This window comes from Psychromonas sp. (assembly GCF_047632955.1).
GTDB lineage: Bacteria > Pseudomonadota > Gammaproteobacteria > Enterobacterales > Psychromonadaceae > Psychromonas.
In genome coordinates, this window is record NZ_JBLIED010000022.1 from 1 (window position 1) to 55,937 (window position 55,937).

The window sequence follows — 55,937 nt, forward strand, 5'->3', positions numbered from 1 at the left end:
TCACTTCATTAGCTAAAAAAATCCTTACTGATTATCGAAACTGGCAGGAAAAGAATGGTTATACCGGCGTGTTTGTTTTCCCTGCACCCAAAGGCCGTAGCGCTATTTCAGCCTATGCAGCCGATGAACTGATACAAGAGGTCAGTCTCAATAACTGGACCAGCCATCAACTGCGTAAGTTCGCACGTACCACTTGGGTTGATTTAAAAATCGATTTCCTGATATCAGAGCTATTGTTAAATCATAAACTAACCAAGGTCACTGCAGTTTATATACATACCGATGCAGTTGAGGCAAAGAGCGAAGCATTAACTGTTTACCATGCCTGGTTAATCGCTGAGTTTTCTGCACTAAACGACATAATAAATGATGCTATCCCGGTGCGACCGTAATTAAACCCCAATCACTTTAACTATTTATATATCAGTGTGTTATAGCGTCATCGCTATTAGTCACGTAAGACAATAGGTATCAATTATTTTAGGGATTTACTTTGATCACCGGTGAAAACGGACTAATGTAAGTGAAAATAAGGAGAAGGGCTCATGGCGACAGATTGGGACGTCTTAACTCAGCAATTCATAAAAGAAAATTTACGTACTGGGATCTCAGTGAAAGCCTGGTGCGAAAAGAAAAAATTGAATTACGCTACAGCACGTCGGCATATAAAACCAGGTGCGCACGTTGCGCAGCCATCAGTGCGTAAAGTGCGCAGTGCTAAACGTACTGAAAATTCTCGGAAACCTGACGTTCCAAATACAGATAATAAACAAATTCAATCAGTTAAAGAAATACATGAAGATGAAGTTATACACAATGACTCAGCGAAAAGGTCGGCCTCAAAGAAACGAGTTTTGTCGCTGGGGAATCAAAATGCCCGCACATTTGGTCATTACAGTGAATTTATTACCACGGATGAAGATGCGCTGCGCTATTCTTCCGCTTCAATGGCATCACTACGCGATGAGCTTTGTTTAATGCGTATGCAACTCTCTAATCTGATGGTTGCGATTAAAAAAACCGAAGCAGATCTGAGTGCTGATGTAACGGTTGAGCAAAGGATTAGTTTGAATAACACCTATGACAAGTTTCAAACTAACGCTAACGTCAAAGTCGCGCGTATCGAGTCATTAGAGATCTCATTGGTTGGCTTGGAAAAAACGAAAGCCGATACAGAAAAAAGTATTGTGCTAACCCATAAGGCACAATTGGAAGCTGATAAATTAAGTCGTGAATCGGGCGGCAGCGAAACCCCACTCAGTAAAATATATGATGAGATTTTGGCGATGGGCAGTGACGGTATGCTGAATCACTAATAGGTAAAAATTAGAGTCGGCACCCATCCTGACACAGGTGTATTGTCGGACTCGCTACTTTATTCAGAGGCATAGAGTCATCTGGTGATACAGACGGTTCACTCTTATCGCGGTGAACAGCGTTACATACTACTTCACGTCGCACGGGCGAATGCGACTTAGGTTTACTTACCTATGCTATCTTTGCCTTCCAATCCTGCTTAACCGTTGCTATCGACAAACTCCTTGCTTTAGACGTTTTATTTTGGCTGAGCCCACGTGCTTTCGCATTTTGTACTATTTTAATAGTGTTAATCACAACGGGTCTACATGATTTTTTACCTTCTTTTTTTACACTAGCAAGGCATTCATTGGTGCGTTCGATGATTCGGTTACGTTCAGACTCGGTAAGATCAGATGACATTCGAAGCATTAGCTTTGCTTCTGGGCTTGATAGATCTGTAACCGGTAAATATAAGCACGTTCATGTAGACAACGCGTATTGAATCATTAGACATGCCACTACTTAAACAAACAAAAATAAAAGTTGATACAGATAGAACCATTGCAGCATTAACAAGGAAGATAGAACTGCAGATGGAATAACTAATGAATAATACTAATCCTCTTTAATTGCTTCGCCTGTAAACTTATAAACGTTGATAGAAAGTCATTAGGGTACACCCTCTGAATACACAATAAGCTGAATACAAAACAAACCATTTTAATGAGTTCGTAACTTCTCATTTTTCGCGTAATCTAGGCTCTTAGACTTGTGAATACGCCTCTGGAGATGTAAATTGATAAAAACTATCAAGCGAATATGGGCGAAATCATGAAATTAGTGTATATCCGTGTATCAAGTACGGACCAAAATACAGACCGTCAAGATATTGAGGGCGACAATTATTTTATTGATAGATGTTCCGGTAGTAATACTGCCAGGCCTGAGCTTGATAATTTAAAGATGCATATAAGGCCAGGTGATGAAATTCATGTTCATAGCATTGATAGGCTTGCTCGCTCATTAACAGATTTAAATACTCTTATCGAGTTTTTTACAGGGAAAGGCTGTTCGGTTCATTTTCGGAAAGAAAATATAGTTTTTTCCTCTGATAAAAAAAATCCAATGAATGAGTTAATGCTTAATTTATTAGGTTCTGTCTACCAGTTTGAGCGAGCTATCCTGAAAGAAAGGCAACGTGAGGGTATAGAAAAAGCAAAGGAGAAGGGTGTTTACAAAGGCCGATCTACAAGTGTTAGATTAAAATCTGATATTATTGAAAGCTATTATCTTAAAACTCCACAACGTCAAATAGCTAATGAACTTTCCACCTCATTATCAACTGTTCAACGTATTATTAAGGCTGAAAAGGAAAGGATCAAACCTCTTATTTAATTCATCTGGTAAAACCAACGTCGCAATAATTCACCAATTTCCCTTGAAGCGAGCAAAATAAAATTTTCTTACCAGTAAAGTCGATTTGAATGTCCGTGCACTGCCAGAGCGATTTTGCTAAGGCGCTTTCGCTCCCTTTAGAGTTAGAAACTTATAAAATTTGGACCAGTATCACTTAACCACTACAAAAAATAAATTGGTTCATTTAGCAGTTTGATCTTCAAAAAAGCACCAAATGGGAAAACATTTTTATGACTAAAAAAGTCATTAAAACAAAATGTTAACCTACTATTTTAAAGGTTATATAGATTACTGACTCTTGATTTTAAGCACTTTTTTTTAAATCTAATAATAAAACCGTTATTTATGCAAGAAAAAGTCGCTACATACTATCATCGGTATTTTGTGTATGGACTTTAAAACTTAAATTTATAATCCGACAAAGATTCCTTTTTTGCATTCTAAATATAGGAGTGTCTGTCTTTATTTTTATCTTTTGTTGATAACCAAGTTAAGTGAAGTGTCCTAATATCATTGATATAAAAGTTATTGTTACAGTCACAGGAAAAATAACATGAAAAAAATCATTGGTGTCATTTTTATTTTATTTGCATCAATAGTGCAGCCGGTTGACTTTCAAAAAGGTCTGGATGCCACTAATGAAAGTGCGTACAAAGAATGGTTTCCACTTGCAGAACAGGGGAATGCTGGCGCTCAATACAATCTGGGTGTTATGTATGAGAACGGGCGGGGCGTGCTCCAAGATTATAAGCAAGCGATCGATTGGTATCGCAAAGCCGCCGAACAGGGGTATGCTGACGCTCAACTCAATCTGGGTGTGATGTATGCCAATGCTCAGGGGGGGCTCCAAGATTATAAGCAATCTTACCAGTGGAGTCGCAAAGCCGCCGACCAGGGGCATGCTGACGCTCAATTCAATCTGGGTGTTATGTATGCTAATGGGCGGGGCGTCCTCCAAGATGATAAGCAATCAGTCGATTGGTACCGCAAAGCCGCCGACCAGGGGCATGCTGCCGCTCAATACAATCTGGGTGTGATGTATGCCAATGGTCAGGGGGGGCTCCAAGATGATAAGAAATCTTACCAGTGGTATCGCAAAGCCGCAGAACAGGGGAATGCTGGCGCTCAATACAATCTGGGTGTTATATATGCCAATGGTCAGGGGGTGCTCCAAGATGATAAGCAATCTTACCAGTGGAGTCGCAAAGCCGCCGAACAGGGGCATGTTCGCGCTCAATACAATCTGGGTTTTATGTATGCGAATGGTCAGGGGGTGTTGAAAGATTATAAGCAAGCGGTCGATTGGTACCGCAAAGCCGCCGGAAATGGGTATGCTGCCGCTCAACTCAATCTGGGTGTTATGTATGCCATGGGGCAGGGTGTGCTCCAAGATTATAAGCGAGGATATATGTGGTTCAATTTAGCTAGATATAATGGGTTAGACACTCAAAAATTATTTGATATCCTCACTCCTCAAATGACACAAAAAAGCATAAATGAATCACAGGAAATGTCGAAAATATGCTTAGATTCAGACTACGATAATTGTGGCTGAAAGTTGTAAGCCACAAGCTCTCTAGAGCTACTATAACACCCGTTACATGCATTTTTAGAGGCTACCAAGTGTATGACTGTAAATTTGTCTAAGGCGCAATGTGCTCATTAGGGCCTCAGGAAGCTAAGTCGCAAACGCCCCCATTATAAGATTTAGAAACTATAAAGGAGTGCCCAATTTTTACTTGGCCACTCCAAACTTCAGCTACGTAGATGAAGTTGTATAGCCGATTGTGGTTCTATAGTAATTATGGATACGCTTTTAGAGTTATTTCTGTAATATTTTTCAACTCGCTACCCCCTCCCCAAGCGAGTTGAAAAGTTAAAAAATTTGTTGCCAATGTTACTCAGCCAAAATAATTTTTACAGTTACACACTTGTATTTTTAATTTACATAGTGATCATCCGAATTATCAAATTCAGAATACCCATCAGGCAAATATTTATCCTCATTTTCTATCCCAATCGCTAATTGTACTTTCCTTTTTAAATTAGCCCATTCATGCTCTGGTCTAAATTCAATCATTGAATACATTAATGTAGAAACTTCCGTCATATACAATTTGTTGGTTACATCATCAATAAGCCATTCTATTCTATATGCATGTTGTGAATATAATAAAAACACATCATTCCACCACTCTTTAACAAGTATTGCTGATAAGTTTTCACTCCTCATATCAACAAGTTGTTCTGATGCTAAGTACTCTTGAAAGCGCAAATGCCCATAACTGTATTCTCCATTTATTTCTACTAATAAAATTTCTGCCGGAGTTATTAGTTCCATTATTATATTTTTAGCATTATATTCCTCTCCAAATTCCCCTCGTATTATTGAAATCATCTCTTCTTTAGGTAACGAACGAACATTTCTTTTATGCATTTCATAAGCTAAGTAACGAGCACATTTTAAAATATTTTCCGGTTGTTCTCCTGATCGACTGACACCCTTGAATTTATCAAAAAGACCACTTAATAATTCAAAACGTTTTTTATACAAAGATGATTCTGTTTTAGGTAACGGCATATTACTTTCTTGTAATGTTGCCATTATTGTTGCAGAAAGAGGGTTAGTAACAACTGAATCTAATTTCGGATACTTAGCAAGATGTTTAATTAAATCATCTGCTTTAATTGGGGCATCTATAAACCATTTATTATAGAATTCTCGTTTCTGAGCATGATTAAAGGGTAATAAAGAAACACTCACGAAATTGAGCGAGGCTAAGTCATGAACGGTATAGCGTGAAGATGTAATAATCTGACATTTTTTATACCGTTCAGCAAAAATATTAATTTCTTCAATAATCCAACCATAACCAACAATTGCTTCATCAATACTATCCAATATTAATGTGGTTTTTTGAGTTCTAAATTGCTCTTTCAATTTTGCGATTGAATATGTAGTAATCCCGAGACCATTAAGGTATAAAATTATTCCCGATAAAATGCATTTTTCACCTTCACTAAAAGCAAGTTTTGATAACTCATTTAGTGTCATATAAATGATTAGTTTATCTTCATTATTTTTATATAAATTTTGAGTGTAAATTTGAAGATTTGTAGTTTTTCCTGACCCGGCTGATCCCAAAACAACAGTATTTAAATTAGTATCGAATATATCATTTATAGTGGAATTGGGTATAGCGTTACTGATTTCGGCCTTGGTGTTGTCACAAAAAAATTGTTGACTATAACTTTCAATTATTGCGATCACATTTTGAATTTTTTTTGTTTGTAACAAAAAGACTTTTAGTTCTTTATCTGCTTTGTTAAGTGATAATTGGAGGGCTTCTATTTTTAGATTTAATTTAATACAAATATTTTCAGTATTCACTGTAAAACGGTGAGATATACTATCATTATAATTCCTATCAACCTCTTTCAGATCACTAATGATGCCCAGTCTTTTTTCATAGATTGATTTTAAATAAACAGATTCAACGATAAATTCAACATTACCTTCTTTTTTTTTTGTGAATCCATCCTTAAAAAAAGCATCTGCATCTATACCAACTATTGGTTCAGGATAATCATTCTTGAATTTACTTATGCTGACTCTATCTTTTAATTCTCTTATTAAATCTTCTGATTTCCTTCTTAAATCATTTTTTTGTTTACTCAATTCAGCGCAGTTATCATACTTTTCTTTGGCTTTTTTTAACAAATCTTCTGGGATGAAATGCTCTTCTAAAACTTCAAATAACGTTTTACAATCTTTTATCAAGGGAATTAAATATATGTTTTTTCGTGTTATTTCTCTATGGTTTAAGTTTGCTTTGTATCTATTTGAAAAAAAATTAAATTTATTGTTTCCCGCCACAAATCCTGCATCACAAAAAATATCACAAAGATCTCGGTTTTTTTGAAATCCTAAAGCCTTCATAAGTGATTTATTCGTTAATTTAGGCAGAGTTTTATCGATTAAAAATGATTGTTCGCCTTTGATTTGTGGCATTAACTCAGGAGCAAATTTTTCAATTAATTCTTTTAGCTCTTTACCATCAATAATTGTCACACCTTCATCTATAACCCTCCTTAAGGCTCCAGAATGAGAGTCATAAGTACGATCATTAATTGGATAGGGTGTAATAAACACAAGTTGTCTAAACTTTACCCTTTCAGAAGTCGCAAGATCGATGACACCTTCATCTTTCATTTGTGAAATCTGGTTAAGTAACTGTTGAAAACTTTTAATTGTTGAATTTGGGGTTGCTTTGATTTTTTTTACTTGAATTCCAAGAAAGTCATTATGCCCAAATGCATCTTTTCTGTAGACAATTATATCTCGGCCCTTTTCTGGAGCACCACCAGTAAAATCGACTCTACAATTATATATCTTTTCTAATAATGGAATGATAATGGTTTTGCTTAAATCATTTTCACCAAATTTAATTAAACTATCAATCATAAAACGCTCGTAAAATTAGGGGAAACAGAAAAATATGGACACTCCAAGTTTGTCGAATAGCCATACAAAAATATCATACACTACTCAACTAAAAGTTAATATCACACCATCTAAAAACCGAATATAACAAGTCAATACCAGTTGAGTAATTTGATATTAAAGAACAAAAAGCTAAGGTGCTTTGTGCCCCGAAGCGGCATAGAAAGCGGAGGCGTTAACGATTCATCTGACTATAATACCCATATGTGGTTGAATGTTTAAGTATAGGTTTTTTTATTTTAAGTCCCACATATTTCCTTTAATACACTCATTCTTTACTACTATATTTTCATTTTTTTGAAGCTGACTAATGCGCCTGGCGCGTTCACATTCTCATTTACTTACAGGATGCAGATTTGACCAAACATTCATTAACTTTCGTTGTTGTTTGCTCATGTTGTAGCGCGGGTATGTTTGTTCCATATACATGTAGGTGCGAGCTATTCGGCCGCGAGCTGCTTCTGGTGGTTCAGTTTTTCTATTCTCGATTTTCATTTTACAGCTGCCAAAATCACTAGCTTCCCCGGGTAGCATTGTAAAGTTGTAATTACTTCTAAGTGCGTTGACAGCCCCTATAGCAGGGTAGAGGTTAAACATGTCGGCTTGCATGTGGCGATATTCATAATTAACTTTTTCAGCACATCTACGACCTTTAAAAGATTTTCCCTTATTATTGACACAAGCTTGATTTCCCTCTCGCCATTCAATAAAAGTTCGACCAAAGTTTTCAGCTGGAACGATATGCTCCCACTCTACTTTTTTAGCGCGTTTCACATATTTTAAAGTATGAAAACCATCGGGTGGTGTTATCTGTTTTTTGGAGTCAAAAGAAGCTGCGCAATAGATGGTTTCACGGTGGTCAAAATATACCGACTTTTCTAACATCTTTTTAGCTTTTGAAAACGAGTCGTTTGTGGTGTTGCCAGAGGCAGTGCTAAAAGGGCTGAATGCTAGTGATAAAAATAATGTCGTTAATCGGATAGGTGAGAGTAAAATATATTAGCGGTCATCATGACAATTCCATTTGTAATAATATATGACGACATTATATCAATAACTAGCATTTCTCTTACTAATATTGTTTCAATATGTTACGGATTACGAGCGTTTTAAGGAAAAAGCGAGCCTGTTGATAAATTAAATCATCCCTCTTGCGCGTTAGAAATCGACAAAGTAGTATCCAATATGACTCACCCACTATAATTTAAAAAGCCAATCAAATAGTTTTTTTTTCTAGCTTTTTACGCAATTTATCATGTAATTTTTCAGGGAATAACTGGGTGTAAACCTGCCATAGAATATTCAAATTTCTATGGCCGGTTACTTGGGCCACCTCTTCAATAGAAAAACCATATTCAAATAATCGGCTTGCACCTTCACGCCTTAAGTCGTGATAGCGTAAGTCTTCAATACCTAACTTATTACGAACGCGCTGAAAACCTGCTGTCACACTACGCGAGTTATAAGGGAATATCAGTGTGTTGTTTTTTTGTTGTCGCTTAACAATGTCAAATGACCCAGCTAAAAGCGGGACTAGCATGTGATTTCCATCTTTCTTACGTGGGTCTTTTCTGTCTCGAACAGTAATAGTTTTATGATCTTCGTTTAAATCATCCCAACGTAATGCGCACACCTCTCCAATTCGCATGCACGTTAAAATACTAAAATCTAAAATATCAATAAACGGAATACGTACTTGTCCATTCGCACGCGTATTCTGACGCTTAAGTAACCCCTCTTTTAATCGCTCAATCTCATTGCTAGTCGGGCGCCTGGTGCGCTTGTTACTTTTACCCACTAACTTCATATCAATAAGCACGGGAACCGCTTCTTCAAATATTTCAAAATTGGCTTTTATATTAAAAACGGGAAGCGCTTTTTTCATCACCGAACGAAGGTAGGCAATGTCATGGTAAATCGTTTGCGGTTTAGCGCCTGCAGCGAGTCTATTCTTGCAATGCTCAATAATGTCACTGGTTCTCAGTGAGTCAGTTTGGATATTAGCTATGTCGCAATCACTAAGCATCTTAATCACATATTGCTTGGTTCGCCCGGTGTTATCCCAAAGAAAGCTATCATTGATAAACTTATCAAACAGATCACCAATCAAACAGGTTTTATACTTTTTAACGCCAAACTCTTCCAGCTCTTGGGTTTTGTTTTTCCCCCAGGTTCGGGCCAGTTCTTTCTTTTTGAAAGTTCGGGCTTCTCTGTGTATCATTGCTCCGTTCTTTTTAACAATCACGCTTGCTTTAAAACGAGCTTCACCGTTTGCGAGCGTGCGTGTTTGTATTGAAAATGATGCCATTTGTCCTACTCCAATGAGGCGTACTTAAGGCGTACCGTACAACGAAATTGATGATAATTCAACGCAATTCAACGTGAAAATAGGATATAAAAAAGTGAGCAATACCAATGACAAACCCAGTTAATACCAGTGTTTACCCATCGCAACGCTTCTCCATTGCCCCGATGCTCGATTGGACGGATAGGCACTGCCGCTATTTTCATCGTGTTATGAGTAAAAATACCTTGCTCTATAGCGAGATGGTGACCACGGGCGCTATCCTGTACGGCAAAGGGGATTACCTGCAAAAAGATGCTGCTGAACATCCGGTTTGTCTGCAGTTAGGCGGATCGGCACCGGTTGATTTAGCTAAAGCTGCACAGGCAGGTAAAGAGCGCGGTTTTGATGAAATCAACCTGAATATTGGCTGCCCCTCGGATCGAGTCCAAAACGGACGTTTTGGTGCTTGCTTGATGTCCGAAGGTGAGTTGGTGGGTGATGCCATGAAAGCGATCCGCGATGCAACGGATTTACCCGTCTCGGTTAAAACGCGGATCGGCATTGATAATTTAGACTCCTATGCTTTTTTATGTGACTTTGTTGGTCAAGTTGCAGAAAAAGGCTGTGATACTTTTGTGGTGCATGCCCGTAAAGCCTGGCTGAGTGGTTTAAGCCCTAAACAAAACCGCGATGTACCACCGCTGGATTATGAACGTGTATACCAGCTGAAAAAGGATTTCCCGCAGTTAACTATTGCTATCAATGGCGGCATTAAAACCCTTGATGAATGTGAAACTCATCTGCATTATCTTGATGGTGTAATGTTGGGCAGAGAAGTTTACGCTAACCCCTATTTATTAAGCTCTGTTGACCAGCGCTTGTTTGCCGGTCAGGAAAAAATTCTAACCCGCTTTGAAGTGTTAGAAAAGATGTATCCCTATATTGAGCAGCAACTTAGCAACGGGTCATATTTAAATCACGTTGCCCGTCATATGCTAGGATTATTCCAAGGTCTTCCGGGCGCAAGAGCTTGGCGTCGTCATCTGAGTGAAAACGGTCACTTGCCGGGTGCCGGCATCGATGTAATGAAAAAAGCGGCGGCATTTGTTGTCGAAAGTTAATATTTAACGGAGGTCAAGATGAGAAAAATAGTTTTACTGGTGGGTTTGTTAGTTGCCGGATTAAGTCTTAGCGGCTGCAGTGCCTCTTCACCGGAAACACCATCAAAACAGGCCGAAGTACAGCAAAAAGTTAAACGTATCACTCTGGTCAGTAGTGCAAGTCCCAGAGATGTATTACCTGCTTTTACGACTTTTACCTGGAATAATGACTATAATCTGGTTTTATCAGGCGCTGACAATATAAATGAGCAACGGGCTAAGGCCTATATTCGCCGCGAAATAATTCGTTACCTAGAGACTAAAGGTTATGTGTATCAACCCAATCCTGTGCACGCTGATGTTGTGCTTGGTTTCTTATTTGCATTAGAAGATAACCGCGCAAATGCGGATATTCAGACAAAGTTCGGTCTATTACCCCGATTGCGTTCTGCTAAGGCCAATCCTGCACGTTATAGACAGGGAACCGTGATGCTTAATGTGCTCAGTGCTGATTTGAAAAAGGTATATTGGCGCTCGGCGATGCAGGGTGTTAAGGATTTAGATAAAATGCCGTCTGATAAAACAGACGAGAGAATACAATCTGTTCTGAATATTATGATGGGAGATTTCCCCACAGCAGGACGTTAGTTATTCAAAGCCCTGATTTGAATATAGGGCTTTTAATCATCTCAACTTACTAATTAGCGCGTAATTTGGCAATGGCGCTGTGCAGTGCAAAAGAGTAACCCTGTGCGCCTAAACCACAAATAACTCCCTGTGCAATATCAGACAAGTAAGAGTGATGACGGAAACTTTCACGTGCATGTACGTTGGAAAGGTGTACTTCGATAAAAGGAATATTAACCCCTAATAAGGCATCACGAAGTGCAACACTGGTATGCGTAAATGCAGCCGGATTAATAATAATAAAATCGATTTTCTCAAATGAATCGTGGATTTTTTCAATCAGTTGGTATTCACGGTTTGATTGTAAGTGTGACAATGCAACATTATGCAATGTAGCTTCATCTGTTAAATCTTTAATAATGCCGGCAAGTGTCTTACTGCCGTAGACCTCGGGTTCCCGTTGCCCTAATAAATTAAGGTTAGGCCCATTTAAAACTAATATGTTTATTTGTTGTGTCATAAAAAAAGACTCCCGGAAACGATGTTCTAGAAGTCTATCTGCTCTGCTGGTCGCACGCCAGCAGAAATGTTTGTAAAGTAGCGGACTAATGCGTTTCGCGATTCTCTTTAATGAGTTTATCAACAACACTCGGGTCGGCAAGTGTTGAAGTATCACCTAAAGAATCACTTTCACCTGTGGCTATTTTGCGTAAGATACGGCGCATAATTTTACCTGAGCGTGTTTTAGGTAAACCTTCTGCCCAATGCAATATATCCGGTGTTGCGATTGCGCCAATCTCCTTACGCACCCATTGTTTAACTTCAGCGTACAACTCAGGAGAAGGGAACTCACCGTCATTTAAGGTGACATAAGCATAGATGCCCTGACCCTTAATTTCGTGTGGTACACCAACAACTGCGGCTTCTGCTATTTTAGGGTGAGAAACTAACGCACTTTCTATTTCAGCGGTGCCCATGCGGTGACCTGAAACATTCAATACGTCATCAACACGTCCGGTTATCCAGTAATATCCATCACTGTCGCGACGCGCACCGTCACCGGTAAAGTACATCCCCTTAAAAGTACTGAAATAAGTTTGTTCGAAACGGTCATGGTTCTTATAAAGCGTGCGCATTTGTCCCGGCCAGCTATCGAGCATTACCAGATTACCTGAAGCTGCCCCTTCTAAAATCTCTCCTTCACTATCAACAATAGCGGGTTGAACACCAAAGAACGGACGGGTTGCAGAGCCTGGTTTCAGGTCGGTTGCACCAGGCAGCGGCGTAATTAAGATGCCGCCGGTTTCAGTTTGCCACCAGGTATCAACGATAGGGCAGCGTTTGTCCCCAATTTTGTTGTAGTACCATTCCCATGCTTCAGGATTAATCGGCTCGCCAACTGAGCCTAAAATACGTAATGAAGAACGGTGTGTTCCTGCAATCGCCTGGTCACCTTTCGCCATCAATGCCCGGATTGCGGTTGGTGCAGTATAAAGAATAGAAACTTTATGTTTATCAATTACTTCACTCATACGTGCCGGTGTCGGATAATTGGGTACACCCTCAAACAATAAGGTGGTTGCGCCGTTAGCAAGCGGGCCATAAACTAAATAACTGTGCCCGGTGATCCAGCCTACATCGGCAGTACACCAGTAAATATCACCTTCCTGGTAATCAAACACATATTTGAAGGTCATCGCAGCGTAAACCAGATAACCACCGGTAGTGTGCAATACACCCTTAGGCGTACCTGTGGAGCCCGAGGTATAGAGAATGAAAAGCGGATCTTCTGCATTCATCGCCTCAGGTTCGCATTCACTGGTTTCATCAGCACAAATTGATTCCCAGTCATAATCTCGACCGATCACCCAATTGACCTCTCCGCCGGTATTTTTAAAGACAATGACACTTTCTACGCAATCTGTTCCGTCTTTTGTCAGTGCTTCATCGACATTCGCTTTAAGGGGAACGGTGCGTCCGCCCCGGCGGCCTTCATCTGCGGTAATGACTATTTTGGCACTACTGTCGACAATACGTCCGGCAATCGCATCGGGTGAGAAACCACCAAAGACAATGGAATGAACCGCACCAATGCGCGTACAGGCAAGCATGGCAACGGCAGCTTCCGGCGTCATTGGCATATATAAACAAACCACATCACCTTTTTTAACACCCTGTGATTTTAGCGCATTGGCAAACTGACAAACACGTTGATGCAGCTGCTTATAGGTAATGCTTTGTGAATAATCCGGTGAATCACCTTCCCAAAGAATGGCCACCTGGTCACCTTTAGTGGCAAGGTGGCGGTCGATACAGTTCGCTGAAACGTTAAGTTGTCCGTCTTCAAACCATTTGATGCTGACATGACCCGGATCATAGGAGCTGTTTTTGACTTTTGAGTAAGGTTTAATCCAATCCAATATTTTACCTTTTTCACCCCAAAACGTAACCGGGTCGCTAATCGAAGCTTGATATTGTGTTAAGTATTCTTCGTTAGTCAGTAAGCTATTTTTTGCAAGGTCATCTGTTACGGGGTAAATGCGGTTTTCACTCATGTTTAACTCCATTTTTAAAATAAACCAATCACTTGCAAATGATGAAATGATTGAAATTGCTTATTAATTAGACATAGAGTGTAAAACAGAGACAATAAATAAATTGTGAGGAAGCTAAAATTTGTTGCATAAATGTTAATTAAGATTGTGATTAAAACTTTTTCTGCGATCCGTATCAATAATCGAGAATGGTTTTTTGTGTGATAAATGTGATGTTTTTTTGTCTATTATTTTACTTTAATGCTTTCTCCCCTAAACTCAGGCAAACAAAGGGACATATTTTTACTCTTATCTAAATAAAACCATGCAAATTAATTGAAAATTTGGATTTAAAAACAGGGTGGAGATAGCCAACAAGGCAAGCAATCAAACATGTTCAGCTCTCTTTTAAGTGATTTTTCGGAGTCTAGGAATGAACTCAATGAAGCAACATAAAGGGTTTGCAGTATTAACCACTGCGGTTTTGTTAAGTATCGCAAGTATTGTATTTACAGCTCGAATGGCATCCATACAGCTGATTGACAATAAAATCGTGGGTAATTATTACCGTAATAATGAGGCGTTTGTTAATGCTGAATCGGGTATTAATTTTATACTGAGTAAAATTGATGATCCGAGCATTGGTCCCTCCGTCCTGAAAAACATCGATATTCCCTATAGTTCCGCAGATCATCACTACAGCGTGCAACTCACTCGGATTAATGACAATACGCTGGAAATAACGTCTTTGGGCCGCTCCATGGACGACAGCGCACAGCGTAGTATCTCCCAGCAAATTTATCATGAAATGCGTTTTAATCTTCCCGGTGCATCGGTCTCAAGCAATGGCAAACTGAATCTGGACTCTACGGCAACGGTTAATAATGGTTGTGAAGGCGTTAGTGTCGCGAATTGTAGATCTCCGGGTAATTTTGCAGATTATCAATTGGTCAGTAACCCTAAAAATGAAATAGGAAAAGCAACGGATTTATGTAGCGGTTCTGTGGACGCGCAGGAAGACGTGCCTGCGGTTGATAATACCGGCATTAATGTCATTGCTGAGAACGCTTTTTATGAACCGATAACGGTGGATAACTCACTGGAAATAGGTTCAGTTGATGCCGAGGGTGATGTTATTGGATGGTCAAATAATATCCCTGACGGATCCTCTTTTTTCGGAGAGCAGGTGGCTGCTGATTTACAGCCCGGTTCACTTTTTGAAAGCACCTTTGGGGTGAATAAAGAGGTCGGGATAGCGGCATTAAAAAGCGCTTATGAAGTGGCGCTCATTGATATGACAAGCAGCTTAACGACAAGCTGTTCGAGCCGTTTAAAAGCCCTAGAGCAATTCAATCCAGAGATAGATACGGTTTATATCACTGGAAATTGTGATATAGACCAATCTGATACAGTGCAAAGTGCAACGTCTGAAAACAAACGCTTTACTATCGGTACGGTGGACAATCCTAAAATGGTGTTTATAGAGGGCGGAACCTTTATCACTAAACCCAATACCGGCGCGTCTGTTATTGGCATGCTGTATTTTTTACCCGGTACCAGCATTGATATTAATGGAGCCGAAGTCGAAGATTTAAGCGTTGATATGGGGGGGATAAGAGTGAATGGCGCGACCTTAAGCGAATACGCTTGTTCGCATGATGGTTATGATAAAACCGATAATAACGGCACCAAGCAGCATTTTTCTTCGCGTTATGACAAAACAGTACTCAATAAATTATACGAGAATGTCGGTCAGCAACCTCCTCTTGATACAGGTTACAGTTTTGTTCAGGGATCATGGAGGGATTTCTAATGTTAATAACAACAGACAATCACGGGTTTTCATTGGCTGAAATTTTGGTATCGTTATTCGTGGTCAGTTTAACTGCGGTGAATATAACTGGTTTACAAAAACTGATTGTTGAGCAGAATCGCGATAACGTAGCGCATACCGAAGTGATTGCCTTAGCAAACCAGAAAATCAATGAATTACTAACCTATAACAATATAACCGCAATCGACGGACTTGCTGATATCAGTTTAGCGACTGAGACTCCCGGAATGACAAGCTTTAATCTGGCATGGGGCGTGACGGCTGTCGATCTTGGCGCCGCGGCGGGGGAGAATATTCGCAATGTTAAATTGCAAATAGACTGGGATGATTCAAAAGGCGATAAGCGCAGTTATGATTATACCGAGCAGATTAATTTAGCGTTGCTGCTCAGTCCTTCCGGTAACGATCCTACTTCAATGGAGGCGGCTATTGTTGAATCTTTTCTTGAAACCAATGATGTTATCTATTTTGAACCTAAAATGGGCTATAAAAAGGGGGCATTTGTTATTTATAATAGTGAATTATTTCAAGCAACTGAGATTTTCTCTGCCGGCAATGGTCATCCTCGTGATGTTGATAACCCTGAAACTGTTTCCGATGGTTGGACAAGTTATGGTTTGATCGATAACCCCGAACTGGCAAAAAATCCGGATTTGGCAACACTATTTTTAGATCCCTAACCGGTGCAGTTTAATAGGGTGGTATCTAGCCGTTTTACCGGCCCGCAGGATATCATCGAAGAGAGTCAATTAAATGGTTGGTTTTAACTAACTTGTTGTTGGTAAATAGATTGTCTTTTATTATGCCGATGACAGCGGTCATCGACGTACTTTTTACAATCTAGTGTGTTCACTGGAAAATGTTGAAGTTTTTTAGTCTTTTAAAGCTTCAACATTATTTGACTAATAATGAGGCGGTGCCATCTCTTCTTTTTCTGATGCCAGTTGGTTTGGCTGAGCATCTTTTAATTTTATTGCAAGTACAGCAAGTTGCTCACTAAGTAACTGTAATCTGCGTTGTTGTTGAAAGATCTCATCATTCAAGGTTTCAATATTATCTTCATGAAAGGCGACTTTCATTTCTAGTTGTTCAATGCGTTTTTCCTGATCCATTCTGCTTCCTATCTTTTAGCGCAACAAGGCGTTTTTAACGGCGTATTTAAGTATACTACTTCTGCTTTAAGAGATGTTTTTTTTCTATTTATAAATAAATAATGAACTACCTCTGATTTTTCCTGTCAATAGATGGCACGTGATAGTGCGCATCGGGAAACGCTTATCTCAGAATTTATTGGCAAGGAAAAGTTAATTTCCGGGCTTCTCCTGTGGTTAGCTTTTATAATGACGAGTGCCTACAGGCTTGTGTCTATCCATCTTGTTGATGGTAATAAAAAATTCTAAAATAACTAAAATAAGTTATGATAACGATACAACTCTCTGATTTAAGGTGCGGTTATAAATCATATCGTTAATTGAATTTCCTTATAATTAGCGCTAGAGTTGTGAGGATCTGAAAATTTTAATCCTAGCATTTTCTTTTTTGCAAATAAAAAGAGAAAATAAAAGCATAGTCAATTGAATGACTAGAATAATTTGGAGTAACAATGAAAAACGTATTTAAAGTTTCGTTATTAGCCGCTGCTGTAGCATTCACTTTCGGGTGTGAAGACAAAGAGTCTGTCGCGCCAGCACAAGAGAATGCTGTAGAAGCAACAGAAGTAGCGGCTTTTGAAAGTGATGCCTATAAAGCGGCTTATGCTATTGGCGCTTCATTTTCAACACAGATTAAAGCAGGTGTTGATAAACAAGCCGAATTCGGATTAGAAACGCTTGATACAGAAGCGATTATTGCGGGTGTTACCGATACATTACGTGGTAACTCTAAATTAACCGATGAAGAAGTAGTTGAAACCGTTAATGCTTATGGCGTACAGGTACAAGCTGCTGCTGAAAAGAAAATGAAAGAAGAAGCAGTAAAAACAGCTGAAGAAGCAAAACTATTTTTAGCTGAAAATGCCAAAGTTGAGGGCGTTACCGTGACTGACTCTGGTTTACAGTACTCAGTGATCACTGCAGCAGAAGGTCCTAAACCCGCAGCTGAAGACACAGTAACAGTGCATTATGTAGGCACTTTGGTTGACGGAACTGAATTTGACAGTTCAATCAGTCGTGGTGAACCTGCTAAATTCCCGCTTAACCGTGTTATTCCTGGTTGGACGGAAGGTGTGCAGTTGATGAGTGTTGGCGAAAAATACAAGTTTGTTATTCCAGCTGAATTAGCATACGGCGCGCAGGGCGCAGGTTCAATTCCTCCTGGTGCAACGCTGATTTTTGAAGTTGAATTATTAGATATTACAGCCGCTGAAGCAGCTGTTTCTCCTGAATAATAATTAACATTATCAGTTAATATTAAGGTCGCATCGCGGCCTTTTTTTTATTCATTATTTTACAGTTTCCAATTTTATCCGCCCATCAGCCTCAATTTAATTGACAAAAACACCTCAGCAAAGAGTATCATCATCAAAGCAACTGCTCACTCAACCAACACCCGCCTCAATAGAAAATCTAATCACTGAAATAGTCATAATGCTAATTTTAAAGGCTAAGAATAAAGCACTTTTAAGCTTCTTTGCGGCAGGCAATGACTGTCGAATTTCCTCGTAAATAGTGTATCCTTAGCGCATTAATTTATGGGGTGAAATATGTGGGATGTTATTATCATAGGTGCGGGTGCATCGGGGCTGATGTGTGCGATTGAAGCGGGTAAGCGCGGACGTAAGGTTTTAGTGCTTGATCATGCTAAGCGTGCGGGTCAAAAGATAATTATGAGTGGTGGCGGGCGTTGTAATTTCACCAATCTCTACGTTGAGCCGGGTAATTTCCTTTGTGATAATCCGCATTTTGTAAAATCAGCATTAAGCCGTTATACCCAGTGGGATTTTATTGCGCTGGTGGATAAACACCAGATAAGCTGGCATGAGCGCGATCACGGACAACTGTTCTGTGACGACAGCGCGAAACAAATTGTTGCCATGTTACTGGACGAGGCGAAAGACGCCGGGGTTAAAGTCCAAGTGCAGTGTGAAATATTCAGTCATAGCAAATTAGCAGATAAGCATTTCTCTGTACAAACTAAATTAGGTGAATATCAATGCCAATCTCTGGTGGTTGCAACGGGCGGGTTATCTTTACCTAAAATGGGTGCCACTCCCCTTGCTTATAAAATTGCCGAACAATATCAGATATCGGTTAAAGCGACCCGGGCAGGCTTAGTCCCCTTTACCCTGCAGCAGAATCAAAAAGAAAAATTTGCCGAATTATCCGGTATCAGTCTGCCCGCACGGGCAACCTGTCAAGTAAGTAACGGTAAAAAAACTAAAGAAATCAGCTTTAGTGAAGCGCTGTTATTTACCCATCGCGGTTTAAGTGGGCCGGTTATTTTGCAAATATCAAATTACTGGCAGCCGGGTGAGAAAATTAGCTTAGATCTTCTCCCTGATTTGGATCTTTTTGCCGAACTCTTACATGCTCAGAAAAATCACCCAGATCAAGCCTTGAAAACAGTGTTAGCGCAACAGTTACCCAAACGTGTAGTTGAATGTTTATTAGCCTTTTCAGAGATTGAAAGCTTACCGCTTAAACAGTATAACGAAAAACAGCTGCAGGAGATTACGCAGCTCTTTCAGCACTGGTCTCCACAGATTAACGGGACAGAGGGATATCGCACCGCCGAAGTCACCCTCGGTGGTATTGATACGAATTTTATCTCATCAAAAACCTTTGCCTGTAAAAACGTCGCCGGCTTGTATTTTATCGGTGAAGCCTTAGATGTTACCGGTTGGCTGGGAGGGTTTAATTTTCAATTCGCCTGGGCAAGCGGCTGGGCAGCAGGGCAGGAAGTTTAACCCGATGATCTCCAGAACAATTATATCGAGAGCACTTTGGTACTCGAATTCCCGACGATTTACTACGCTGACTCTCCTCGCGATACTAACGCTATGTGGTTCATCCGCTATCGCAGGTGATGGGCCATGGCCCTCGTTTACAGCGACGACGCTTAGCAGAGGAAAAGTCCACAGTGACAAGCTGCTAGGCCAACCGACACTGCTCATACTTACACCATCTCGTAATGCCGCAGAATCTACTCGAGAGTGGGTTAATGCATTGCAATCAAAAATAGATCAAAGTAAATATCTGGTTCGCGACGTGCTAGCCGTCGATTTACCGTTCTTTATGTCGGAAGAAGACGCCATTGGTCTAGCCAAGGAGAAAATATCGACGCGCTACCACGATCAAACCTGGATTCTGAACTCCCAAGTCATGGAAGACGCGCTGGGTGTGGTGTCCGATAGCGACCAAGCAGTCATTGTTGTTTTGGATAAGAACGGTAACCTGATATCGCAGGTTCACGGTATGGTGACGACGGCGCGAATGAGTCAGATCACCGACGCTTTGCAGAGCCTTTCTAGCGACTAAAGACGCGCTGGCGCTCGCTTTTTTCCGGAACCGAGCGTTGTTGGAGTAACGGAGAAAATAGGGTTGTACCCTGTAAACACCCCTAGATTAAACCTCAGTAGAGTGTCCTTGATTGTACAGTTCAGATTGTAATCGCTAAAAGCTATCGATACTGGCAGCAAGCCTTAGATGGCTATTTCTGCCATTAGTTACCAAGCGGAATAGGCTGAGGTAATTGAGGTTAGAAAAACGGCAAAATCAACTATTAACAGTTAAATCATTCTATTAAAATTGCCTTCGTTCGAGTTTTGTCAAACTGTTGATTTTGGGGCTTATAGGATAGGGCTTCGCGGGCATACTTTGTCTTCGTTTGATGTCTATTTTGGTTGAACCAAAAGATGAGTTTTTATAACAATATTAACTGTTAAAAAAACTTACTTTTATGCGACCCCAATCTTTTAACTGTTCAGAGCCTGCAAATATTGCAGGGCTAAGTCAGGGGAAATATTTATCATTTCTCCTGTCCTGATTGCGAATCAGTAGCTCATTGTTAAGCCCTTCTAAGAAGTCATAAGTACAGATCGTGGTTTGCGCTGCTCACACGACCTATCTTTATTACTCATGAGTAAGTTTTATCGATGATAGGAATCTTTTTAATTACTCTTGCTGGATTACCACCAATAACGACATTATCGCCAAAGCTATTTGTCACTACAGCTCCAGATGCCACTACCACGTTGTTACCTAAAGATACTCCTGGATTAATGGTTGCGTGTCCCCCAATCCAACAATTATGACCAATGATAATCGGCTTCGCCATTTCTAAACCACTATTTCTTTCATTTGGATCTAGAGGATGTGTCGCTGTATAGATACCTACTTGGGGAGCCAATAAACAGTTATCGCCAATACGCACTTCTGCTACATCTAGAATGACACAATTGAAGTTAGCGTAGAAATTTTCACCTACGTGAATATTTTCGCCATAATCACAACGAAACGAAGGTTCTATATTAATATTCTTACCCGTTGAGCCGAATAAAGATTTTAATATTTCAGCTCTTTCAAGCTTATTTTCATTACTTGTAGCAAGGAATTTCTCTGTTTTTTGACGAGCAATTCTCCTTAACTTAGCCAACTCAACATCACTTGGATCATACATTTTACCAGAAAGCATTTTTTCTTTTTCAGTCATAATATACCTGTTCGATTAGAAAATATTCGTCTTACTCATAACCGCTACAAGCCTCACCCCTTAAAGAATCACTGTCTGAATAGATCGAGCAGCCATCGTGATATAGCTTCCTTTGTCTATATTATGCAGTGCATAGGTTAGATTCTGCTCTGAATTATTACAGACGACTAAAACCTTTTCACCGTTAGGATTAATAAAACCAGTTGCTTCAATAACATCGGTTGTAGTACAGACAGCAATGCGTTTTGCTCCTTTCTTTATAAATTTAGAAAAGTGAGCAAAATAGTAATAGCAAGGGTTTAGAATCACGTGATCATTAACTGTATCTGCAATAATTGGCGCACTACAGAGGTTATTAACATGGTTCGGGCCGCCAGTCTCATCAAGAAATAGATTCCAGTCACACCATGCAGAGGTATTATGGTTCAAATCATTAATAATTGAGTGTGCGTAACGCTCGCCGACATTCCAATCACCAATATGCGGTCCAGCTTCCTGACACCCCTCGGTAAACCATATTTTTTTGTCTGGATAGATATCATTGATTAATTTAAGGTTTTGGTAGTTATCACCCATATACCAGTGAATACCGATACCATAAACATATTTAGAGGCAATTTCATCGTCAAACATTTTCTGAGCGCGATCGAATGCTTCTGCACGATTATGATCCCAACAGACTAATTTAATATATCCTAATCCCTCTTTTTCTAAAGTTGGACCAAGATAATCACGCACAAAATCACGTTCTTCTTCTGCAGTATAAACACATGAATCCCATACTTGTGTAGCAGCAGGCTCATTCTGTATTGTTAATGCAGAGATGGTGATCCCCTCTTCTTGCATCGCTTTTATATATTTACAGTAGTAAAGGGCCCATGCTTGACGATATTCATCTTTTAACTTACCACCATGATTCATCTGGCCATTGGTTTTCATCCATGCAGGTGGACTCCAAGGAGAAGAAAAAAGGGTTATCTCTTGATCAGAAAGCGCTTTAGCCCATTCAATCATAGGGATGATCTGTTGTTTATCTCGATTCAGATTAAAATCCTTAAGAAGAGGATCTTCTGTTTCACAGCATGCCCAATTTTCTAGCGAAAAATCACAACTATTGATATGTGTTCTGCAAAAATTATAACCAATCCCTTTATCTGGATGGAAATATGCCTCCATCATTATTTTCTGCTTAGCCGGGCTCATTCTATTAAGTACATCCGCTGAGGACTCAGTAAAAGCCCCGCCGAATCCTTCCCACTCTTGAAAAGTCTTAGATTCATCCATGTAAATCTTATGCAGCTCACCAGCATCGGTATAAGTTGTTGTATCTTCTTGCTCATAACCTTGGTGCAAATTGACCAGCTCGCTTTCATTTAAAAGAAAATCGCTATCTTTAACTGTTTGGTAAAGTTTCATTGTTTTTCCAATTATCGATTTAGAATGGAAGTATAAAGAAAGCAGCGACCAACAACCTTTGAGAAAGCGCTTTCTTATGGGGTTGATCACAGAATTCGGCGAGTTTTATGTTTATTCTTCCTTTCAAGGATTAGGTAATTAGCAAAATTGAAGTTTGGGATGCTTTAGTCAGCGCGGGGTATTTATGATCTGACTTTTAACGGATTTTTCGTGCCACTCATTATCGATATCGCGATGAAGTTCGGAATCCGAGGATCAGGCCTTTCTTTTTGCGATTTTAATAATTTTGGTCATGCCATTCGAGTAAAACGCAAGGAAATAGCCAGATATCCATCTAATTGACTCAATATTAATCCGCTTCTATGTTCTATTTAGGCACTGTTTGGAATGACGAGGATCACATTATGATGCCCCTCGTGCAACACAGGTTGCTTTGGTTGATTCACCGCCATCCTTGGCATTCATCCTATGGACGAACTAAAGCTATTCTTATTTCCCCCTGAATATGCGTGGCAGGGGGGCTTTAAATTGCAGGCGAAATCTGGGGTGAACTAGCAAGTAGTTTTGGCAAAAATTATCATGGTGCAGTGGGGTCGTTAGAATAATTAGCCTACTACGCTGAACATACTGGTAGATGTTGGATTGCCAAGAAGAATGTATTGCACCGATGTTTGCATTAATCCACTAATTTAAAAGTACTTTAATGACAGTTTATGCATCTGAGGTACTTCAACATGCATTAAATTCAGCCCATCGAACCATTTAACGTATTTTTCAATGATATTTTGCTCGCTACCTTAATAAATCATTTAAATGCTGCTTATTAAGGCCGATATTTATAAGTCTTTTCATTAAATAATAGTCATTTCAATTAATGGATGTCCAGTATATTTTCATTAAAAAATGGGCATCCACCGAAACAAAGAAAAAACACAAGGACCAAGGGAGGAAAAGCTTAATGCAGTGCCATTCAGACCTGGCCCCAATGATTTGACCCCAATGATTCTCCTATTATAGCCGCATCTCGCCAATCCTAAGTGCCACTGAGCAAGTCGTTTTGGTTAAATGAGGCATTATTAGATGCCTCTTAAACGCTGAACTCACCACTATTTAACTAATCCTCCTGTGATTCCACCATCTTCCACTTTTGTTTTATGTTATAGATTTCATCTTTAATTTGTATGAAGCTTTCTACTAAGTTGGGATCAAAGTGAGAGCCTGAATTTTCTTTGATATATTGTAATGCTTCTTCGATTGCCCAGCTTTTTTTGTAAGGGCGCTTCATTGTTAACGCGTCAAATACATCTGCTAATGCGACGATACGTGAGGCGATAGGTATCTCTTCCCCAGCAAGGCCTAGTGGGTAACCTGAACCGTCCCATTTTTCATGGTGACCAAATGCAATGGACGCAGCTAACTTAAAAAGAGGGGCTTCACTTTTAGATAAAATTTGATAGCCCATATCAGGATGTTTGCGCATAGTCACCCATTCTTCTTCGGTTAATTTGTTGGGTGATTTTAATATTGAATCTGGAATGCCGACTTTACCGGTATCATGCAGTGGGGCGGCTAATTGCAGTAATTCAACTTCTGATTCACTCCATCCAATACCCTTTGCAAGTGCGGCACTGTAATCTGCCATCCTCCACATATGGACGCCAGTATCAGTATCATTGTGATGGCCGGCCTCTGCTAACATACCAATGGCAGAGGTTAATAGGCTATCTAATTCTTTTGTTCTCTGTGTAATGAGCTGCTTGTTGTTAAGATGGTTTTCATAAATTTCAAGATGTGTCTGCACTCTTGCAAGTGTTGTTAAAGGTGAAATTGGTTTGGTAATAAAATCAACACAACCGGCTTCAAAACCTTCTTTTTCATGTCTCATATCTGTTAATGCGGTTAAAAAAATGACTGGAATTTCTGCGGTTTTCGGATTTGATTTTAATATGCGGCAAACTTCAAAACCGTTCATTTCAGGCATCATAATATCTAAAAGAATAATATCAGGTGCTTTAGAGTTGACGATATCTAAAGCCATTTTTCCACTTTTAGCTATTTGTATATGATAATGTTCTGACAATATGCCTTTTAGCAAGTCTATGTTTTTGGGGATATCATCGACTATCAGTACATTTTTTAAATCGAAAACATATTTGCCTGAACTATCCTTTGCATTCATTACTTCACTCTTCCATATTGGGCGCTAGAGCACGCTGTTTTAAATGATTTAATATTTTCTAACGCATCTAAATAATCGTAATTCGTTATATTTGATAGTGCTTTATTGATAAGAGAGCTCTCATTAACACGAGGGATTTTTTGGGTGAGCGCTTTAAGAAAATCATCTGATTCGCTGTCACCAAAGGTCAACATCTCTTCTAATATACTGAGTTCATCAAATAGCTCAGATAACATCACATCAGACATTGTATTGTTGACGACATCATTTGTTTCTAAGGTTTGTCTTTTTTGAGTTTGTATTAACGTCGATCTTATTTTATTGGTAAGTTCAACAGGATCAAATGGTTTGAAGACAACGTCATTTGCAAATTTTTCGATATTGACCTCAATTGAAATATCTGCGGTTATTAAAATGATAGGGACTGCTTTTTTTAATGCTGAATTGATTTTTTCGCATGCCTCATATCCATCCATAACAGGCATTCTTACATCCATTAATATGAGTTCATAAATAGTAGAAGTCGCATGCTCTAACGCTTCTTGCCCATTTTTTACCCAGTCAACTTCAAACCCCATTGAAGACACAATTGATTCCACAATAATGGCGTTATTTTCATTATCTTCAGCGAGTAATATTTTTTTATTGCTGAACTCTGTCGACTTATGTTGAGTCACTTGTTTTTTGTTTCTTAAAGCTAGGTTGGTTGTTTTTTCTAAATTTGTTGGTGTAATTAAGCCTTGATGGTTTGATGCAGAATTATCTGAGCCAGATAGAAAAGTTGCCTTATTTTTAAGGGAGCAATAAGACGATTCATCGCTTGCATTTAATAAGAGAAAATAATTCATGCTAACTAATATTGTCGATTCAATTTTTTCAATTTCATTTAATTCGATGACAATGTTCGGGATATTCAGAAAGGTTGTAAGTGTGATAATTTCAGTATCGTGTTCCAGAATATGAATGGGTTTACATCTCTGTTTGCGTATCATTAAATCAGGTTGGTAGGGGAGTTCTACGAAAAATTGAGTCCCTTCATTTTCTTTACTAACATAACTGATATTTCCGTTTAAGAACTGGGTTATTTTTTGTGCAATACTGAGGCCTAATCCAGTGCCACCATAAAGCCGTGTTGTACTTGTATCGCCTTGTTGGAAAACATCAAATACATTAACCTTTGGATTAATACCAATGCCGGTGTCTACCACTTCTATCATTATATTATCTTGTTCATGTTGATAGAGCTTTACATGGACTGAGCCTGAAGGAGTAAATTTGATCGCATTTCCAATTAGATTAACGCATATTTGTTGGAGTTTTACTTTATCGCCAATTAAGTTATCGGCGATAGCAAAGTCGCGCATGACTTGGAAATCAAGGCCATTCTTGTGTGCAGCATCGGCATGTAATTGATATAAGCAATCTAAGAATTCATCTATATTAAACGGAAGGTGTTCAATATGTTCTTTACCTGATTCTATTTTAGAAAAGTCTAAAATTCCGTTAATCATAGCAAGTAGACTGTTGGCAGATTGATAAATTTTATTCACTCGATCTAGGTGTTTATCTGACAAATTATCATTTAACAATATATGGCTAAATCCAATAATAGAGTTCATTGGTGTTCGAATTTCGTGGCTCATGGTGGCCATAAAATCAGACTTCACACGGGAGGATTTTTCGGAATGTAAGATTGCCTCTTCTAGCTTGACCGTTAACTTTCTATCTTTTTCGTAAGATAAATTAACCGTTTTTAATTGTTTAAATAAGATATAGATGATGAAGATAACGATGATACTTAAAATAATAAGCGACAGGCCTAATGAGAAAAGAATGTTCTTTGATTCACTCCTGTTTTCTACTTTATTCTTTGAACGTATCTGTAATACACCCAGTACAAAATTATTGGCTCTATCGAGTAAGATTTGGCTTTTGGTCAGTAAATATTCCGTATTTACCTGATTGTTATCAGTAAATAATATGGCATCCATAGCATCCATATTAGTACGAATAAACTGTATTGTTTCTAATCCGTTTTCTTGTTCTTGAAACAAATTCTTCAATTGGCCTTTTTCTAGAATGTTTATTCGGCTATAAAGAATGTCAAACAGTAGTCTCGATCTTTCAAGCTGTTTATCAGAAAAGTCTATATTGAGTAATTCTAGTGAAGCGTTTAATTTGAGTGTGTCTTTATCGAGTTGGTATGCCGCCCATAAAGCGTTTTCTTCAGCGGCAGACATTATGACGCGTTGGTCTTCAACTAATTGGTAAAAGATTGAGCTAGCTATAGTCATAAAAAAAATAGCAACTAGGGTAAGCAGTAAAAAAGACTTACCCTTTTTTTTACAATAACTATTAATTTTTAAAATTAAATACTTAAGCATTAATTAACATCTATTTTATAAGCTTGCCATACTGAACGGCTATAAATAACCTCACTTCTTAAACTTGGGTTTTGATCAAATGGGTAAAGAATAAATATTGGCCCCTTATCTCTAATACTGATCTGTTTGCCATTAACCTCTGTCGCTAAGATAACATCATACTCATAGGCATCACTGACTGGCATAACTGCCTTGTAATCATTTAAAGCAGAAATAGTGATGCTTTCAGCTTCAATGTTTAATTTTTCAAGTAATGATCGTAATAACGGGCCTTTGTAGATATCTGCGCTTTCTGTCCAAGGAGTTGAAGTGGTAATACTAAACAACTCTAAATCCATTAACATTTCTCTATCAAATTCTATTCTCTTTTTTGCTGGCTCTGAGTTAGTCCCATCAACCGATACAGATAGAATCACCTTACCAGATGGCTCTGCTAAACCGTGCTCTTGAGCATAAACATTCGACAATGAGCACCAACCAAACATAGTGGCGATTAAGTACTTTTTCATTAAGGTTCCTATTTAAATTTCTAATTTAAAGCTTTAGGGTCAAGTGGTTATCATGTCTTTTATTTTCGATTATATTGTTTTTTACTCGCAGCTACAATAAGATTTACTGATGAATAATTGGGCATGAACATTTTGAAATTTTGAGCTTAGCAGGCAATGGATGGTCGAACATTTTCAGTTTTTAACTTTTATTTTTACTATTGATACCTGTGCTTATGTTTGATCACTATCATCTGGTTTTGTATGTTAATAAATAAGAAAAAAGTGAATTAACCGATCAAGAGGTTTTTCTGGTTGGAACCGTCTTTATTCAATGCCTACGTTGGTGAGCCAATGGCGATCAGGGGCTAGATTGGTCGAGCAGATTATTATGAAATGATAACGCGGTGCGGTATTAGGCACTGGGGTCGTTAGAAGAATTAGCCTCCACATTAATTGTTGATAGATATATTATGGCTCTGGTTTTCACCTAACCCACGGTAGAGGCCAGCATCTTAGTGGGAAGTCATTATGTCTATATGCCTGTATTACGCACAAGGAATTTATAAATGTATTTCGAAAAGAAACAATTAGAAGAACGTTTAAAGATAGTTGAAAAGGAGATTAGGCATATTCCCCTTATTAACTTACCGGCAATGGTCGTGATTGGCTTAAGTCTGTACGCTAAACTTGGTCATAATCCTGAATTACTTCACCCTTTATTTACAAATTCTAATGTTGTAAATGGTGCACTTGCAATCGCAATACCATGGGCTGTATTTTGTGCTTATAAGTCTAGGAAATTATCTTCAGAAGCTAGTGAATTAAAAAAGAAGTTGAATTGTTGATATATAAATCAGGGGTATATAACAAAATAAAAGACACGATCCCACCCTACAACTGACCATGACATGTATAATAATTTATATTTATTTATCACGATAAAGTCATGATGTTGTGATGGTTTTTTGCTTAATCAGATATTATTAAAGGATACACTATAAAAATGAAAACAATAAAACTAGGTAATTCATCTCTACAAGTTCCTACAGTCGCAATAGGATGTATGAGAATGAGCAAATTAAAAAAATCTGAAGCACAAAATTTTATTAAAACAGCTATGGATGAAGGGGCAAATTTTTTTGATCATGCTGATATTTACGGAAAAGGTGAAAGCGAAAAAATCTTTTCAGATGCCATCAATATGAATAGTACTATTCGAGAAAAAATAATTCTTCAGTCTAAATGCGGTATAAAACCAGGGCAATATGATTTTTCAAAAGAGTATATTTTACAGTCAGTTGACGGGATATTAAAGCGATTAAAAACGGATTACCTTGATGCTTTTCTTCTGCATCGCCCTGACGCATTAATGGAACCGGAAGAAGTTGCAGCGGCTTTTGATATCTTAGAAAGCAATGGCAAAGTTAGAAATTTCGGTGTTTCAAATCATAATCCAATGCAAATACAGCTATTGCAAAAGTCAGTCAAGCAGCCAATTATAACCAATCAATTACAATTTAGCATAACCAATGCCACCATGATTTCTAACGGAATCAACGTTAATATGCTAAATGAATCTGCTGTGGGTCGAGACGGAAACGTACTGGATTTTTGTAGATTAAATGACATTACTATTCAACCTTGGTCACCTTTCCAATTCGGATTTTTTGAAGGTGTTTTTCTTGGTAATAAGAAATTCTCCCAACTTAATAAAAAACTGAGCGAAATTGCAGAAAAATATAATGTATCTGATACAGCAATTGCGCTTGCATGGATTTTACGCCACCCCGCAAAAATGCAACCTGTCATAGGTACAATGAATACCAAACGCTTAAAAGAGTGCTGCAAAGCCGTAGATATTTATCTCACCAGAACCGAATGGTATGAGATCTATTGCGCTGCAGGTAATAAATTACCTTAGGTAAAATTTATTATGACGATCTTGCCATTTTAGAATGGTTAAGCCTTCATTCTACAGCCTACAGCAGAAAAAGTTTGGCTGTCCTTTCTGCGATTTCGCTTTATTAGATTTCGCATCTGCCTTTTTATTATTGGGAAAGTAAGCGCTGTAGTCATGCGATTGTTTATGGCTACGGCTCTTGGTTTTATAAGCCTCAGTAATTATAAAGCCAAGATTAATCCCGTTCTTTGCAGATTTTTATGCAACTTAACAAAGCCGAGGTCTTGCCTTGTGCTACGACACGGCTCACTCGGGAGTAATAAAGAGCATAGTATTCTCCAGCTAATTTTCTTATATACAGACCTAGTCAATTAACATAAAAAAGCCGAAGACAAGACTAGCCCCTCGCGATACTCTTGTTTTACAACGAGTTAAAAGTGATAATGTTGAGCAAATCACAGGAACATTTACTGACCACCTTAGGCACTATTATGATGCAGAGAATACTATGCAAAAAATCTTAGACGACATTAACGAGCTCATGGCAGCAAATACCGATCGTGGTAAGGTGGCTGACTACATTCCACAGCTTGCCTGTGTCGACTCCAATCAATTTGGCATCACTGTGGTGTTAGCCGATGGCCAAGTCTTTAGTGCGGGCAGCTCAGCGCAATTATTTTCTATCCAAAGCATTTCAAAAGTATTCACACTAACGATGGCTCTTGGTAAAATTGGTGATGCCCTTTGGTCAAATGTGGGGCGTGAGCCATCGGGTGATGCTTTTAATTCCATCGTGCAGCTTGAGCATGAGCATGGTAAACCACGTAATCCCTTTATCAATGCTGGCGCCATCGCTGTTGTTGATGCCATTATGATGGGCCATCAACCCAAAGAAACCCTCGCTGAAATAGTGCAGTTTGTCCGCTATATTGCCAATGACTCGAGTATAAGTATTGACGATAAAGTTGCCCGTTCTGAAGTTGAAACCGGGCATAGGAATGCGTCATTGGCTCATTTTATGGCCTCGTTTGGGCGCATTAAACACTTGGTTGATTGTGTGTTAGGGACTTATTATCATCACTGTTCAATCGCGATGAATTGCGAACAACTTGCTCAAGCCGGCATGTTTTTAGCTTTAGACGGTATGCACCAAAATAGCACCAACAGAGTTGTTTCAGCGCAACGGGCACGGCGGATAAATTCGTTAATGTTAATGTGTGGTCACTACGATGGCTCTGGCGAATTTGCTTATCGTGTCGGTCTGCCTGGTAAAAGTGGAGTTGGTGGCGGGATCCTCGCCATTGCGCCGGGGAAAGCATCAATTGCGGTGTGGTCCCCAGGACTTGACAGTGTTGGCAATAGCAAGCTGGGTACCGAGGCATTAGAAATACTGGTGCAACAAACTGGCTGGTCTATTTTTGGACATTAGAAAATAGCTGGACACCCATCTAATTGGCTCAATATTAATCCGCTTCTCTGTTTTATTCAAACACTGTTTTGAATAACTGAAGCTGATTATGATGCAATCTCGTGCGCCACAGGTTTTCCTGGTTGTTACGCCTTATTTTATGAATAACATCCCTGTTATTCACTTCTTCGAAGCCAGCTGAAGCTGTTCAAATTTATTCCCTGTTGCGTACGTCGTGCTTTTTTATGTGGTGACTATAAGTTCAGCCGGAAAAATTTAATGTTGAATTGCCTGAAGAATGTATTGCACCGATATTTACATTAATCCCCCTGATTTAAAAATACTTTGATGACAGTTTATGGATCCTTGTTCGTTAAGATACTTCCACAGGCATTAAATTCAGATAGCCTAACCATTTAACATGCTGTTCAATGAGATTTTTCTCGCTATCTTAATAAATTACTTAAATGCTGCTTATTAAGGCTGATATTTATAAGCCTTTGCATTAAATGATAGCCATTGTAATTAATGGATATCCAGTATATAGACTGGAAAATTTGAGCATTGAGATAGCTTGAATTTCCACTACTTGAGGTGCGTTCTACATTTTAATTCTGTAGCTGCGTATAGGTTTTTATGTAACCTAAAAAATACATCATAATATTTATTAGGTGTGTAACGGTTCCTTTTTTAGATAAAGATCCTTTCGGTATCTTTGAAATATTCAATAAGTATTAGCTTATATTGTGTAATTCGATACTGCATTAAGTTACAGAAACAGATCAAATCAAGAGCTCCATATTAAATTTCTTACTCATTCCCATAAGATAAAATCAAATAAACAAGCCAAAATAACATTTATTTCAATGCGTTATGTTATAGTTAATTAAGTTCAATAATTATTTTAATATTTTAACTTAATTCTTTCATTAAAAAAATAAGTTAACAAACACACATTATAGTTTTTATTGGGTCGTCACTGTTGATGCACGCTTTGATGGTCGCACTTTACACTTAAGTAAATGTGTTTCTAATTTAGCCCCCTTTGTACTGATCAAAGTTTTATATTTGAATCAGTTTATTATTCTACTCCTTACTATTTAAAGAGATGTAGCTTCCATGAAAAGAAAAATATTACCATTGGTTTTATCATCAATTGTGCTTTCCGGCTGTACTTCAATCACTCAGAGTAATCAGGAAAAAGCATTTACTGGCGCAATAAGCCAAGGTGATGTTGCCTCTGCCATAAACTATGCAAAAAATGAAGCTTCAATTGATCCAGAAACAGGGTTACCCGATGATCTATTGTGGGCGCTACAGTCAGGAACTATTCTCTATGGTAATGGCAGCTATAAAGAATCTATTGTTTATTTTGATGCAGCTGAAGATGTGATGCGGATAGAAGATACTGAAGGCGTCGTTGCTGATAGTACACAAACCGCAGGCTCGCTATTTGGTAATGATGCCATGCTCGATTACGAGCAAACTCAATATGATGGTGTTATGGCCAATTATTACAAAGCGTGGTCTTTTTGGAACCTTGGAGATACTCAAAATGCCCGTGTTGAATGGAATAGAGCGGAAGAGCGCCAGCGTCGAGCAGTTCAATATTTTAAATCTGAAATACTAGATCAAAAAGAAGAACTTGCTAAGGAAGATGGGGAGAAAACAGAGGGTATTAAAAAAGCAGTTGAGTCTGATGCAACTAATAAGGCTTTATCCGGCGCGGGTATTAATAATACCTGGCAGTCTTATGACGGCTACATTAACCCGGCTGTGACTTATGCTGGTGGATTGTTTTTTATGCTCAATGGTGAAAGTCATTCTGACTATCAAAAATCTGCTGATTTATTGCAGCGTGTGTATAGCATTACTAACGATCCGTCGGTTAAAACAGATCTTCAAATGGCTAACGCACTTGCCAAGGGCGAGTCTAAGTCAGCGTTTAAACCTGCGGTATGGGTGATTGTGGAAGACGGGATGTCGGCAAGTTTTAGTGAAGTAAGAGTTGATCTTCCTCTTGGTGTTTTGAAAAATTCCAAAGTTCAATATGTCGGCATGGCATTCCCTAAGATGGTTGACGGCACACAGTCAAATTCATCTATCCAGGTAGGCGAATATCAAACCCATGTTATTGCAGACATGGATAAGATAATTGGTGGTGAATTTAATACTGAACTACCAATGATTATTACCCGAGAGATTACTCGTGCCACTCTGAAAGCGGGAGCTCAAGCGATTGCCGAAAACCAAGATGCAACAGGTCTAGCTGGTTTAGCCCTTGGACTGGTGTCGGCTTTTACAACCGGAGCAGATACTCGCAGTGTCACCGCATTACCTAATTCAATTCAGTTAGCAAGGTTCAATAAAACCTCTAACAAAATCAATATAAAAGTGGGATCTTTTGATGTTCCTCTTGAGCTGAGTCCAGATTCAAAGAATCAAATTGTACATATACGTACATATAACAATCTAATCGCACCAAAAATCACCGTCATTGATATTTAATGTAAATAATATTGATCAGCTTGAAAGCGTGATCTTAAATTTTAAGTAAAAGGTTTTTTTATGTATTTTAAAAAAGAAATAATAGCGTTAGCGCTCGTTTTTTGTATGCCTGTTTTTGCCCAAGATGTAACGCAGCAAGAGGTAATACAGCAAGATGCGCCGCTTCAAAATGATGAAAATATTGATGTTGTGGCTGCCGTGGAAGAGGTGGACAACGAAGTTGGCGAGCAGTCAGATAAAGATGTCAATAAAGTCGCTGAAGAAAGAGATACTCAGCTTGAAATTGAAGGGAAAATTGAGTCATATAAATTAAAGGTTCAAAATAGCCTTGCAAAACAAGGTAAAACACACTCAGCATTTGTTTATAGCGGTACAGCGGATATTACCGTCGATAAAAATGATCCGAGTTGGTCTGCCTATAGGACGATGGCTATGAAAGAGGCTATGGCTAGAGCACGTGAGTCATATTTACAAGAATTGAATGTCAGCACTCAATCTAGCACGCTGAATCGTTTGGCAAATAAGAGTGGTATGCCCCCTGCGACTATTGATGACTTTAAAACAGAAAGTTCTTCCATGGCTATCAGGAACAAAGTGGTGGCGGCAATCGGTGGTAAATTAGATGCTGAACTTGAGGACTTAGGTATAAACCCTGAAGAATATAAAGCGGCTCCTCCTAAAAAACGGGGTGATTATTTAAAGGCTTCTATTACCGAGCAAACCAAAAGAACTGCCTATGGTAATTTATCAGGTATGTTTTTAATTAAAACTTTTGAGGTGATGAAAAATAACGGAGAGGGAACCGTTGGTGTTGTGATGGCGATGTCTTTGAAAAAGAAAAAATTGCTTAAAGCATTAATCGACTCGAAGGGTAATATTCAGCCCGATGAGACTAAAGCCGATTCAAAATTTACAACCATGTCTAATTATTTGGTATCAAAGAAAGAAGGCCTATATCTTAAGTCGGGTACAAATATTAAATATGATGAGTTAGGTTATCCTTTCATCATTTCCTATGGACAAGCAGGTGTTAAATTTTCAACAAACTCTCAAATTCGTTCAATGGAGAGGAAAGTTGCGAAGCCCTATGCGATTAATGATGCTTGGGCAAACCTTGCGAGAACCTATAATTTAAGTGGCAAATTTTCAGCTGAAACAAGTCAGTCAAAGTCAAATACAACAGAAACAATCAGCAGGTTGGTTAATAATAATGTAGAAACGACTCAATCTGATACGGTATCAAGTTTGATTTCAGAAATGACTCAAATGTCTAAGACTTCAGCCTCTATAAAAGGGCTTACAGGTGTTAAAATTGAGTATACATGGTCGAAAAAACACCCAATTACGGGAAAAGAAATAGTCGGTGCCGTTATTGTTTGGCATCCTGTATCGGTTCGTAATGCGATTGATTTAGCTAATAATGTAACGCATAAAGAAGCGGAACCTAAGGATGCAGAGAAAACACAATCGGTTCATTCGGCCGAGTCAGAGGATATGTTTGATGCAGCTGATTTTTAATATTATTTTACGGAAAAATTTGATATGAAATTTTTATATGTTTTTTTTGTTAGTTTATTTCTATCGGTTAATGCAGCAGCTGCTACAAAAACGGTAGAGACTAGCGGTTCAGCAAGAACGCTAGATAGTGCTATTAATATTGCTATACGTAGAGCTGTTGAGCAGGTTTCAGGTGTCTCTATTGATTCTCAACGAGTGACAGAAGAAAAATATTTGTCTAATGGCAGTGACGAAAGTGAGTATTCTAATAATCTCAATGATAAGACATCACTCGAATCATCGGGTAATGCAACTTATAGCGTCTTATCTGAGCATTGTGATAATGATCAGTGCAATGTCACGTTGTCTGTAAAGGTAAAGGTTAGCGATAAGTCTATTCGTAATGAAAAAAGACCTATAAATAACAATAGGAGAACGATTGCAGTAAAAATATTCAACGGCTCCAAAGGAAGTGTTATTGCTAATAAGGTCGAAGCCTTATTGTCGCAGGATAGAAAATTTAAAGTATTGTTGGACCCTAATGATCCTAATGTTGATTATGTTATCGAAGCCAATGTTGTCAAAGCAAATACCAATGTAAATGTTATCGATAATTCACGAACAGTGGCATTAACAGGTGAATATATTCACGATGTAAAAACACGCTATACCTCTAATGTTGTGGTTAATTTTAAAATCATTGATATAGAGCAGAGGCAGGTAAAGTGGGCGACTAGTATCCATACTAACTCAAGTCGTAATAACTTAAATTTATTACTCGATCTCTCATCTAAAAAAATATTCCATAATATCAAAGATAATATCTATCCGTTGGTCGTTATTGTAACCGATGATGGTTCGCTTGTTTTTAATTCAGGGGGCGACACCGTAAGGGAGGGAGAATATTATGATGTTTTTTCTCTGGGCCAAAAAATAATTGATCCCGTAACTAAGGAAAGTCTAGGCTACATGGAAAATAAAGTGGCCTTGGTGAAAGTTGCAAAAGTATTACCAAAACTTGCTTATATTACTTTGGTGAGTGGTGAAGTTTTTGATGGAAAGAAATATATAGCCCGAAAGTCAACTAAATCCATCCCTAAAAAAACACATAAAACAACTGTAAAACCTACCGTTAAAGATGAATCTGAAAGTTTTGGAGGAATTATTTTGTAGGCATTGCTTTGTAGGATATTAAGGAGTCTAAGCAGCGCTCAGACTCCTTGGTTTTTTTATACCCTTTACCAAGAAACAGTATCTGAACCAGATACTTTACCAATCACTTCTTCACCTTCCCAATAGCTTAATCCGTTCTCCAAATTAGTCATTTGAAGCTGGAAATAATATTCAATGCGTGTATCTCCATTATCTAGGCTACTATTACGCTGCATTATTTTTCCTGCTAATGAAAAGTCTGGTGCCAAAACAGTGCCATTCTTTTTGACTGATGATTGCTTGACCATTGCTGAATCAGCTAAAGTTCTAGAGTCTTTAGTCATTGAGTCAGAGCCATCGAACGCGGTTGTGACTAAAAATTTTCCTGAATTTAACATCCGTACTCGCATGGTTTTTACGAGTTGGTCAGTGTCGATTCTTTGCATCGTATCATTTTGGATATTTGAAATATTTAGAATATAACGTCCCCCTTGTGCACTTTGCGGATGTACTAGCAAAGGAGAGGCTATTATCTGATCCGCCATTCTATTAGCCGCGCTATTGAAATCGGCATAGCTTAAGCTAGTTGTGATGTTAGAAGTTGTATCGCTGGCATCAATAAGGTGAGTCATTGTTTGACAGCCGGATAACAGAACCAATGTAATCAAAGATGCAGGTAGTAATTTCATTTTCATATTTTACTCTTATTTCTAGTTACAGTTTATTTGATTGAGCTTTTAAGGACTTTAGCTAATTGCTCTTCACCACTAGCTGCAGTGCAAAGAATGGTTGATTTAGCAACAACCTTTCCCTGATCTTCTAAGTTCAATCCAGCAAATTTTTTACCGAATTTAGCTGCATCCATGTATCCCATATCACTAATAGCATCAGTTATAAGTGAAACGCCATTATTTGAATCTGCTTTTAAAAGGTCGTTACAAGATACATTAGCCATAACAGGTAATGTTAAAAAAGAAGTTGATAAAAGAAGTATATATTTATTCATTTCATGTCCACTTTATAATTATATTAGGTTTGATTTTTTTTAAATTGATTTTTATTGGCAAGTTATAATACCATATGTGCTACTGTAAGTTATTAATAAAATTAACAATTTAACGAAAATGTAATGGCAAATTATTCGAGTATGTATTCAGGTTATTGTTACACTGATTAGATTAGTGGTTCCGAGGTTCATGTCTTTCTTTTTGCCAAAATACGGTTCAATTGGGAATAATGAAGAGCAAAGTAATCGCCAGCTAATTTTCTTATAGACAAAACTAGTCAATTGCCATAAAAAAGCAGAAGGTAAGGACCTATTGCGGGGAACTCTATTAATGCTGTCACTATTCAAAAAAAGTGTGCTACTTCATTGATTTTTAATCGAAGCTACTCAGAAAGTTATAAATTCACATCATTTATAACCATTATCAAGCTTCACTTTCATCCTCACTTTTTTAAAATGATGGGGATATCCCATGCATTTATCTGCATGCGCTTTGCACAGTTTTTCAAACACAATTGCATCACAAGCTGCTTAGAAATTGGATCAATACACTTAAAATCAGCTGCACAGATCACACCTTGTTCAGATAATTTCATCAGTTTATTTTTGTCGATTTTAAGTTGAATCGTTACACTTTTTTCATCTATCTCCATATTAATTTTAGAGCTCCTTTTTATGATTATAAGTCATATTTTGATAGTTATTGATGATATATATCAACCTTAGATGATAATTACTCTCATTAAAGGTTGCTTTATCATCACTTGTTAATCGAACAGAATCTACTTAATAAATGATTCTATTGGTGCGGCGGAAGGGGCTGATGTTGTCGGCTAGTTGAGCGGGTTCTGTTTATAATTTTAATAGGCAAGCGATGGGCTGGGCGTTTAATGTTATTCTTAGCCTGCTATACGGATCAGGTCTGAATGGCTGGTGGCATACATATAGATTGTATCAATCAATAATTTATAGTGAATTTCCGTGTTAACATATTATAAATGCTCAATAAACTGAATTAAAATAATGTATGAACAATTATTAAAACCTATTAACTCCTTTTTAAAATGTACTACTCCCGATGCCTGGGTTAATGAAGCTATAAAAGCAGAAAACTTGCCAATTCTTCTTCGGGATCACTTGCTCTGTGAATTAAAAGCTGCACAAAGTGCGATGTTTTTACTTAAACGTTATGCCTTACAAGAAGAGGGCAGCGATCAACTAACAGAGTTTGTTAAACCCTATAATGAATTTGCTTATAAGCGTATCGGTAATCTGCAAACTCTGAAAGGTAAGAATGCTTTATCAAAGTCGATTAAGGCTCGTTCAGACTGTCCTTACGGTCAGGATATGGTCGAAAAAATGGTTTTATTGATAAGAGAAGAATTACATCACTTTTATCAAGTCTTAGAAATTATTGAAGACAATAAAATTCATTATCAACCCATACCGGCATCGCGTTATGCAAAAGGGTTGTTAAAAAAGGTTCGTACCTATGAACCGGAAACTCTTATTGATAAATTAATTATCGGTGCATTTATAGAAGCAAGATCTTGTGAACGATTTGCTAAAATCGCACCACATTTAGCCCCAGAGATAGGAAAGTTTTACCTGTCTCTGCTGCGTTCCGAAGCGCGACATTATCAAGATTATTTGACATTAGCAGAGCATGTTTCCGGGCAAGACATAACAGAAAGAGTTAATTTTTTTGCTGATGTTGAAGCTGATCTCATTCAATCACCTGATACTGACTTTAAATTTCATTCAGGAAAGCCAAGATTTTTTTAAACCTGTCTTTTACCGTTACACGGGAGTTCAGCGAATAAGTGGTTATTAAGTAACAGATATTAATAACCCCGTTAAATTGTTGATACAGATAACTTAATATCTTCAAAACAGTTCAAAGCCATCTTCTTGGCGTCATATCATCTTTCATGCATTTCCACGGGACTTGATGTGCTAAGGTGTCCCTGCAAACTTTAAACCTAAAGAGCGCATGATCTTCTACTCATTTTCTTATGTACAAAACTGCTTAATGAATATAAAAAAGTAAGGGTCTGTTGGGCTGGGAATAACGATCATCCCAACAGCAGATAGAAGAGAGATCCCACAACGGATCTGTGAAGATCAAGGCTCTGATAATCAATAGATAGGTGATTTATGGCAAAACCGAATACTAAAGCTCCCTCAAGAAGTGTGAATATTTATTGCAGTAAATGCCAGCATCAACTTTTTAAATATAAAAAAGGCGGAAAAGGCGCGCTTGTAAAATGCTTCAAAGAGCGAATTACTAAAAATTTCACCACAGAGGAGGGGACTTGTCCTGAATGTGCAACTGTGTTTGCAAGAGATATGCTGATCCGCGGTACACCTGCCTATAAAATGATCGGCGGAAAAGTTTGGTTTAAATAGGAGTCTTATCCTGCAGGGCAGTTTTAATGCATGTTAGTTCAAGTTTAGACTCAAACTCAAAATTAATAATCACTGAAATTGCATATTTTTATCTTCATATCATGCTGATTTTACAGGAAGATAAGCACCGCTGAAAATGTATAAAGCGTCTAACTGCACAAGCAGCTCGACTGGACTATTATTACAGTTGTCACGCTTTTTGCTAAGCTCAAAATTAGAAAAAAGACGTCGACCTAGGTGCCTGTATTTGCGGTGTTATGCACTTATATGCCTTTTGAAATGTTTTATTAACAGGTAAATTAATTTGGTAGCTCTAAAGCAATTCCCCTCAATAGATGGTGACAATGCGAGTGATGAAATACTTTTTTCTCTTATCGCTGATGATATTGAAAATAAAGGATATAGCATTCGACCCGGCGCTTTGCCGGAAGGCTTGGCGAGTTCATTATTTGATTATCAGCAAACAATGGAGGCTGACAAATTTAAAAGCGCCGGCATCGGCAGGGGTGATGAATATTCAGAAAATAAATTTGTAAGAACGGATGAAATTTGTTGGATTACAGGTACAACTGAAGCAGGTGAAAAGTGGCTGGATTGGTCTGCAAATCTGCAACGCTTCTTAAATCGGCGTTTATTTTTAGGTCTGTTTTCATTTGAAAGTCATTTTGCCCACTATGGACCCGGAGATTATTACAAAAGGCATTGTGATGCCTTTCGAGGTGAAGCTAATCGCATTTTATCGATTGTTGTGTATTTTAATACGGGCTGGACGAGTGCCGATGGTGGCGAATTAGTTATCTATAAAGATGACCACGATAAAGACGGGATTAAAGTGATCCCTCTTTTAGGTACCTTGGTTACTTTCTTGAGCGAAGAGTTTCCTCATGAAGTGCTTCCTGCTAATCGGAATCGTTATTCTATTGCGGGATGGTTTCGTGTTAATACATCGGTCACAGCTAAAGTAGATCCGCCTTTATAGGCGGCATAGGGCAGAACAAACAGCACCGTCTGTTGGGCTAGATGTGCAATAAAATATTAAACAAATTAGATTAGAAGCTTTTTACACTGGCAGTCTTTTAAATACATCGTCGATAAATTTTTCTATGGCATTCATGTTGTTGGTTATTTGCGCATAAGTTCTTATGCCTATTATTTGAATTTGCAGATAACGTGCTAATTCAACGGGATCTTTTTCTATACTGATTTCACCGTTATCAATGGCTTGTTGGAAAATGCGAGCAAAAGAGCCCTCTATATTTACTAAAATATGCGTTGCGCTGGCAAGCAAATCCGGGTTATCGCTCTGTGTTAGTTCAGCGATGCTTTTAACTATCATGCACATGCCGTTTGGCACGCTGTCTTTGTTACAAATAGTCACACTGCGAACGAATCGTTTCAGACCGGCAAGGACTGTTTTTTCCTGCGCCAGACTATTAGCAAGTTGCTCAGCACCGGTGTGAGCATAATGATTTAACGCTTCTTTAAACAAATTATCTTTACTGCCAAAAGCCGCATAAATACTGCCCGGGCGCATATCAACCACATCCTGTAGATTTCTCATTGACGTTGCGTGATAGCCTTTTTCCCAATACAGGTTCTTTGCTTTTTCGATAACGTCATCGCGATTGAATTTTGCTTGTTTACTCATAATATCTGCCTTAAACAGGTTTGCCTTAAAAGCTGAAAGCCCAGTAACAATATGTCACTAGGCCTTTGATGTTGTCGTTTTTCTTACCTGAAATAAGTTATTCTGGTTTTAACGCTAATACTTTATCGATGTCTTCTGCACTGTGACGGTTTTCAAGCTGTTCCCACTTCTCACCCCAATCACGGTTGATGATACAGCCACGTTGTACTGCCGGACGCGCTAACATTGCTTTTGCCCAGCGTTGCAGATGGATGTACTGTTCTGCTTGAAGGAATTCTTTGGCATCGTAAAGCTTGCCGAGAATTAAGTTGCCATACCAGGGCCAGGTGGCAATGTCCGCAATACTGAACTCATCACCCGCAATAAATTCATTTTTTGCTAATTGCTTATCTAAAACATCTAACTGGCGTTTAGTTTCCAGGGTAAAGCGATTAATTGGATATTCAAATTTCTCTGGTGCGTAAGCATAGAAATGTCCGAAACCCCCACCTAAATAGGGTGCTGAGCCGTGTAACCAGAATAGCCAGTTTAAAACTCGTGTCCGCTTAACGCCTTTTTCGGGCAGTAATGCAGAAAATTTTTCAGCAAGATAAACTAAAATCGAGGCAGATTCAAATATAGCTTCAGGATCTTCGATCGCGCGGTCCACTAATACCGGAATTTTGGAATTAGGATTAATATCCACAAAACCCGATGAGAATTGATCGCCTTCAAGAATTCTGATCATATGGGCATCGTATTCTGCATCCTTACCCAGAGCTAATAACTCTTCCAGCATGATGGTGATTTTTTGGCCATTAGGCGTGCCCATTGAGTACAATTGCAAAGCGTGTTCACCAACGGGTAATACTTTTTCATGAGTTGCGCCTGAAACCGGGCGATTAACGCTGGCCCATTTACCGCCACTTTCGGCATCATTAGTCCAGATTTTTGGAGGTGTGTATTGCTTTTCCATTCTGATCACTCCTATATTTTTTATGTTATCGGCTTTCTTATTGACTTTGTTATCAGGCTTTTTTATCAAAGTTGTGCGGGTACAGTGCACGTGCTGCCTGTTCATCAAAATCAGATTTAAATTCAATGTTTTTATGGATATTTCTTGCTCTTTCTACTGCCGGACGAGCGTTTATGCCTGCAAACCAGCGTGTTAGGTTAGGATAGTTTTCTAAACCTTGCCCGCCTAATACAGCCGTTGCTTTATCAATCCAACCCCATGCTGAAATATCCGCAATTGAATACTCATCACCCACTATATATTCACGGTCTTTCATGTGTGTTTCCAGGACTTCATAATGACGTTCGGCTTCACTGAGGTAACGATTGATTGCATAGGGCACTTGTTCAGGTGCTTTATGCCTAAAGTGAACCGCTTGGCCTGAAAAGGGGCCTAAGCCTGTTGCTAAAAACATTAACCATGACAGCATTTCACTGCGATCTTCTGCTTTTCCTGCTAATTTTCCCGTTTTTTCCGAGAGATACATTAAAATAGCAGTAGAATCAAATACCCGTTTACCCTCGTCTTCAATTGCCGGGGTTTTACCGTTTGGGTTAATCGCGCGGTACTCTGCTGTATGTTGCTCACCCTTCATTGTGTCTACGGGTATCAATTCACAAGCTAAACCGGTTTCTTCAAGGTAAAGAGCCACTTTCATTGGGTTTGGTGTCGGGTGGAAAAAAAACTTAAGCATAATATTATCCTGCCGTATTAAGGAGTCATCTGAGAAAGAGTGAACGTAAAACTTGGGTTGCCCCTTCAAAACAGAAGAAGCAATCTTGATTTTTTATGAAGCTTATTTTTTAGTCCAGGCGAATTGTTCAAACATTGGATCGACCGGTGTTTTTGCCGCATGGTTGACGTAGTTGCTGATCACTTTTTGAGACAGACCAAGAATCACTTCAAGAATCTGCTGTTGTCCGTAACCCGCATCAAAGAATGCTTGCGTCTGTTGCTGCGAAACATTACCGCGGTCACGTACCATGCTCAAGGTAAAGTCCTGCAATGCTTGTAGTTTTTCAGTTGGCATTGGTTCACCGTTACGCAGCGCTTCAGTCAGAGCCGGATCAACTTTCATTGAGTGGGCAATACCCGTGTGTGCAGGTACACAGTAATGGCATTCATGCTCAACGTTAATAGTTTGCCATACAACGGTTAGCTCTTCGTCATCAAAAGATGAAGTTGAAAATAGCTGATGTAATTGTGTGTAAGCTTTAAGCGTGTTTGGAGATTCAGACAATACGCCGAAAAGACCCGGAACAACACCCATCTGTTTTTTTGCACCCTCTAGGATTGTCTTACTTTCTGCCGGAGCTGACTCAATGGTATGGATTTTGAAGTTTGACATAATGGCTCTCTCTATTAATTTAAATTTATTTTTTATGTAACCGGAACCTTGAAACTTTGAAACCTTGGCTCCGTGACGTTGGGATTACTATAAACTCAATTGAGCGATCGTTCAAGATGTATTTGAGCGATCGTTCAAATAATTGCAAATGTCGTGGTTATTAGTAATGTCTAAGTTATTATTTGGCTTTTTTATGGTAGAGATACAAAGGCAAAGTCATTGCGGCAAAAAAGACTAGGTGCAATAAAAATTTAACATCGAGGCTGAAGTTTAAAGCGGGTAATTGGCTAATTTGAATCTGTTGAAAAGAAACAAACTGCACAATCATGGCGTTTGCGGGCGGCGCAATGAGGGTTGTTAGCCATGAGAAGGCTAAGGTAAACAAAGCCACAACGTTCAATTGCGTGGTGCTCAAAATAACGATACCACTTAAAAAACCATAAAATACAGAAACGGCCAAATGCGCCGTCCAGGCAATGATGATTGCGGCCACGCTACTCCAGTTACCAAGTTGCTGGTACGCCGCTGCATGCCGACTTGTTAATGTATCCATGCCAAAGAAAGGCTGAATGATTATAAATATAACGCCCATGACAGCACCTAAAAGGCAAGCCATCAATAAAAGTTGCACGCGAATCGTGTTCTGTGTTTTGTTTAATGAAGTAGTGGCCATCGGCTTTGTACCCTTTTTATGATTGAGTCAACTACCACAAGCGAAGCAGTTCTAATACCAAACCCATCATAATAAAATCGTTTTAGCCGATCATTATCATGGGTCTCTTAATAAGTTGTTTTAATAAGCTTGCTACGATTAAACCGTGTTAGTCGCTTTAATCGTCGGTGTCCTTAAGATAATTTTTGCAGTGCATTGATAATATCATCGGGCTCTGAACGTGTTCGATAATCAACGTCAACATAGCGCCAGTTGACAACCCCGTCACGGTCAATAATAAAGGTCGCGGGGATCGGTAATACAGTACCGTTGCCGTTATTAATGGCTTCAAGATCCAATTTTCGACCCACGCGCATGTGTTCCAAAAGAACCTCCGGGACTTGCCATGCCACGCCGTATTGTGATGCGACTTTTGCATCCTGGTCAGACAAGACAAGAAAATCCATTTCACTTATTTCATCTTTTGTCATTGATTCATCAGGCACTTGCGGGCTGATAGCAACCAATTCAGCACCGAGCGCATGAATCTCGCTTAATCGAGCCTGCAAGGCTCTAAGCTGTAAGTTGCAGTACGGACACCAACTACCACGATAAAATGTCACAACAAGAGGGCCTTTTGCTAATAAATCAAGCGATGATATTACTGTACCTTGCGGATCCGGTAGTTCGAAATCGGGTGCTTGCTGGTTAAGCCCGATCGCATCGTCCCCCAGTTGGAAAGATTTAGCTTGAGCAATTATTTGGTCAACGCTTTTCATAAAATCAGGGTTAGCCTGCCGCGTCTGTGCAATTTTCGCGTCGGTTTGTTGTTTTAAACTTTTCATTATTTTTCTATCCTTGTGATTATTGAGTCAACTGGTTGGTTGAAGTCACCAGTATTGTTAAATGAGTTATTGATGCCTTACAAATCCCCAACAAGCAGTTCAACTAGCTCGGTCAAATCGCGTGTGACAAAATCCGGCTGAGGAACATTTTCAGCTATCAGTAAGTTGTTGTTCGGGCGGGTAATAAAAGCACCGGAACAGCCTGCCGCTTGTGCGCCGATAGTGTCCCACAGGTGGCAGGCAACCAGACATACCCGATCAAGTGGAACCGCCATTTCCTGTGCTGCATAACGGTAGGTTGCCGGATGTGGTTTGAATGAGCGTAGCGTTTCTATGCTGAATTGGCGTTCGAAAAATTCTGATATTCCCGCTTTTTCCAACAATGTTGGTGATTGTGTCGGTGCCGAGTTGGTGAGTGTTGCCAGACGAAATCCGGCCGCTTTTAAGCGTTGCAATGCCGGTATAACCTCGGGATGCGCAGGAAGATTTCCAAGCAGCTCTTTGAATTCCAAAAGATCATCGTCGCTGATCGAAATATGATGGTTAGCAGCAACCATTTTAAGAGTGCCGACGGCAAGATTAGCAAAGGGTTCATAGAGACCGGAAACGGTCATGGTTTGCGAATAGAGTACAAGTTCGGCAAACCAGTTACGCAGCGCCAATGGATTTTTGAAAACCCGCAAGAAAAAAGGTTCAAGGGTGGTGATATCGAGCAATGTCTCGTTTACGTCAAAGAGCAGTACTTCTATATTGTCAGTTTTGTTGTCAGTTTTTTTCATTTTATGGGCCTTGAATTATTCATTGATTAGCGTTTGCTCAATAGTGATGGTCGGTAATGACCTAAAGATTACAGCCCGGCGAACTCTTTTAGCGCCTCTTTGTAAGCGCTCTGCGGGTGTGCACCTGTCATCGCGCTGCTGCGATTAAAGATAACCGTTGGTACTCCGGAAATCCCCTGTTGCTGCCAGTAAGACTCTTGTTTTAACAGATCGCTTCGGCGTTTGCTATCATCCAGGGCTAACGCCGCAGCGGCAGGATCTAGGCCTACACTTTGAGCCTCGGTCAGCAAGACGGTACGATTCGATACATCCTTATGCTCGCTAAAAAAAGCGGCAAACAAACGCTGCTTTAACTGATGCTGCAAGCCATGTTGATGAGCAAAATCCAGCAACAGATGCGCATCGCGGGTGTTAACCATCTTCATCTCTTCAAAGTAATCAAATTCAAATCCATACTCAGCGCCAAGAGCACTGATATTATCGCGGGCTTTGTCACTGTCTTCGCGCTTAGCGCCGTATTTGCGCAGCACATGGGCGCGCAGGTCTTCGCCTTGCTCGGGCATGTCGGGGTTCAGTTCAAAGGGCTGCCACTCAATTTCTACCCTATCCTGCAGGCCCAATTCATTAATGGCAGCCTCCAGGTGTTTGTAGCCTACGATGCACCATGGGCACACAACATCGGATACAATATCTAACTTGATCCTGTTGTTTATCTTAATATCATCATTCATTATATTGCTCCTCTTATGCTATTACTCTGAGGACACTATAAACATATATGAACAGTCGTTCAAGGATGTTTTGAGCGATCGTTCATATGAATTATTAAGGAGATAAATAAAAAGTATCTTTTGTGACTATATTTTCAAGCAACATCGAAAACACAATTTAGCCTACCGCTTCCACTCTAATACCGAGAAAAAACAGGTTAAAATCTTTAGTCGCCAGCAAGCAATTACAACTCATTAAAAAAGCACAGTTATTTTTAGTTTTCATTTATAATGCAAAAATAAAGCCAAGCTACGCAGCAATTAAGCAGCAGTTAAAGAGAGCATTGCTCTTCGAGGGTACATGGAAATTCGCAGAATAAAGTATTCAGATTTGGGCGGCTTTGTGGCGCTATGGGATGGCGTTTTTAAGGAGGGTAAATATTTAAGCAGCCCGCCTCCGCCAGCGGGTGGAATAGGCCCGGTTTTACAAAAAGTTGAAGCTCATAAAATACCGCAGTTTGTTGCTATTGTTGAAAATGAATTAGTTGCCAGTGCTGAAGCATTCCCCGGCGATATGTGCGGGCTTAAAGGAGAGAATAGTTCGCGAATTGGCGTGGTTGGCGTGCATGTGAGGCAGAGTATGCGTGCTATGGGAATTGGAAGATCTTTGTTGGAAATGCTTATCGCTGACAGTCACAGATACGGCTATTCAAAGTTAATACTAGAGGTTTACGAATCGAACCAGCCCGCCAAAAAACTCTATGAATCATTTGGTTTTGTTTATAACGGCTTTGGCCGTGATGTGGTGTTCCCCTCCGGTCTGAAAGTACGCAGTGAACGTATGTATTTGCTGTTAGACAAAGGTAATAAAATTTAAAAAAAGGTTGGCTTATCTAAGTTTAAATTGTTCCGTTCTTTGGTTTATAACTGCCCATCTTTTTTTCTCTGTCTTGCCACAATCATTCATTTACCTTGTAAAATATAAGTGATTGATTAATAAAAATTCGAGGCGTAATCTTATTGTATATATTTAATGGGCGGTATTTATTGTGAAAAATTTTTTATGATCATAATGAATTATTGCAGCTAATAATCAGTCGGCCGCAACAATCCACAGAGGTACTCTATGAGTCGCCATGAAAAACACAAATCACACCGAGTAGGATGGTTACGTGCTGCCGTTTTAGGTGCAAATGACGGCATCGTATCGACAGCCAGTCTGATTATTGGTGTTGCTGCTGCCAGTAGCACTCAAGACAATATTCTCCTTGTTGGCGTTGCCGGATTAGTTGCAGGCGCTATGTCTATGGCGGCTGGTGAGTATGTATCCGTCAGTTCTCAATCGGACACAGAAAATGCCGACTTAGCGCTTGAAAAAAAATCTTTAGAACATGATTTTGAATTCGAAAAAGATGAACTCGCAGAAATATATGAAAGCCGAGGGCTTGATCCTGTTTTAGCAGTACAAGTTGCGCAACAGCTAATGGCCCACGATGCGCTGGGGGCACATGCGCGAGATGAGATTGGCATCTCAACGAGTGCAACTGCTCAGCCGGTTCAAGCTGCTGTTTCTTCTGCCTGTACGTTTACGGTTGGTGCTGCACTGCCATTATTAGTCGCTTGGGTGATACCCGGGCGCTTTTTAATATCTGCCGTCGCCATTCTATCGCTTTTATTTTTGGCGCTTCTTGGCGGGCTTGCGGCGCGTGCGGGTGGTGCTTCAATGACTATCGGTGCTTGTAGGGTGACATTTTGGGGTGCGCTCGCAATGGCACTAACGGCAGGTGTGGGTCGGTTCTTTGGTGTAGCCGCCTGATACATTTACATTATTAATTCTTAAATATTATAGTAGGTATTAAATGAAGATATATAACACCGTAATGGATTACATGAGGGAGCATCAAACGCCATTAATTAGAACCCTTCATATGACAATTATCTTTCTAGTATTAAGTCAGATAATTGTGAGTAACTTTATGGATGTTAATAGGGCAGGTGAGATAAGTACAAATACGGTCGAGTTTTACGGTACCTGGCTTCATATTATACTTGGGATTTCTCTTTTCCCGGTCGCCATTATTTTTCTTACTGTGGAATTAAAGCGCCATGGGCTTAAATATTATTTCCCCTATCTATGGAGAGAATTCACCCAACTGCGTAATGACATTAGCCTGCTGTTAAAATTTAAACTACCTGAATCAAGTCCCTATGGTTTGGTCGCGATCATTCAAGGATTGGGGCTTGGCGCTTTATTTTTAGTTCTGTTTTCCGGTTTTCTTTGGTTTATTACCTGGTACGTCGGTTTATCATGGTCTTATAACCTAAAAGATTTACACGAGCTTTTTACCGGATTAATTCAGGCATACCTTATTGGCCATGGTGCTATGGGGGTTTTGCATATTTACTTATATGCAAGGGCACAGAAAAATGGCTGATAGGATAAGGTGATTCTACCTTCAAAAGTGGCGCGGCGAAGTGAGGGAAGCGCTAAAAATACTGCTGTCGTATTAATGTGGCGGGTCGATTCAATACGTCCTAGTCTTAATAAAATCACCTTTCATAGGGAGTCTTTGTGAAAAAAGAAATTGATAAATTAGCCTGGTTGTACATTCGCGATGGCAAGCTATTGAGTGCCCGCTCAAAGAATAAAGAACTGTTCTATATTCCAGGCGGTAAACGTGAGCAAGGGGAGTCCGATCTGCAAGCGCTGACACGTGAAGTTAAGGAAGAAATTTCAGTTGAATTAATCCCGGCTTCAATCAAATACGCCGGAACATTTAAAGCGCAAGCTGATGGGAAAAACAGCGACACTATGGTTAAGTTAAGCTGTTATTTTGCAGACTTTCAGGGAGATCTTTGTGCTGATGCAGAAACACAAGAAATCGATTTTATAAGTTACCAAAATAAATCCCTTTGTTCCCTTGCTTCAATTAAAGTGATGGATTGGCTTAAGAGTCAAAATTTAATAGGGTAATACGCATAAAAAAGGCCTGATTAATCAAATTACTCTTGAATTTGCATGTTCAATAAAGATTTTTAGAACGTGAGGTAAAATGTCCCCCTAATTCGATAGTTGAGTCATTAAGGTGGCCGTTATTCAAAACCTAGCCACCTTTGGGACAGTGTTATTGAGTTATAGTGACATTTTCACGACGGCTCTGCTCTTTTGACCAGTAACCAGCAAGTAGCGAACCACTGATGTTGTGCCAGACTGAGAATATTGTTCCGGCTATTGCTGCAGCAGGAGCAAAGAATTTCATTGCTAAAGCTGTTGCTAGACCAGAGTTTTGCAGACCAACCTCAAAGGCGATGGTTCTACAAACACTCTCCTCAAAACCCAATTTCTTCGAAACGAAGTAGCCGCTAAGCAGTCCCACCGAATTATGAAGTACAACAGCAAGTGCGACCATTGGGCCAATTTCAACGAGCTTGCCCGCATTCAGAGCAACCACTATGGCAATAATTATAACGATTGCAGCCATCGAAATTACAGGTAGTGCGGCGCCTATCTTTTCAATTTTTTTATTAAACAGACTGTTTAAAATTACACCGGCTAATACAGGCACCAGCACTATTTTTATTAGACTCATAATCATAGCGAAAACTGGAATATCCACTGCTTTACCCGCTAATAGTTCAACCAATAAAGGTGTCAACACTACACCCAAAAGCGTACTGATAGCTGTCATAGTAATAGATAACGCAACATCACCCTTTGCCAAAAAGCACATCACATTACTACTGGTTCCGCCAGCAACACAACCGACAAGCACCAGCCCAACGGTTAGGTTGGCATCAAAATTTAACAGTGTCGCAAGACCCAGAGCCACTATCGGCATAACACTGAACTGCAGGACAACGCCAGTTACAACGGCTTTAAAGGAACTAAGTACATTAACAAAATCAGATGCTTTTAATGTCAGCCCCATTGATAACATAATGATGATTAACAAAGGCACAATAGCCGACTTTAAGCTGGTAAACAGATCTGGTTGAAAGAATGCCAGAACAGATAGCAATACCGCCCATACGGGAAACAAATTAGTAATTATTTTCATTATAAAAAAAGTCCATTTAGTTGGTTAAGATTTTATATTATTGCATAGATTAATTTGTCTGCTATTAGATACTGTTATATAAATTTTTTATGTTGTGGCTAAGTGGGTGACTGCAAATTTTTTGGAGTGTTCTGCCCTTGACTGCGGCTAGACGCTGAGATATCTAAACGTGGTTTCGCCGTTCGATGGGTCATGCTTCTCAACAGCCAGAAAACAAGCTCAATGAAGTTTTATTTCACCAAGGGCTTGAGTTGATTACAGCGTAACACTCAATGGTAATAGGTTTTTTCGGTTCTATAATGATAATGACGACCGAGAGTAAACATCGTATATAATTGACTCCTTAGCCGAGCATGTTCTTTATTTTTTTAAAAACAATGTGTTATGAGAAGGTTGAAGATGTACATATCTTTACGCTCTTATGTTTCTCTATTCAGATTTTCATCCCATGGCTCGCTAATTTGTTCGCCATTAGATATTTTATAGATATTATCGATATGTTGCACACAAATAGATCCAACAGGGAGATAGCTTCACTGTGATCTAATAAAACCGTTAAACGGCGCAAAGGAGATTAAGATGCCCTTTATCATTTCGGTGGACCGTGTCCGGTTTCACCTGAATCGGTTACGCGACCGGCTTTGGGTAAGGCCTTTGGCTGTTTGCCTGTTATCGATCGCGGCGGCGTTCGTCGCAAAACTCGCGGATGGCACTAGGTTGACGCAACTCGTGCCGCTGATCACCGCGGACTCTATTGAGACGCTGCTGTCCATCATGGCTGCGAGCATGTTGGTTATTGCCACCTTTGCAGTGGCATCAATGGTGTCGGCTTATGCTTCGGCAGGTAGCACCGCAACGCCGCGCGCATTCACTTTGGTCGTCGCCGACGACGCATCCCAAAATGCTCTTTCTACCTTTGTCGGGGCATTCATTTTCAGCATAGTGGCACTTACCGCGGTCAAGAACGACTATTTCGAGAGGGCTGGTATTTTTTTCCTGTTCGTCCTGACGCTGATCGTATTCGCTATGGTCATTATTAAGTTTGTCCGCTGGGTTGACAGCATCGCTCGGCTAGGACGATTGAGCACGACGATCGATAAGGTTGAAAAGGCGACCGTAATGGCCCTGAAGCGGCGACGTGATGCACCAACCCTAGGTGCTATGCCGGTCCAGTCACTGACGCGCGGACAAGCTGTGTTCGCAGTAAGGGTAGGTTATGTGCAGCACATCGACATTGGCGCGCTGCAGGCATGGGCGGAAAAAGCTCAGATGCGGGTGGTGGTTGCTGCGCTGCCGGGCACGTTCGCCGCCCCTGATCAGGCACTGGCATACGTCAGATCCCAGTCAGATGAGCAGACTGAAATTGACTGCGATCCTGTTATTAAGTCATTTTTGATCGGAGACGATCGCCTTTTTGATGACGACCCGCGATTTGGTTTAGTGGTGTTGTCGGAGATCGCCGGTCGTGCATTGTCGCCCGCGGTCAATGATCCCGGCACTGCGATCGATATCATCGGCACTTTTCTGCGGCTCTTTGTTCTGTGGAATGAGCCCGCGACGCCCGGAGATGAGAATAGCCCGAAGTACAACCGCGTAGAAGTGCCAGAGATATCGCTGCAGGACATGTTCGATGATGCTTTTACAGCGATCGCCCGTGACGGTGCTAGCGTGGTCGAAGTATCTGTGCGGCTACAAAAAGCGCTGCGCTCTCTTGCATCGCTTGATAATGAAAAAATGCGTGATGTTGCTGAATCTCACGGGAGTCTGGCGCTGAATCGGGCGCGAGTTGGACTGGTTATGGCGGATGACCTGACGGCCGTAATAAACGCGGCAAAGTCCGCGGAGCCAGTCACGTCCTCAAAAACTCAAGACGCTGGATCATTGGATCGGGAATGAGAATGCATGATTCTCAGTAGATGGCGCTTAATCGAATAGCGGTATTCGAATTTTTAATCTTGAGAGAAAAATCAAAGATCTCACTCTTACTACTCTTATCATTCCTTATGCTAAAGGAATTTATCGATCAAGAAAAATGTAAACTAAGATGCTAGCCGAATTCGACGGTTTCACCGCGAACCGTATCTCCGCCATTGAAGGCAGAATAAATCTATATCCCCTCTGTCATTAATTCATTTTGTAAAATATAACTAATTGATTAATAAAAACTCGCAGTGTAGTGTTTATCTTTATTATGAATTTTGTTGGGCCGCATTTCTTGTGGATATAAATAATTTTCCAGCTAAGAGTCTGTTAAGCACACAAGGTCAATTATGGAAACTCTAAAAGTTTTTGGCATTTTTACTGTTACTGCTGTGGCAGAAATAGTCGGTTGTTACCTCCCGTATCTGTGGTTGCGGCAAGGCCATTCAATTTGGTTACTGATACCTGCCACATTCAGTCTCGCAGCCTTTGTCTGGTTACTGACATTACATCCTGAAGCCGCCGGGCGAACTTACGCGGCATACGGCGGTATTTATGTTTCGGTCGCATTAATGTGGTTGTGGTTAGTAGAATCAACTCGTCCAACAATGACGGACATAGTGGGTGTTTTAATTTGTATTGTTGGTATGGCTGTCATCATGTTTGGTCCGAGGCCTGCTTAACAAAAAAAATCATTGCAGGCGCTGACACGTGAAGTTAAGGAAGAAATTTCAGTTGAGTTAATCCCGGCTTCAATCAAATATACAGGAATATTTAAAGCGCAAGCTGACGGAAAAAACAGCGCGTTAGATTTTTACCCGAATTTAGGAGTCCTACACAATGTCTGAGTTGATTGAAAATACAGCCAGCTGTCTATGTGGCGGCGTGGAAATAAAGGTTAGCAATATCAATCCTAAATTCACCGTGTGTCATTGTGATACCTGTAGAGCGTGGGGCGGAGGTCCTTTTTTTGCCGTTCAGTGCGGTACTGAGGTGGAAATTAAAGGTGCTGAAAATATCAAAGAATATAAGTCATCAGCCTGGGCTACGCGTGGTTTTTGTTGTCATTGCGGCACACATTTATTTTACAGATTGAATAAAAGTGGCTGTTATAATATGCCTGTTGGTTTATTTTCAAAGATTAATAATTTTGTCATGACTATGCAATATTTTAGTGATCAACGGCCCGACTATTACTGTTTTTCCAATCAAACGCAGGAAATGACCGAAGCTGAAATTAAAGCTTATTTTGCATCGCAAATTTAAGCAAATATTACCGCTGTGTTGTTTAACTATTGAAAGGGTGGTTGTTTAACTGCTTGATGGTATGTGTCTTTAAAATTAATCGCTAACCTTTGAATGTCCGGTCTTTTTTCTTTTCGACTTGATGCAGGAGATGACTCAAAGAGATGTTAATCTCGACGCAAAGCGGTTTTATTCGCTCTATACTCAATTTTAAAATAACAAAATAGGTGGTGTTATTTACTGTGACATTCACTCAAACCTAAATTGAAAAACGATGAATTTATATATTGGAGGCTGCAATGATCAAAAAAATAGGTGTTTTAACAAGTGGTGGTGATGCACCCGGTATGAATGCGGCAATCCGCGCCGTGGTACGAGAGGGTTTACATCTTGGTTTAGAAGTCTATGGCATCTTTGATGGTTATGAAGGTCTGCACCAGGGAAATATTAAGCAGCTCGACCGTAACTCTGTTTCCGATGTCATTAACCGCGGTGGTACTTTTTTAGGCTCAGCTCGTTTCCCTGAATTTAAACAAGAAAAAGTGCGTGAAGAAGCCATTGAAAATCTTAAAAAATACGGTATTGATGCCTTAGTTGTTATCGGTGGTGACGGCTCATACATGGGGGCTAAAAAACTCACCGAAATGGGTTACCCCTGTATCGGTATTCCTGGCACTATCGATAATGATATTCCGGGTACAACCTTTACTATCGGTTTTGATACCGCACTGAACATTGTGGTTGAAGCCATTGACCGTTTACGTGATACCTCTGCATCACACAAACGTATCTCGATTGTTGAAATCATGGGTCGTTACTGTGGTGATTTAACCTTAGGTGCAGCCGTTGCCGGTGGTGCTGAATTCGTTGTGGTTCCGGAAAAGGCCTATGACGAAGCTGAGTTGCTCGAGCAAATCAAAGCCGGTATTGCTAAAGGTAAAACGCACATGGTTATTGCGATGTGTGAGCACGTAACCAAGGTTGATGAGCTTGCCAAGCATATTCAAGCGGCAACGGGCCATGAGACACGGGCAACCATTTTAGGGCATATACAACGTGGCGGCACACCTACCGCCCGGGATCGCATTTTGGCCAGTCGTATGGGATCTTTTGCTGTTAAGTTGTTACTGGAAGGTCAAGGCGGTCGCTGCATCGGCATTGTGAACTCGCAAATGGTTCACTATGATATTATTGACTGTATCAACAATATGAAACGACCTTTTAACCAGGAATTATTTGATCTGTCGGACTCTTTATTCTAATAAAAAATCATACTTTTGTTTAATAAAATAGTCTTGTAGCTTGCCGTATATAAAGTGCAGGCTGTTCAAACATTAAGGATTATAAAAATGAAACGAATGCTGGCAAGCATCATAATATTATTGAGCATTCTCTCATTTCCAGTTTGGGCGAATGATGCTCTCTTAAAGCAAGCCTATCAGTCACGGCAAAGTGATCTTCAAGTGCAAGGGCAAGGAGAAGTGATTAAAATTCTTGCCGATGATAATTATGGATCGAAGCATCAGAGGTTTATTCTGCGCTTAGTGAACCGCCAAACTATTCTGCTGTCCCATAATATCGACCTGGCGCCAAGAATACCCAATTTAAAAGTCGGGGATTGGGTTGAATTTTACGGTGAGTATGAGTGGAACAGTAAAGGCGGCGTGGTTCATTGGACGCATAAAGATCCTCGACATTCACACGCTAACGGTTGGTTGAAGCACCTAGGTAAAAAGTATCATTAATTCAGCTGACAATTTATAACACATTGACTCATAACACATTGACTCATAAAACATTGACGCATAATGGCGGTTATCATTTTTTGTGAAAATAAAAACAGCTTATACCAAAAGCATTAAATTTATGAGCAGTTGCTTCAAAGGAAAAATTTACGCTCGCAAAGCCGTCGGTATGATTTTGAATAGTAAATCAGATCACTTTATAAATGCGTTTGATATAGTGTTATCGGTAGGGTGCATTCTATGCACCGCGGGCAGCGAAAATCGGTGCATAGAATGCACCCTACGAGCTATGCGTTTGTTGTCATGGTTGGTGCTAGTTGGCGTTCAAGTAAGACAGCCATTAAATTTATGATCAATTTTAAATAGTAAATCAGATCACTTTATTAATGCGTT

50 protein-coding genes and 3 pseudogenes are annotated in these 55,937 nt (G+C 39.5%); 29 read left to right on the top strand and 24 right to left on the bottom strand.

Translation table 11 applies throughout. The features are described from left to right. A pseudogene (locus ACJAZP_RS13090) lies at window positions 1–392 on the top strand (hypothetical protein); the annotation flags it as partial. Window positions 393–545: 153 nt separating this feature from the next. After that, window positions 546–1,316 (top strand): cell division protein DivIVA, encoded by a 771-nt coding sequence (locus ACJAZP_RS13095; protein WP_415231187.1) that lies wholly within the window; start codon window positions 546–548, stop codon window positions 1,314–1,316. Between the two features lie 172 nt (window positions 1,317–1,488). Here the strand turns inward: ACJAZP_RS13095 and ACJAZP_RS13100 are convergent. Next, a pseudogene (locus tag ACJAZP_RS13100) lies at window positions 1,489–1,743 on the bottom strand (recombinase family protein); the annotation flags it as partial. A 387-nt stretch (window positions 1,744–2,130) separates the two neighbouring features. Here ACJAZP_RS13100 and ACJAZP_RS13105 point away from each other — a divergent pair. Together ACJAZP_RS13105 and ACJAZP_RS13110 are read left to right on the top strand one after the other, a co-directional pair. Then, window positions 2,131–2,694 (top strand): recombinase family protein, encoded by a 564-nt coding sequence (locus ACJAZP_RS13105; protein WP_415231188.1) that lies wholly within the window; start codon window positions 2,131–2,133, stop codon window positions 2,692–2,694. A 574-nt stretch (window positions 2,695–3,268) separates the two neighbouring features. Beyond that, window positions 3,269–4,270 carry an SEL1-like repeat protein gene (locus tag ACJAZP_RS13110; protein WP_415231189.1) on the top strand — a complete coding sequence of 334 codons (1,002 nt, stop codon included), beginning with the start codon at window positions 3,269–3,271 and terminating at the stop codon, window positions 4,268–4,270. Between the two features lie 384 nt (window positions 4,271–4,654). On the opposite strand, the gene ACJAZP_RS13115 is transcribed toward ACJAZP_RS13110, so the two are convergent. The 3 genes and pseudogenes from ACJAZP_RS13115 to ACJAZP_RS13125 form a co-directional block, all read right to left on the bottom strand. Next, window positions 4,655–7,180 (bottom strand): NACHT domain-containing protein, encoded by a 2,526-nt coding sequence (locus ACJAZP_RS13115; protein WP_415231190.1) that lies wholly within the window; start codon window positions 7,178–7,180, stop codon window positions 4,655–4,657. A 273-nt stretch (window positions 7,181–7,453) separates the two neighbouring features. After that, window positions 7,454–8,200 (bottom strand): annotated as a pseudogene (locus ACJAZP_RS13120) (endonuclease). 235 nt (window positions 8,201–8,435) lie between these two features. Further along, the gene (locus tag ACJAZP_RS13125) at window positions 8,436–9,527 is read right to left on the bottom strand and encodes a site-specific integrase (RefSeq protein WP_415231191.1); all 1,092 of its coding nucleotides are present in this window, start codon (window positions 9,525–9,527) and stop codon (window positions 8,436–8,438) included. Window positions 9,528–9,634: 107 nt separating this feature from the next. On the opposite strand from ACJAZP_RS13125, the gene dusA reads away from it, so the two are divergent. Next, window positions 9,635–10,627 (top strand): tRNA dihydrouridine(20/20a) synthase DusA, encoded by a 993-nt coding sequence (gene dusA / locus ACJAZP_RS13130; protein WP_415231192.1) that lies wholly within the window; start codon window positions 9,635–9,637, stop codon window positions 10,625–10,627. 18 nt (window positions 10,628–10,645) lie between these two features. After that, window positions 10,646–11,254, top strand: a complete 609-nt coding sequence (locus tag ACJAZP_RS13135; RefSeq protein ID WP_415231193.1) for a DUF4136 domain-containing protein — start codon at window positions 10,646–10,648, stop codon at window positions 11,252–11,254. Window positions 11,255–11,303: 49 nt separating this feature from the next. Here the strand turns inward: ACJAZP_RS13135 and aroQ are convergent, their stop codons facing one another. Continuing rightward, window positions 11,304–11,753, bottom strand: a complete 450-nt coding sequence (aroQ, locus tag ACJAZP_RS13140; protein ID WP_415231194.1) for a type II 3-dehydroquinate dehydratase — start codon at window positions 11,751–11,753, stop codon at window positions 11,304–11,306. 85 nt (window positions 11,754–11,838) lie between these two features. Beyond that, complete coding sequence (gene acs / locus ACJAZP_RS13145; protein ID WP_415231195.1) at window positions 11,839–13,788, bottom strand: acetate--CoA ligase; 1,950 nt, start codon at window positions 13,786–13,788, stop codon at window positions 11,839–11,841. Between the two features lie 421 nt (window positions 13,789–14,209). Here acs and ACJAZP_RS13150 point away from each other — a divergent pair, with 421 nt between their 5' ends. Both ACJAZP_RS13150 and ACJAZP_RS13155 read left to right on the top strand, forming a co-directional pair. After that, window positions 14,210–15,580, top strand: coding sequence for a pilus assembly PilX N-terminal domain-containing protein (locus ACJAZP_RS13150; protein WP_415231196.1), 1,371 nt, complete (start codon window positions 14,210–14,212; stop codon window positions 15,578–15,580). Continuing rightward, the gene (locus ACJAZP_RS13155; protein ID WP_415231197.1) at window positions 15,580–16,281 is read left to right on the top strand and encodes a type IV pilus modification PilV family protein; all 702 of its coding nucleotides are present in this window, start codon (window positions 15,580–15,582) and stop codon (window positions 16,279–16,281) included. Before ACJAZP_RS13150 ends, ACJAZP_RS13155 begins: the two co-directional genes overlap by 1 nt. A gap of 222 nt (window positions 16,282–16,503) precedes the next feature. Here ACJAZP_RS13155 and ACJAZP_RS13160 read toward each other — a convergent pair whose 3' ends face one another. Next, a complete protein-coding gene (locus ACJAZP_RS13160; protein ID WP_415231198.1) occupies window positions 16,504–16,713 on the bottom strand; it encodes a SlyX family protein in 210 nt (69 codons plus the stop codon). A gap of 491 nt (window positions 16,714–17,204) precedes the next feature. Here ACJAZP_RS13160 and fkpA point away from each other — a divergent pair, with 491 nt between their 5' ends. From fkpA to ACJAZP_RS13175, 3 genes are all read left to right on the top strand, one after another. Then, window positions 17,205–17,987 (top strand): FKBP-type peptidyl-prolyl cis-trans isomerase, encoded by a 783-nt coding sequence (gene fkpA / locus ACJAZP_RS13165; protein WP_415231199.1) that lies wholly within the window; start codon window positions 17,205–17,207, stop codon window positions 17,985–17,987. 315 nt (window positions 17,988–18,302) lie between these two features. After that, window positions 18,303–19,505, top strand: a complete 1,203-nt coding sequence (locus tag ACJAZP_RS13170) for an NAD(P)/FAD-dependent oxidoreductase (protein WP_415231200.1) — start codon at window positions 18,303–18,305, stop codon at window positions 19,503–19,505. A gap of 259 nt (window positions 19,506–19,764) precedes the next feature. Then, window positions 19,765–20,076, top strand: coding sequence for a hypothetical protein (locus tag ACJAZP_RS13175; RefSeq protein ID WP_415231201.1), 312 nt, complete (start codon window positions 19,765–19,767; stop codon window positions 20,074–20,076). A 598-nt stretch (window positions 20,077–20,674) separates the two neighbouring features. Here the strand turns inward: ACJAZP_RS13175 and ACJAZP_RS13180 are convergent. The 5 genes from ACJAZP_RS13180 to ACJAZP_RS13200 all read right to left on the bottom strand — a co-directional run bounded on the left by ACJAZP_RS13180 (window position 20,675) and on the right by ACJAZP_RS13200 (window position 27,738). Then, entirely contained in the window at window positions 20,675–21,250 is a 576-nt protein-coding gene (locus ACJAZP_RS13180) for a sugar O-acetyltransferase (protein WP_415231202.1), read from the bottom strand. A gap of 60 nt (window positions 21,251–21,310) precedes the next feature. Beyond that, window positions 21,311–22,666 (bottom strand): glycoside hydrolase family 30 protein, encoded by a 1,356-nt coding sequence (locus ACJAZP_RS13185; RefSeq protein WP_415231203.1) that lies wholly within the window; start codon window positions 22,664–22,666, stop codon window positions 21,311–21,313. Between the two features lie 1,114 nt (window positions 22,667–23,780). Next, complete coding sequence (locus ACJAZP_RS13190; RefSeq protein ID WP_415231204.1) at window positions 23,781–24,845, bottom strand: HD domain-containing phosphohydrolase; 1,065 nt, start codon at window positions 24,843–24,845, stop codon at window positions 23,781–23,783. Next, entirely contained in the window at window positions 24,845–27,229 is a 2,385-nt protein-coding gene (locus ACJAZP_RS13195) for an ATP-binding protein (RefSeq protein ID WP_415231205.1), read from the bottom strand. Before ACJAZP_RS13195 ends, ACJAZP_RS13190 begins: the two co-directional genes overlap by 1 nt. Then, window positions 27,229–27,738: a molybdopterin-dependent oxidoreductase gene (locus ACJAZP_RS13200; protein WP_415231206.1), complete on the bottom strand. Its 510-nt coding sequence runs from the start codon at window positions 27,736–27,738 to the stop codon at window positions 27,229–27,231. The genes ACJAZP_RS13195 and ACJAZP_RS13200 overlap by 1 nt, the downstream gene beginning before the upstream one ends. A 548-nt stretch (window positions 27,739–28,286) precedes the next feature. Between ACJAZP_RS13200 and ACJAZP_RS13205 the strand changes: the two genes are divergently transcribed. From ACJAZP_RS13205 to ACJAZP_RS13230, 6 genes are all read left to right on the top strand, one after another. Then, window positions 28,287–28,565 (top strand): hypothetical protein, encoded by a 279-nt coding sequence (locus ACJAZP_RS13205; RefSeq protein WP_415231207.1) that lies wholly within the window; start codon window positions 28,287–28,289, stop codon window positions 28,563–28,565. 158 nt (window positions 28,566–28,723) lie between these two features. Then, window positions 28,724–29,641 carry an aldo/keto reductase gene (locus ACJAZP_RS13210; protein WP_415231208.1) on the top strand — a complete coding sequence of 306 codons (918 nt, stop codon included), beginning with the start codon at window positions 28,724–28,726 and terminating at the stop codon, window positions 29,639–29,641. Between the two features lie 487 nt (window positions 29,642–30,128). Next, the gene (locus ACJAZP_RS13215; RefSeq protein ID WP_415231209.1) at window positions 30,129–31,049 is read left to right on the top strand and encodes a glutaminase; all 921 of its coding nucleotides are present in this window, start codon (window positions 30,129–30,131) and stop codon (window positions 31,047–31,049) included. Between the two features lie 1,098 nt (window positions 31,050–32,147). After that, a complete protein-coding gene (locus ACJAZP_RS13220) occupies window positions 32,148–33,536 on the top strand; it encodes a COG3014 family protein (RefSeq protein WP_415231210.1) in 1,389 nt (462 codons plus the stop codon). 60 nt (window positions 33,537–33,596) lie between these two features. Next, on the top strand, window positions 33,597–35,054 hold the full coding sequence (locus tag ACJAZP_RS13225; protein ID WP_415231211.1) for a DUF6844 domain-containing protein: 1,458 nt from the start codon (window positions 33,597–33,599) through the stop codon (window positions 35,052–35,054). A 24-nt stretch (window positions 35,055–35,078) separates the two neighbouring features. Further along, window positions 35,079–36,206 (top strand): hypothetical protein, encoded by a 1,128-nt coding sequence (locus ACJAZP_RS13230; RefSeq protein WP_415231212.1) that lies wholly within the window; start codon window positions 35,079–35,081, stop codon window positions 36,204–36,206. Between the two features lie 65 nt (window positions 36,207–36,271). Here the strand turns inward: ACJAZP_RS13230 and lpoB are convergent, their stop codons facing one another. The 3 genes from lpoB to ACJAZP_RS13245 all read right to left on the bottom strand — a co-directional run bounded on the left by lpoB (window position 36,272) and on the right by ACJAZP_RS13245 (window position 37,844). Beyond that, the gene (lpoB, locus tag ACJAZP_RS13235) at window positions 36,272–36,880 is read right to left on the bottom strand and encodes a penicillin-binding protein activator LpoB (protein WP_415231213.1); all 609 of its coding nucleotides are present in this window, start codon (window positions 36,878–36,880) and stop codon (window positions 36,272–36,274) included. Between the two features lie 26 nt (window positions 36,881–36,906). After that, the gene (locus ACJAZP_RS13240) at window positions 36,907–37,191 is read right to left on the bottom strand and encodes a hypothetical protein (RefSeq protein WP_415231214.1); all 285 of its coding nucleotides are present in this window, start codon (window positions 37,189–37,191) and stop codon (window positions 36,907–36,909) included. 443 nt (window positions 37,192–37,634) lie between these two features. Beyond that, window positions 37,635–37,844 (bottom strand): hypothetical protein, encoded by a 210-nt coding sequence (locus tag ACJAZP_RS13245; protein WP_415231215.1) that lies wholly within the window; start codon window positions 37,842–37,844, stop codon window positions 37,635–37,637. A 367-nt stretch (window positions 37,845–38,211) separates the two neighbouring features. On the opposite strand from ACJAZP_RS13245, the gene miaE reads away from it, so the two are divergent. The 3 genes from miaE (at window position 38,212) to ACJAZP_RS13260 (ending at window position 40,579) form a co-directional block, all read left to right on the top strand. Further along, on the top strand, window positions 38,212–38,976 hold the full coding sequence (gene miaE, locus ACJAZP_RS13250) for a tRNA isopentenyl-2-thiomethyl-A-37 hydroxylase MiaE (RefSeq protein WP_415231236.1): 765 nt from the start codon (window positions 38,212–38,214) through the stop codon (window positions 38,974–38,976). Window positions 38,977–39,348: 372 nt separating this feature from the next. Further along, window positions 39,349–39,600 carry a hypothetical protein gene (locus ACJAZP_RS13255; RefSeq protein WP_415231216.1) on the top strand — a complete coding sequence of 84 codons (252 nt, stop codon included), beginning with the start codon at window positions 39,349–39,351 and terminating at the stop codon, window positions 39,598–39,600. 304 nt (window positions 39,601–39,904) lie between these two features. Next, window positions 39,905–40,579, top strand: coding sequence for a 2OG-Fe(II) oxygenase (locus ACJAZP_RS13260; protein WP_415231217.1), 675 nt, complete (start codon window positions 39,905–39,907; stop codon window positions 40,577–40,579). Between the two features lie 81 nt (window positions 40,580–40,660). On the opposite strand, the gene ACJAZP_RS13265 is transcribed toward ACJAZP_RS13260, so the two are convergent. The 8 genes from ACJAZP_RS13265 to ACJAZP_RS13300 all read right to left on the bottom strand — a co-directional run bounded on the left by ACJAZP_RS13265 (window position 40,661) and on the right by ACJAZP_RS13300 (window position 46,597). Next, window positions 40,661–41,248: a TetR/AcrR family transcriptional regulator gene (locus ACJAZP_RS13265; RefSeq protein WP_415231218.1), complete on the bottom strand. Its 588-nt coding sequence runs from the start codon at window positions 41,246–41,248 to the stop codon at window positions 40,661–40,663. A 97-nt stretch (window positions 41,249–41,345) separates the two neighbouring features. After that, entirely contained in the window at window positions 41,346–42,203 is an 858-nt protein-coding gene (gene yghU, locus ACJAZP_RS13270; RefSeq protein ID WP_415231219.1) for a glutathione-dependent disulfide-bond oxidoreductase, read from the bottom strand. A gap of 52 nt (window positions 42,204–42,255) precedes the next feature. Then, the gene (locus tag ACJAZP_RS13275) at window positions 42,256–42,936 is read right to left on the bottom strand and encodes a glutathione S-transferase family protein (RefSeq protein WP_415231220.1); all 681 of its coding nucleotides are present in this window, start codon (window positions 42,934–42,936) and stop codon (window positions 42,256–42,258) included. Between the two features lie 102 nt (window positions 42,937–43,038). Continuing rightward, a complete protein-coding gene (locus ACJAZP_RS13280; protein ID WP_415231221.1) occupies window positions 43,039–43,590 on the bottom strand; it encodes a carboxymuconolactone decarboxylase family protein in 552 nt (183 codons plus the stop codon). Window positions 43,591–43,768: 178 nt separating this feature from the next. After that, on the bottom strand, window positions 43,769–44,263 hold the full coding sequence (locus ACJAZP_RS13285) for a hypothetical protein (protein WP_415231222.1): 495 nt from the start codon (window positions 44,261–44,263) through the stop codon (window positions 43,769–43,771). 173 nt (window positions 44,264–44,436) lie between these two features. Next, window positions 44,437–45,087, bottom strand: a complete 651-nt coding sequence (locus ACJAZP_RS13290; RefSeq protein WP_415231223.1) for a peroxiredoxin-like family protein — start codon at window positions 45,085–45,087, stop codon at window positions 44,437–44,439. Between the two features lie 77 nt (window positions 45,088–45,164). Next, window positions 45,165–45,866 (bottom strand): haloacid dehalogenase type II, encoded by a 702-nt coding sequence (locus tag ACJAZP_RS13295; RefSeq protein ID WP_415231224.1) that lies wholly within the window; start codon window positions 45,864–45,866, stop codon window positions 45,165–45,167. A gap of 68 nt (window positions 45,867–45,934) precedes the next feature. Beyond that, window positions 45,935–46,597, bottom strand: a complete 663-nt coding sequence (locus tag ACJAZP_RS13300) for a DsbA family oxidoreductase (protein WP_415231225.1) — start codon at window positions 46,595–46,597, stop codon at window positions 45,935–45,937. A 340-nt stretch (window positions 46,598–46,937) separates the two neighbouring features. On the opposite strand from ACJAZP_RS13300, the gene ACJAZP_RS13305 reads away from it, so the two are divergent. From ACJAZP_RS13305 to ACJAZP_RS13320, 4 genes are all read left to right on the top strand, one after another. Next, the gene (locus ACJAZP_RS13305) at window positions 46,938–47,453 is read left to right on the top strand and encodes a GNAT family N-acetyltransferase (RefSeq protein WP_415231226.1); all 516 of its coding nucleotides are present in this window, start codon (window positions 46,938–46,940) and stop codon (window positions 47,451–47,453) included. Window positions 47,454–47,702: 249 nt separating this feature from the next. Next, window positions 47,703–48,392 carry a VIT family protein gene (locus ACJAZP_RS13310; protein WP_415231227.1) on the top strand — a complete coding sequence of 230 codons (690 nt, stop codon included), beginning with the start codon at window positions 47,703–47,705 and terminating at the stop codon, window positions 48,390–48,392. A 43-nt stretch (window positions 48,393–48,435) separates the two neighbouring features. Continuing rightward, entirely contained in the window at window positions 48,436–49,011 is a 576-nt protein-coding gene (locus ACJAZP_RS13315; RefSeq protein WP_415231228.1) for a cytochrome b/b6 domain-containing protein, read from the top strand. Between the two features lie 137 nt (window positions 49,012–49,148). Then, window positions 49,149–49,550 carry an NUDIX hydrolase gene (locus ACJAZP_RS13320; RefSeq protein WP_415231229.1) on the top strand — a complete coding sequence of 134 codons (402 nt, stop codon included), beginning with the start codon at window positions 49,149–49,151 and terminating at the stop codon, window positions 49,548–49,550. Window positions 49,551–49,701: 151 nt separating this feature from the next. On the opposite strand, the gene ACJAZP_RS13325 is transcribed toward ACJAZP_RS13320, so the two are convergent. Beyond that, the gene (locus ACJAZP_RS13325; RefSeq protein ID WP_415231230.1) at window positions 49,702–50,634 is read right to left on the bottom strand and encodes a bile acid:sodium symporter family protein; all 933 of its coding nucleotides are present in this window, start codon (window positions 50,632–50,634) and stop codon (window positions 49,702–49,704) included. A gap of 579 nt (window positions 50,635–51,213) precedes the next feature. Here ACJAZP_RS13325 and ACJAZP_RS13330 point away from each other — a divergent pair. The 5 genes from ACJAZP_RS13330 (at window position 51,214) to ACJAZP_RS13350 (ending at window position 55,544) form a co-directional block, all read left to right on the top strand. Beyond that, window positions 51,214–52,530, top strand: a complete 1,317-nt coding sequence (locus ACJAZP_RS13330) for a DUF2254 domain-containing protein (protein ID WP_415231231.1) — start codon at window positions 51,214–51,216, stop codon at window positions 52,528–52,530. Between the two features lie 374 nt (window positions 52,531–52,904). Next, complete coding sequence (locus tag ACJAZP_RS13335; protein ID WP_415231232.1) at window positions 52,905–53,237, top strand: YnfA family protein; 333 nt, start codon at window positions 52,905–52,907, stop codon at window positions 53,235–53,237. Window positions 53,238–53,394: 157 nt separating this feature from the next. Further along, window positions 53,395–53,820 (top strand): GFA family protein, encoded by a 426-nt coding sequence (locus tag ACJAZP_RS13340; protein WP_415231233.1) that lies wholly within the window; start codon window positions 53,395–53,397, stop codon window positions 53,818–53,820. 278 nt (window positions 53,821–54,098) lie between these two features. Continuing rightward, window positions 54,099–55,061 (top strand): 6-phosphofructokinase, encoded by a 963-nt coding sequence (gene pfkA, locus ACJAZP_RS13345; protein WP_415231234.1) that lies wholly within the window; start codon window positions 54,099–54,101, stop codon window positions 55,059–55,061. A gap of 87 nt (window positions 55,062–55,148) precedes the next feature. Further along, entirely contained in the window at window positions 55,149–55,544 is a 396-nt protein-coding gene (locus ACJAZP_RS13350; RefSeq protein WP_415231235.1) for a DUF3465 domain-containing protein, read from the top strand. The last annotated feature ends 393 nt before the right edge of the window (window positions 55,545–55,937 follow it).

Excerpts from the sequence above, each read along its gene's own strand:
- ACJAZP_RS13185 (WP_415231203.1), bottom strand. The coding sequence starts at position 22,666 with ATGAAACTTTACCAAACAGTTAAAGATAGCGATTTTCTTTTAAATGAA.
- ACJAZP_RS13225 (WP_415231211.1), top strand. The coding sequence starts at position 33,597 with ATGTATTTTAAAAAAGAAATAATAGCGTTAGCGCTCGTTTTTTGTATG.
- aroQ (WP_415231194.1), bottom strand. The coding sequence starts at position 11,753 with ATGACACAACAAATAAACATATTAGTTTTAAATGGGCCTAACCTTAAT.
- ACJAZP_RS13335 (WP_415231232.1), top strand. The coding sequence starts at position 52,905 with ATGGAAACTCTAAAAGTTTTTGGCATTTTTACTGTTACTGCTGTGGCA.
- ACJAZP_RS13095 (WP_415231187.1), top strand. The coding sequence starts at position 546 with ATGGCGACAGATTGGGACGTCTTAACTCAGCAATTCATAAAAGAAAAT.
- ACJAZP_RS13180 (WP_415231202.1), bottom strand. The coding sequence starts at position 21,250 with ATGACTGAAAAAGAAAAAATGCTTTCTGGTAAAATGTATGATCCAAGT.
- ACJAZP_RS13305 (WP_415231226.1), top strand. The coding sequence starts at position 46,938 with ATGGAAATTCGCAGAATAAAGTATTCAGATTTGGGCGGCTTTGTGGCG.
- ACJAZP_RS13240 (WP_415231214.1), bottom strand. The coding sequence starts at position 37,191 with ATGAATAAATATATACTTCTTTTATCAACTTCTTTTTTAACATTACCT.
- ACJAZP_RS13110 (WP_415231189.1), top strand. The coding sequence starts at position 3,269 with ATGAAAAAAATCATTGGTGTCATTTTTATTTTATTTGCATCAATAGTG.
- ACJAZP_RS13275 (WP_415231220.1), bottom strand. The coding sequence starts at position 42,936 with ATGCTTAAGTTTTTTTTCCACCCGACACCAAACCCAATGAAAGTGGCT.
- ACJAZP_RS13245 (WP_415231215.1), bottom strand. The coding sequence starts at position 37,844 with ATGGAGATAGATGAAAAAAGTGTAACGATTCAACTTAAAATCGACAAA.
- ACJAZP_RS13205 (WP_415231207.1), top strand. The coding sequence starts at position 28,287 with ATGTATTTCGAAAAGAAACAATTAGAAGAACGTTTAAAGATAGTTGAA.
- ACJAZP_RS13170 (WP_415231200.1), top strand. The coding sequence starts at position 18,303 with ATGTGGGATGTTATTATCATAGGTGCGGGTGCATCGGGGCTGATGTGT.
- ACJAZP_RS13340 (WP_415231233.1), top strand. The coding sequence starts at position 53,395 with ATGTCTGAGTTGATTGAAAATACAGCCAGCTGTCTATGTGGCGGCGTG.
- ACJAZP_RS13280 (WP_415231221.1), bottom strand. The coding sequence starts at position 43,590 with ATGTCAAACTTCAAAATCCATACCATTGAGTCAGCTCCGGCAGAAAGT.
- ACJAZP_RS13190 (WP_415231204.1), bottom strand. The coding sequence starts at position 24,845 with ATGAATGCAAAGGATAGTTCAGGCAAATATGTTTTCGATTTAAAAAAT.
- ACJAZP_RS13300 (WP_415231225.1), bottom strand. The coding sequence starts at position 46,597 with ATGAATGATGATATTAAGATAAACAACAGGATCAAGTTAGATATTGTA.
- ACJAZP_RS13310 (WP_415231227.1), top strand. The coding sequence starts at position 47,703 with ATGAGTCGCCATGAAAAACACAAATCACACCGAGTAGGATGGTTACGT.
- yghU (WP_415231219.1), bottom strand. The coding sequence starts at position 42,203 with ATGGAAAAGCAATACACACCTCCAAAAATCTGGACTAATGATGCCGAA.
- ACJAZP_RS13230 (WP_415231212.1), top strand. The coding sequence starts at position 35,079 with ATGAAATTTTTATATGTTTTTTTTGTTAGTTTATTTCTATCGGTTAAT.
- ACJAZP_RS13210 (WP_415231208.1), top strand. The coding sequence starts at position 28,724 with ATGAAAACAATAAAACTAGGTAATTCATCTCTACAAGTTCCTACAGTC.
- ACJAZP_RS13150 (WP_415231196.1), top strand. The coding sequence starts at position 14,210 with ATGAAGCAACATAAAGGGTTTGCAGTATTAACCACTGCGGTTTTGTTA.
- ACJAZP_RS13255 (WP_415231216.1), top strand. The coding sequence starts at position 39,349 with ATGGCAAAACCGAATACTAAAGCTCCCTCAAGAAGTGTGAATATTTAT.
- ACJAZP_RS13215 (WP_415231209.1), top strand. The coding sequence starts at position 30,129 with ATGCAAAAAATCTTAGACGACATTAACGAGCTCATGGCAGCAAATACC.
- ACJAZP_RS13160 (WP_415231198.1), bottom strand. The coding sequence starts at position 16,713 with ATGGATCAGGAAAAACGCATTGAACAACTAGAAATGAAAGTCGCCTTT.
- acs (WP_415231195.1), bottom strand. The coding sequence starts at position 13,788 with ATGAGTGAAAACCGCATTTACCCCGTAACAGATGACCTTGCAAAAAAT.
- ACJAZP_RS13325 (WP_415231230.1), bottom strand. The coding sequence starts at position 50,634 with ATGAAAATAATTACTAATTTGTTTCCCGTATGGGCGGTATTGCTATCT.
- ACJAZP_RS13195 (WP_415231205.1), bottom strand. The coding sequence starts at position 27,229 with ATGCTTAAGTATTTAATTTTAAAAATTAATAGTTATTGTAAAAAAAAG.
- ACJAZP_RS13265 (WP_415231218.1), bottom strand. The coding sequence starts at position 41,248 with ATGAGTAAACAAGCAAAATTCAATCGCGATGACGTTATCGAAAAAGCA.
- ACJAZP_RS13315 (WP_415231228.1), top strand. The coding sequence starts at position 48,436 with ATGAAGATATATAACACCGTAATGGATTACATGAGGGAGCATCAAACG.
- ACJAZP_RS13290 (WP_415231223.1), bottom strand. The coding sequence starts at position 45,087 with ATGAAAAGTTTAAAACAACAAACCGACGCGAAAATTGCACAGACGCGG.
- ACJAZP_RS13350 (WP_415231235.1), top strand. The coding sequence starts at position 55,149 with ATGAAACGAATGCTGGCAAGCATCATAATATTATTGAGCATTCTCTCA.
- ACJAZP_RS13105 (WP_415231188.1), top strand. The coding sequence starts at position 2,131 with ATGAAATTAGTGTATATCCGTGTATCAAGTACGGACCAAAATACAGAC.
- lpoB (WP_415231213.1), bottom strand. The coding sequence starts at position 36,880 with ATGAAAATGAAATTACTACCTGCATCTTTGATTACATTGGTTCTGTTA.
- pfkA (WP_415231234.1), top strand. The coding sequence starts at position 54,099 with ATGATCAAAAAAATAGGTGTTTTAACAAGTGGTGGTGATGCACCCGGT.
- ACJAZP_RS13330 (WP_415231231.1), top strand. The coding sequence starts at position 51,214 with ATGCCCTTTATCATTTCGGTGGACCGTGTCCGGTTTCACCTGAATCGG.
- ACJAZP_RS13200 (WP_415231206.1), bottom strand. The coding sequence starts at position 27,738 with ATGAAAAAGTACTTAATCGCCACTATGTTTGGTTGGTGCTCATTGTCG.
- ACJAZP_RS13125 (WP_415231191.1), bottom strand. The coding sequence starts at position 9,527 with ATGGCATCATTTTCAATACAAACACGCACGCTCGCAAACGGTGAAGCT.
- ACJAZP_RS13115 (WP_415231190.1), bottom strand. The coding sequence starts at position 7,180 with ATGATTGATAGTTTAATTAAATTTGGTGAAAATGATTTAAGCAAAACC.
- ACJAZP_RS13135 (WP_415231193.1), top strand. The coding sequence starts at position 10,646 with ATGAGAAAAATAGTTTTACTGGTGGGTTTGTTAGTTGCCGGATTAAGT.
- ACJAZP_RS13285 (WP_415231222.1), bottom strand. The coding sequence starts at position 44,263 with ATGGCCACTACTTCATTAAACAAAACACAGAACACGATTCGCGTGCAA.
- ACJAZP_RS13295 (WP_415231224.1), bottom strand. The coding sequence starts at position 45,866 with ATGAAAAAAACTGACAACAAAACTGACAATATAGAAGTACTGCTCTTT.
- dusA (WP_415231192.1), top strand. The coding sequence starts at position 9,635 with ATGACAAACCCAGTTAATACCAGTGTTTACCCATCGCAACGCTTCTCC.
- ACJAZP_RS13155 (WP_415231197.1), top strand. The coding sequence starts at position 15,580 with ATGTTAATAACAACAGACAATCACGGGTTTTCATTGGCTGAAATTTTG.
- fkpA (WP_415231199.1), top strand. The coding sequence starts at position 17,205 with ATGAAAAACGTATTTAAAGTTTCGTTATTAGCCGCTGCTGTAGCATTC.
- ACJAZP_RS13220 (WP_415231210.1), top strand. The coding sequence starts at position 32,148 with ATGAAAAGAAAAATATTACCATTGGTTTTATCATCAATTGTGCTTTCC.